Raw genomic sequence first — 56168 nt, 5'->3', positions numbered from 1 at the left:
CATATGGAAGTAACTGCGTCACGAGCTTCCCATCGTATCCGGGTTACGTGGCAGCGACCGCGAACGCAATTGGCACAGGTGCGACATACAATTTAGCCCTCACGTTAGCGCATTAATTATTGCATTATTCGCGGGTTCGGCGCCGCTGGCTTCGCCTACGCCGGCAACGCGGCCGACAGCGACGGCTGGTCCCTGTGTAATTGCGCCACTTCCTCCGCCTGGCACACGGTGCCACTCGGCCCGCGATATTTTGGGAGCCGGATACGAGATTCACGGCCGCGCGTTATATTCCGATTACCGCAGGCCACCGGGAGCGCAAATTACTCAAGTCACGGGCTATCTCAAAAATTACATTGTTTTGACCGAAAAGACCAACGATTTTCCAGCCGCTACCGCCGAATTTGTTCCAAAGGATCAATCCGCCGATGCCGGCATTTTGCTCCTGGCTTACCCCCTACTCTTGGACGGCGAGCCCTATTTTTGTCCTCGAAATCTAGCAAGCTCCTTCGAACGGCGTTTTAAGGTTTGCGACTCGCTGCCCCCTTCATTTCTCGGCCCGAGCCATCTAGTGCGCATAGACCTGTACCGGGTCGAATACGGTAAGAGCGGTTCGGCTCGCGCGAACGCAACGGACGTTATCGTAAGAATTGCATCGCCTTCCAACTAGAAACAGCATATTCCCGGACAGTGCGGGTGTGTCGCCTGGTTATGGCGGCGTCGATTGACGCGCAAAGGTCATGGACACGCGGCTTCACGCCCGGCAACATCGGTGATGGCAACCAAACGGCGCGGGGGGGGGTAAGCGTGGTAATGAGCCCCGGTCCAGTTTCGTGGACCAACTTGCTACCTGATTTCCTAGCATAGTTCTGGGCGCGAAATTTAGCCGTTCCGTGATTACTATGGCGACGCACATACATTGCGGATTGCATCAATCGTCTACGCCGCGCGGCCATCGAGACGTTCGAGGCTGCGGTATTGGATCGCTTCGGCGACGTGTTCGGTACGAATTGCGTCGCTGGCGGCGAGGTCGGCGATCGTTCGGGCGGCTCGTGCGATGCGGTCGAGTGCCCGCGCGGAGAACTGCCGCTTCGCGCTTGCGTGTGCGAGCAGCCGCATCGCTTCGTCATCGAGTTGGCAGAGCCGACGCACAGCGTTGGCCGGGATCTCCGCGTTGCACGAGATCGCGGTCGAACCGAAGCGGTGGGTTTGGCGGGCGCGGGCGGCGATAACTCGTTCGCGAATCGTTCGGGAGCGCTCTGCATGCTCGTTGCGCACCATGTCGTCGAACGCAACGCGCGCGACATCCACCTGCAGATCGATGCGATCGAGCAGCGGGCCGGAAAGCTTTGCCACGTACTTTGCAACCGCGGCATCGTCGCAGCGGCAGTTGCCGGTACGCGTGCCCCGATAACCGCACGGGCATGGATTCATCGACGCCACTAGCATGAAGCTTGACGGGTACGTGAACGTGCCGGCGGCACGCGCAATCGTCACCGAGCCCTCTTCGAGCGGCTGTCGCAACACTTCAATCGCGGTACGCGAGAACTCCGGAAGCTCGTCGAGAAAAAGCACGCCATGATGCGCGAGGCTGATCTCGCCGGGTTTCGCGAGACTGCCGCCGCCGACCAGAGCGGTCTGGCTAATGGTGTGGTGCGGCGATCGGAACGGCCGCGCGCGTGCGATGCCGAGTTCGCTGCCGAGCAAACCCGCCACGGAGTAAATCTTCGTAACGTCGAGCGCTTCGCCGGCCGACATCGGTGGCAGAATCGACGGCAGACGCCTTGCGAGCATCGTCTTTCCGCAGCCGGGCGGTCCTACGAAAAGCACGTTGTGTCCGCCGGCGGCCGCGATCTCGAGGGCGCGCTTTGCGCCGTGCTGCCCGCGCACGTCGGCAAAATCGCCGTGGACTAGCTCGTCGGTTGGCGAGAGATCGGGCGTAGTGGTCCGAGTTCGCCATTTCGTTCCGTTGCCGAGAACGACGGCTACGGCCGCCTGCAGCGAATCGATCGCGTAAAGTTCGATGCCGTCGATCAAGGCGGCCTCCGCGGCGTTATCCTCCGGCACGATGAGCTTGGTGAACCCGGCGTTGCGCGCCCCCAACACCATCGGCAGGATGCCGGTGATGCTGCGTAACGTGCCGTCGAGAGCGAGTTCGCCAAGTGCGGCAAAGCTCTGCAGCGCGAGTCGATCGATCTGCTCGTCGATCGCGAGCAGCGCTAACGCGATCGGCAGATCGAACGACGGCCCTTCCTTACGCACGTCGGCCGGCGAAAGATTGACGAGCAGCCGTCCCGCGGGGTAGCTGAAGCCGGAATTGAAGATCGCCGCGCGAACGCGTTCGCGCGCTTCGACGAGCGCGCGATCGGGTAATCCGATGATCGTGAGAGCCGGGGAACCGGGCGCACTGTCCGCTTCGACGCGAACGACGTAGCCTTCGATTCCGAGCATCGCGGCCGAGAATGCAAGTGAGAGCAACGCTGACCTCCCTGGCATGCTACTGCGTCCGGAACGCCCGGCGGCTAGGGGCGCTCGACAAGTTCGCGGCCATGCGGGGCGCGTGCGTGCCGGAGACCGCCTGCCGTGGGTCGCGACGGCCGGCGACCCGAACGGCGCTGCGGATAACTTCGCCCCTTCTCGGAGATGAAGTGGCAAGCGCACGTTTACGGTAAGGCATCTGCCGCGCTCGTCGAAGTTTGCGAAGCGCACCGGCTACCGCTACATGTATTTTCGAGGCGTACTTGCGCGGGTCGCCGGCGTTGTCGCTTAAGCAAATGCGGAACTGACGACGCGGCCAACCTCGGCTAGTATATCGGCGCGCGCGCCCTCCGATGCCGACGACGCCGTGTAATATGCGGTCACGAAAATCGGCGAGCGGCCGGGCGGGTAGAGAACGGCGATATCGTTGCGCGTCGCGTGCGCTCCCGAACCCGTTTTGTCGCCAACCCGCCAGTGGGCTGGAACGCCGGCGCGGATGCAATCGGTACCCGTCTTGCAGCCGATCATCCACGACTCCAATTCTCGACGCGACGACGGCGAGAGAACGCTTCCCGTCAACAGCTTCCGCAGGTTCGCGAGCATCGCGGCGGGGGTCGTCGTATCGCGTTGGTCGCCGGGGATGGCCGTGTTCAGGCCCGGTTCGTTTCGATCCAATCGCGTCAGCGAATCGCCGAGCGTTCGCGCGTACGCCGTAACGCGGTCGGGACCGCCGAGCGCACGCAGCAGCAAATTCGCAGCGGTGTTATCGCTGTACTCGACGGCCGCTCTGCAAAGAGCTTGCACGGTCATGGAACCGAGACGAACGTGGGCCCTGGTTACCGGAGCATACGCCAGCAGATCCGCATTGCCGTAGCCGACATGCCGTTCCAAGTGCTCGCCACCCGAATCGACACGCGATAACACCGCGCCAACCAGGAGCACCTTGAACGTGCTGCACATCGGAAAGCGTTCGCCCGAGCGATGCTCCACACGCGCGCCGTTCGCAGAATTCACAGCGAAAACCCCAAGCCGCCCGCCGTACCGCGCCTCCAGCTTAGTCAGCGGAGTCTTCAGAGAAATCGGCGCCACGGCAAGCGAAGCCGCACCGGAAAGAAATGCCACACGATTCATGGCGCGGATGTTCTAGAACGAGCCTTAAAAACTTGCCATAAAAACAAGCTCCACGCTTCGACAAACTCATCCTTCGACAAGCTCAGGATGACAAAGTCGCATGGCCGCATCGACAGGAACCGTGCTTCGACAAGCTCAGCATGACAAAGGCGCGTGACGCATCGACGAGCAGCGTGCTTCGACAAGCTCAGCATGACAAAGTCGTGTGCCGCATCGACGAGCTGCGTGCTTCGACAAGCTCAGCACGACAAAGTCGCGTGACGCATTAACGAGCTCCGTGCTTCGACAAGCTCAGCATGACAAAGTTGCGTGACGCATCGACGAGGTGCGTGCTTCGACAAGCTCAGCATGACAAAGTCGCGTGACGCATCGACGAGCAGCGTGCTTCGACAAGCTCAGCATGACAAAAGTCGCGTGACGCATTGACGAGCTCCGTGCTTCGACAAGCTCAGCATGACAAAGTTGCGTGACGCATCGACGCGATCTGCTCGACAAGCTCATCCTTCGACAGGCTCAGGATGACAAAGCTGCTTGGGTGGGGGGACGGGGTCGTTGTGTCGGGCCTCTGAGGGAGGAGCGGAGCCAGGATGGCGGGAGCGACGACGAAGGGAGCAGCTTTTTCGCAGGATGCGAAAAAGCGGGCGTCCCGCCGCAACGACCCCGTCCTCCCACCCAAGCCCGCGGGCTCAGCCCTTCGACAGGCTCAGGATGACAGGGGGGGAAAACTCTTCGCGGTCTTCATCTGTAGGAGCGCACGCTGCATGCATCTGACTGCTCTCGACTGGATTATCATCGTCGTCTCCGTCGGCATTATGTTCGTGCCGGCTATTCTTCTGGCGCGGCGAGCCGGGAAAAATACGACCGAGTTCTTCGCGGCCGGGCGGCAGGCGCCGTGGTGGCTGATCGGCATCTCGCTCGTCGCGACGACGTTCTCTACCGACACGCCGAATCTCGTGACGAACTTCGTGCGAACCGGCGGCGTCGCGTCGAACTGGCAGTGGTGGGCGTTTTTGCTCACCGGCATGGCGACGGTCTTTTTTTATGCGCGGCTGTGGCGGCGAAGCGGCGTGCTCACCGATCTCGAATTTTACGAACAACGCTACTCGGGAAAGACGGCCACGCTCGTGCGCGGATTTCGCGCCGTCTACCTCGGCTTGTTCTTTAACTGCGTGATCATCGCGAGCGTCAGCCTCGCTGCGGTGAAGATTTCCAACGTGCTCTTTGGCGTCAACGAAGTGACGACGTTGCTCGTGGCCGCGCTCTTTCCGGTAATCTTCGCCTCAATGTCGGGCCTATGGGGCGTCATGGTAACCGACACGATCCAGTTCTTCATCACGATCTTCAGCGCGTTCGCGGCGGCGTTCTTCGCCGTGCGCGCGCCGGGCGTCGGCGGCCTGCACGGGCTCTTCGCGAAAATGATGCACACCAACGTTCCGCACACGCACACCAACGTGCTCGGCGTGCTGCCGAACTTCAACGATTGGCCGACGGCCGTCGCGGTCTTCATCATTCCGCTCACGGTGCAGTGGTGGTCGGTCTGGTATCCCGGCTCCGAGCCGGGCGGCGGCAGTTACGTCGCGCAGCGCATGCTCTCGGCGAAGACGGAGCGCGATTCGGTCTTCGGAACGCTCTTCTTTTCGGCCATGCATTACGCGTTGCGGCCGTGGCCGTGGGTCGTGGTGGCGCTCGCGTCGATGATCGTGTTTCCCACGCTCGGCGACATTCAAGCGCGTTTTCCGTACGTGCAGCACAACCTCATCGGCGACGACATCGCGTATCCGGCGATGCTCACTTTTATGCCGGCCGGTTTCGCGGGCTTGATGGTCGCCGGGCTCTTTGCGGCCTATCGTTCTACGCTCGAAACGCATCTCAACTGGGGCACGTCGTATCTCGTGCACGACTTTTACCGCCGTTTCGTTAGTCCGGAGCGCAGCGAGAAACACTACGTGCTGATGGGACGCATCGTCACGGTGATCATCATGATCTGCGCGTTCGGGCTAACGTTTCTGCTCAACACCGCGAAGGACGCGTTCGCCCTGATGCTCTCGGTCGGTGCGGGATCGGGGCTGGTCTATCTGCTGCGCTGGTTTTGGTGGCGCATCAACGCGTGGACCGAGATCACCGCGATGGTCGTGCCGTTTATCGTTTCGTTGTTCTTCCTGATCCTCGCAAAGACGGGCCATCCGGTCGATACCTCGATCTCGCTGATCTGGACGGTCGCAATCACCACCGTCGCCTGGCTCGTCGTGACCTACGCCACGCCGCCGGTCGACCGCGCGACGCTCGTGGCCTTCTACGCCAAAGTGCGGCCGAGCGGGCCCGGCTGGCGCGCCGTTCGCGAGGAGTCGGGGCTCGCGGCATCGCCCGACAGCCTACCGAACGCGTTCCTCGCCTGGATCCTCGGTCTGGTTGCCGTCTACAGCGCGCTCTTCGGCGCCGGCGCATACGTCTACGGCCACGTCGTCCAAGGCCTGGTCTTTACGGTCGCCTTCGTCATCGCGGTCGCGTGGCTCGTTCCGCTTACGGCGCGGATGTTCGGGGCCTCGGAGGAGCCGGCCGCCTAAACGTAGTCGAAAGTTCTCCACAGGTTGCACAGCTGGGACGCTTGCTCTTGTGGAGAACGAAGGCGCGGGCGAGCGCCATAGGTAACCTGGAGCCCATGCTTTTTGGAGGAGATGCACTCTTGAAGACCCCCCGTCCGCTCATCGCGGCCGCCGCCCTGGCGGCGTTGCTGGCCGCGTGTTCCAACTCAGGATCGTCGAGTTCGTCGACCACCAGCACCACGACGACCGCGGGCTCCGGCCACGCGTCGAAGACGATCGGCGTTTCGATTCAAAACCTCGAGGCGCAGTTCTACCAGGATATGGAAGCCGGCATGAAATCCGAGGCGGCCAAATACGGTTATGCCATCACCTTCGTGGACGCCAATCGCGATAGCGCAAAACAGCAGGCGCAAGTCGAGGACTTCATCTCCAAAAAGGTCGACGCGATCGTGTTGACGCCGTACGATTCAAAAGCTATCGGCAGCGCCATCGTCGAGGCGAACAATGCGAAGATTCCGGTCTTTACGGCCGATATCGCGAATACGAGCAATCAAGGCAAAGTCATCGCGCACGTCGCCTCCGACAACGTGCAGGGCGGCGCGCAGGCCGGCAAGCTGATCTGCCAGGCCGTCAAATCGGGCAACGTGGCGATCTTGGACGAGCCCGAGGTCACGAGCGTTCAGGATCGCGTTAAAGGCTTCAAGGCTGCGCTCGCGCAGAATTGTCCGAGCGTGAAGATCGTGGCCGACGTCGATGCCGGCGGAACGCGATCGAAAGCCAATAGCGACATGGGCGACATTCTGCAGGCGCATAAGAATCTCAAAGGCGTCTTCGGCGTGAACGACGATTCGGCGCTCGGTGCCGTAACCGCCATTAAAGCCGCCGGCGCAACGGGAATCGCCGTGGTTGGATTCGATGCATCGCCCGAGGCGCGGGCGGCGATCAAGAGCGGCGACATGTACGGCGATGCGATCCAGCATCCCGATCAAATCGGCGCCAAGACGATCGACGCGATTCACGCCTACTTTACGGGTGCGAAAGTGCCGGTGACGACCGGTATTCCGGTCGGGACCTACACCAAAGCCAACGCTCAGTAGACGACCCTGAGCACCCCGCTACTCGAGATGCGCGACATCGGGAAATCGTTTCCCGGTGTGCGCGCATTGGACGGCGTCACGCTCGATCTCTACGCCGGCGAGGTGCTCGCGCTCGTCGGTGAAAACGGCGCCGGCAAATCGACGCTGATGAAGATTCTCGCCGGCGCGCAGCCCGCCGACCGCGGGCAGATTCTCATCGACGGCGCCGAGGTGACCATCGACTCGCCGCGTACGGCCGAGCGGCTCGGCGTTGGGATGATCTATCAGGAATTCAATCTCGTGCCGGCGCTCGATGCGATCGATAACATCGTCCTCGGCGACGAACCGCTGCGCGGCATTCTGCTCGACGAACGCGCCGCGCGCGAGCGTGCGGCTGCGGTGTTCGCCGAACTCGGCATCACGCTGCCGCTCAACGTGGAAACGGCGCGGCTTGCCGTCGCGCAGCAGCAGATGATCGAGATCGCAAAAGTTCTGGCGAAAAAAGCCCGCATCATCGTGATGGACGAGCCGAGCGCCGCGCTGACCGATCGCGAGATCGACGCGCTCTTCGCCGTGATCGCCAAGCTCAAAGCGCGCGGTGCCGGCATCATCTACATCTCGCATCGTATGGAAGAGCTGCCCAAAATCTCCGATCGGGTGACGGTTTTGCGCGACGGTAAGGCGATCGAGACGCGCGCGACCAAGGATTTTCCGCCCGACGAGATCGTGCGCGCGATGGTCGGGCGTTCGGTGGAGAATCACTTTCCCGACCTGCCGGCGGTCGCGCCCGACGCGCCGGTCGCGCTCTCGGTCAAACATCTCACGCGCGACCCGGCGATCCACGACATCTCCTTCGACGTGCGGCGCGGCGAGATCGTGGGACTTGCGGGGTTGGTGGGCGCCGGCCGAACGGAGATCTGCCGGGCGATTGCGGGCGCCGATATGCCGCAGAGCGGCGAGATCGACGTGCGCGGTTCGCGCGTGAAGATTCTCGCACCGAGCGATTCGATTCGCGCGGGCATCGCGTTCATTACCGAAGATCGAAAAGGTCAGGGGCTGGTACTCGGGATGAGCGTGGGCGAGAACATCACGCTCGCCCATCTCGCGCAGTTCGTCAATCGCGAGCATCTGCTCGATGCCAAGAAAGAAGAAGATGCCGCCGCCCAGTACATCGCCGAACTGCGGATTCGCACGCCGAACTCGCGGCAGATCGCGCGCAATCTTTCGGGCGGCAATCAACAGAAGGTCGTGCTCGCGAAGTGGCTGATCGGCGGCGCTAACGTCTTTCTCTTCGACGAGCCGACGCGCGGAATCGACATCGGCGCGAAGGCCGAGATCTATACCCTCATGGTCAAATTGGCGGAGAACGGAGCCGCGATCGTTATGGTGAGCAGCGAATTGCCCGAGGTCCTGGGCATGTCCCATCGCATCCTGGTCGTGCGCGGCGGCCGAATCGTTACGGAGTTTGCGCGCGCGGATGCGACGCCGGATCGCGTCATCGCGGCCGCCACGGGGGCTGCCGCCTGATGGCCGACGCCGAGATTAAAGCACAGCTCACCCAGAGCGCGAAAGACGCAGCCGCAAAGAAGGCGCGCGCGTATTGGATGCGCGTCGCGATCGCCATCGTCGGCGTCGCAATCGTCGCGGTCATCATCAATATGGGCGCGCACGGGTCGTTTCTCGAACCGTCGAACATCGTTCGCGTCCTACGGCAGATCACGTACAACTGCATCTTGGGCGTCGGGCAGACGTTCGTCATCATCACGGCCGGGATCGACCTCTCGGTCGGATCGCTCGTTTCGCTCACCGGCGTTACGATGGCGCTCTTTGCCAACACGCTGCACATCGGCGGATTCCCGCTCATCGCGCTCACGCTACTCGTCGGTTGTATCGTGGGCGGCCTGGCCGGCTTCGTGAACGCCGTGCCGGTCGTCAAACTGAACCTTCCGCCGTTCATCACGACGCTTGCGATGATGCTGATGGCGCGCGGCCTGGCGTTTAAGATCTCGCACGGCCGGCCGATTCCGCTAAACTCGCCGGATTTCACCAATACCGGTATCGGCTATTTTCTGCACCTGCACAGCATCCTCGGCCTGCCGGGGATTCCGATTCCGATCGTCTGGATGATCGTCATCGTGATCGCGTGCTCGATCCTGTTGATGCGCACGCGCTTCGGGCGCTACGTCTTCGCCATCGGCGGCAACGAGGAAGCCGCGCGTTTGGCCGGCGTCAACGTCGCGCGCACGAAAACGCTCGTCTACGTGATCAGCGGCGTCGCCGCGGCGATCGTCGGGTTCTTATACATGGCGCTCTTTTCGTCGGGCTCGCCGCAGACCGGAAACGGTTTCGAACTGCAAGCGATCGCCGCCGTCGTCGTGGGAGGAAGCAGTCTCATGGGCGGCCGCGGCAGCATCGTCGGCACGTTTTTCGGTGCGTTCTTGATCGGCATTCTCTACAACGTCATGAACCTGCTCAACATCGAATCCTACACGCAGGACGTCGTGCTCGGCGCGGTCATCGTGCTCGCGGTCGTTCTCGACGAACTGCGCAAGCGCTACCTCACTCGCTAGGAGTTGCGAATGGGAATCGTCTACCGGTATACCGTCCGCGCCATGCGCGGGGCGACGCAGATCGAAAGCGAACTCGGCAAGCTGAGCGAAGAGGGCTGGGAGCCGATCAACTTCGCGCGCGACGCATCGGGTCGCTACGAAGTGATTCTGCGCCGTCTGGGCGACGACGGGCGGCACGAAGACGCCGTGCTCGAGCAACTCGAGGCGTCATCGGAGATGATCGCACCCGAGTTGCCCGACGCCGCGCCCGTTAGAACGGAAAGTCGCGCTCGCTAAGCCCGACGTTGGTTTTCAGTTCGCTCCAAATCTCGTCGGCAACGATTTGGTCGCCTTGATAGCGGATCTGCCGCACGGGCATGTGCGTGGCCTTCGAAAGATCGAGCACCATGCGCGTGACGCCGCCGACGGCAGCCGGGTCCGCGACGTTGAGCGTAACGGCGTCGGTCGCTTGACCGTCGACCGTTGGCCCGGCGCCCTCGCTGAGCTGACCTTTGATCGTGCGATACTTCTCAACTTCGTTCGGAAAAAGGCCATCGGGAATCGTATAGCCGCGCAATGAAACGGCGCGGCCGTCGTGCAGGCCGACTTTGAGGTGGAACTTGCTGATCAGAAAGCCGCCTTGATGGCCGCTCACCTGGTCGCCGCCGGTCCAAACGCCGCCGCCGCCGGCGCCCTCGCCCGATGCGATCTCGATTTTGGCATCGTTGGGTTTGCGATACCAGTAGTGATAGACGCGGTCTTGCGTGCGCGAACCGCTCACTTCGTGCGCCCGCAGAGTGACCGTGTAATCGTGAACTTTCGCGAAGGCATCGTCGAACGCCGCGAGGGCCGGCACCGGTGCCGCTCGCAGGGCGCCGTGTGCGAGTATGAGAGCGAGCGCTGCGAATCCGAGGGTGAGCGAAAAAAAGCGCGTGCGTTGAGCGTTCATGCTGCCTCCGGTGCGAGTAGTTGGCGCTACACGTTCTCGCGGCGGCTGGGAGTTCCGCTCGGACGATTGAGTTCGTCGACCAAGAGCGTTCCGTGCTTGCCTTCGACGCCGATGATGACGTCGCACTTTGCGTCGGCGGCGATGGTTTCGATCGAACGTCCCAGCGGCGCGCCGGTGTAGCGGCCTTCGCGATAGGAGCCCATGATGATGAGATCGGCCTTCTCGCGTTTCGCCAGGTCGAGTACGGCCTGCGGGGTTTGGCGGCCGCGGACGATCTCGGTCCGCACGTCGACGCCCGCTTTCTTCCCGATCGCGCGAGCGCTTGCGAGAATCGCACTTCCGATTCGGTCCTGGTCTTCCATCGTCGCGTCGCTCGGCAGCGCGAACGGAACTTCGACGACGTAGGCCACCAGCAGTTCGGAGTTCTGCCCGCGAGCCACGCGGGCCGCGAGTACCATCATGTGCTCGGAGCGGATCTCGCTGGAAAAAACGACGATGACCGTGCCGAGCCGTTCCTTGAAGGTTTGCTCCGCTTCGCGCGCGGCGATGTCGGCCAGCGTACGCGGCCGCCGTCCCCGCGACCACGCGAGTGCGGCGATCGCGACGAGCCCAAGAACGGCCAGAACCGCAACCGGGATGGCGAGCTGATGCACGATGGGGCTAATAGCCGACTGCGGTACGTTCGAGCGCGTGGATCAGGTACTCGGTCTCGCCCATCTGCTCGGCTAGTTCGTGGTGGCGAAAGACTTCGAGCGCTTCGTTGAGTTTGTGCACGCCGTCACGCAGCTCTTCGCGTTCGCGCATCCCATCCGACGCTTTTTGCAAAATCATCGTCCCGTACTTGAGCGCGGTCTTGGCGTATTCGAGCTGATTGTCGATGGCGTGCAACTCGTGTAGCGCCGAGAGAAAACTCGTTTTGGCTTCGTCGTACCGGCGCCGTCGCGTGGCGAGCATGCCCTTGAGTACGGCTTCGTAAGCGTCGTTGCGATTGCGCGAACTCGCGAGCGCGCGATCGAGCGCGCTGCGCAGTCCGGGATCCGACGACGGATCGACCGCCGCGTTCGCCCGCGGTTTGACGCCGGTTTGCGCCGGCGCGGGAGCCATCAGCGACTGCAGGTCGCGGATGAAATCGCGGGCGGTTTGGTGGCGCTTTCCGGGATCTTTGTCGATCGAACGAAGGATGACGCGTTCGAGATGCTCGGGAATGTTGCGGTTGATTTCGTGGGGCGGCGTCGGCGAGTCGTGCACGTGCGAGAAAATCGTGGCCACCAGATCGTCGCGATCGTTACGGAACGGCACGATCCCGGTGAAGATTTCGTACATGACGATGCCGACGGAGTAGAGATCGCTGCGAATATCCGCCGGTTTGCTCAAGAAGCGCTCGGGTGCGAGGTAGGCGATCGTGCCCACAATCTGTCCGGTGCGGGTCGTTTGCGTCATGTCGCTCGTGCGCCGGGCCAGGCCGAAATCCATCAGCTTGACGTACGCGCCGTCTTCAACGGTCATGATGTTCGAAGGCTTGATATCGCGATGAATCGTCGACTGCGTGTGCGCGTAATCGAGCGCCTCGAGCACGTCGGTAAGGTACGAGAGCGCGGTCTTGTAGGAGAGCGAGCCGCCTTCGAGCTCGCGCAGCGTTTTGCCGCGAACCAGCTCCATGACGATAAACGCAATGCCGCCGTCTTCGCCAACGTCGTAGACCGAAACGATCTTGGGATGATTGAGTGCGGCCATCGACTGCGCTTCGTGCAGGAAGCGCGAGTTTACGTCGTCGGAGCGATCGATCAGCACCTTGACCGCGACTTCGCGGCCCAGCGTTTTATCGAGACCCCGGTACGTGTCGGCCGTGCCGCCGCGACCGATGAGCTCCTGCACCTCGTAGCGGCCGCCCAGGACGCGGCCGATAAAACTATCCACTAAAAAGCGTTCCGATGTAGCGTCATGCGGTCCCCATCTTCGGCCACGACGTCGAAGCGGACGCGGGCGTTCGGAGCGACGATTTGCACGTAATCGGCCGCGAGCCTGCGCAGCTTCGAGCGTTTTCGGGCGTCGACCGCGGAAAAGGCCGAGCCGAAGCGGCTCGTGGTCCGCGACTTGACCTCGACGAAGACGAGGATCTCACCATCTTGGCAGATCAAATCGATCTCGCCGCCGGGCAGGCGAACGTTTCGCTGCATCACGCGATAGCCCGATCGCTCGAGAAAGCTCGCCGCGCGCGCCTCGCAATCGCGCCCCTTGGCACCATTATCGCGGGCCATCGGCTGCCAGGTCCAATTCGAGCTGGGCCTCGCGGACGCGCCAAAACCCCGAGCGATGAGCCGGCGAGGGTCCGTGCAGTTTGAGGGCGGCGATGTGCGCGGGAGTGGCATATCCTTTATGTTCGGCAAATCCGTAGCGCGGGTCGATTGCGCCGAGTTCCACGAGCAGACGGTCCCGATGGACCTTCGCGACGATCGAGGCCGCCGCGACGATCGCGCTGCGGGCGTCGCCCCTGATGAGCGGCTCCTGGGGGCGCTCGAACGACTTGATGCGCACCGCGTCGGTGATCAGATACTCCGGCGCCACGCTCAATTGTGCGATCGCGCGCTCCATCGCCAGCACGCTCGCCCAATAGATGTTCAGCCGGTCGATCTCCTCGACGGTGGCCAAGCCAATCGCCCAGGCGGTCGCGCGGGCACGAATCTGCTCCGAGAGCTCCTCGCGAAGTTCCGGCCGAACTTGCTTCGAGTCGTTGAGGCCGCGCAGCATGAGCGGCTCGCACGCGACCACGCAGGCCGCGACCACCGGGCCCGCGAGCGGACCGCGGCCGACTTCGTCGACGCCGCCGATCTGCACGAAGCCGCGCGAGCGGGCCGCGTTCTCGAACGCGTGGATGCGGTGCAGGCGTCGGCGTTCCCGCTCGTAGGCGTTGCGCGATTTGCGCTCTTTGGGCGTCACTGCGGTTGCTCGAGGCTCACGCGGCCGAATTTGCCGTCGTTGAAGTCTTTGATGTACGACTGCGCGGCGTTGTGCAGATCCGCGTGGCCGCCGCGGCGCATGAACCCGCGCGCCTTGGCGAACGTTTCGAGGTCCGGAGTCGTCGTGCGGCCGTCGCTCTGATCGCGTAACCAGGCGTAAAACCGTCCCACGATATCCTCGGGATCGTAACGCTCGCGCGGCACCGCCCCGACGAGCGCGAGCTTCCACTGCGCTTCGTGCGTGGGAATCTTCGGCACGAGAATTCCCGGCGTATCCATCAGCTCGAGCAGCGGCGCAACGCGAAACCATTGAAGCTGGCGGGTGACGCCCGCGCGATCTTCCGTTTTGGCGGCGGCGCGGCGCAACAGCCCGTTGATGACCGAAGATTTTCCGGAGTTGGGAAGGCCGACGACCATCGCGCGCTGCGTGCCGAGCCCCGAAGGCGATAGTGCGGCGAGTTGAACCATGGCCTTGGCGACGCTTTGCTGATCGCGGCCGTTCACGGCGATCACGCGGCGGCGCGCGCCGAGCGTCTCGAGCCAGCGGGCCGTGATCTGCGGGTCCGCCAGATCCTCGCGATTGAGAACGAGCAGGCGCGCTCGCTGGCCGGCGATGGTATCGAGCATCGGGTTGCCGCCGCTAAAGGGCACGCGCGCATCGACGACTTCGATAACGATGTCGATCAATTTCATGTAGTCGTCGATCCGGCGCATCGCCGCGACCATGTGGCCTGGATACCACTGGACGACCTGCTCGAACTCCGTACCGTTCACAGGGCTCCGATGTTTGCGAGCGGCCAGATACCCGCGACCGCTTCGCCGATAACTTGGTTTTCGGCAACGAAGCCCCAAAATCGCGAGTCGTCGCTGTCGGCTCGGTTGTCGCCGAGCACGTAGAGAGAGCCCGCGGGGACGGTGACGGCCGGAAAGCTCCGGTCGTCGGGATAGCGGACGTACGGCTCGGAAAGCGGGCGGCCGTCGACGAGCACCGCGCCGCGATCCACGCTCACGGTATCGCCGGGCAAGCCGATGATTCGTTTGATGAAGATCTCGGGCGTCGGCCCGTCATGGTGAAAGGCGATGATCTCGCCGCGCTTGGGTGCGTGCATGCGATACGCCACCGTGTTGATCAAAACGAACTCGCCCGAGGCAATGTGGGGTGACATCGATAGCCCCGAGACTTGCGGGGTTCGCATGAAGAATGCAAGCACGAGCAAGCCGAGGACGGCGATTTGCAGCGTTACGCTTGCGGCCGAGCGCCAGTGCATTTGCCGGGGCACGGCGTTAGTGCTTCGTCGCTACCGCCACAGAATCTTCGCGTCGCGCAGCGGCCAGAAGATTACGAACGCCCGTCCGGTGAATCCGGCGGCTTGGCCCGCTCGCGGACCGGTTGCAAACGACCCCGTGTCCTGGGCGAATCCCCAGATATGCGAGTCTTCCGAATCGTTGCGATTGTCGCCCATCATGAAGAAGCAATTCTTCGGCAAACGATCGGGCGCGCTCCAGGCGGACTTTGGCGGAATGTTTGCCTGCGTCGGGTCGAGCGGCTGGAATCCCGCGCCGTTGTCGACGTAGACCTCATAATTCTTCACCACGAGATTGTAATCGGGCGGCTCCTTGATGTACGGCTCTTTGAGCGCTTTGCCGTTCACGTAAACGATGCCGCCCGCAATATGCAGCGAGTCTCCCGGGCTTGCGATGACGCGCTTGATGAAGTCGTCCGGCGAAGGAATCGGGGGCGGAAAAACGACCACGTCGCCGTCGTGCGGTTTATGAAAGCGATATTCGAACTTGTTGACCAGGAGCACGTCGCCGATCTGCAAGGTCGGGATCATCGAGCCCGACGGAATATAGTACGTTCGAGCGACGAACGTGATCAGCAAGAACGCCGCGAGCCCGGCCAGGATGAACGGATCGAGATACTCCCGCGCGAACGCCGTCGATTTGCCGTTTGAATTCGCTTTGACCGGCTGGATACTCAACACGATTCGGGCGACGATGAAAATCGCGACGAGCACGAGCAGTTCGACTGGAGTGACGGCGATCGATCCTAACAACGGTGGCTCGCTTACTGTAGAATGCGCAGGCGGGCGAGGGGCCAAAACAGGAGAAACGCGCGTCCGCTAAATTCGGCCGTTGCGGTGTGGGCGAGTTGCCCGGCCACAAACGTGCCTTTGAGCTGCGCGAAGCCCCAGATGTGGGAGTCGTCCGACTGATTGCGGTTGTCGCCCATGACGAAGTAGAAGCCGTTCGGGATGCGGTCGGGCGCTTGCCACATCGAACGGGGGGGCACGTCGGCTTGCGCGGGGTCGAGCGGTTCGAGATCGCCGTTCCCGCCGTCGTCGACGTAGATGCCGTAATTCTTCACGACGAGATCGTACGCCGGGCGCTGGGCGACGTACGGCTCGCGCGTCGCCTGGCCGTTGACATACACGGTGCCGCCTTGCACGCGCAAGGTGTCGCCCGGGGCGGCCACCACACGTTTGATGAAATCGTCGGGCGACGGAACCGGCGGTTTAAAAACGACGATATCTCCGTCACGCGGTCCGTGAAAGCGATAGCCGAATTCGTTGACGAGTAGTACGTCGTGGATCTGCAGCGTGGGCAACATCGATCCCGAGGGGATGAAGTACGCGCGCAGTACGAACGTGATAAGGAAGAGTGCGACGAGGCCGGCGAGGATGAAGGCGTCGAGGTACTCGCGTACCGCCATGACGGCCGTCGCTTTCGTTGCCCCGGCCGCAAGGGGCCTCAGGCTCAGAGCGATCCGCGCGATCGCGAAGACGCCGATGAGCCCCAGAAGTTGTAGAGGCGTCAGAGTGCTAGCGGACAGCTTTCTTCTCTTTGATGCGCGCCGCTTTACCGATCTTGGTGCTCAAGTAGTACAGGCGGCTGCGGCGGACGATGCCGCGCTTGCTCACTTCGACGCGCTCGACGCGCGGGCTGTGAAGCAGGAACGTCTTCTCGACGCCGACGCCGTGCGCGACCCGCCGGACCGTAATGGCCTCTTGCGCGCCGCCGCCCTTGCGAACCGTCACGACGCCTTCGAACATCTGCGTACGCTCTTTGCCGCCCTCGACGACCTTCGAGTAGACTTTAACGGAGTCGCCGGAACGAAAATCCGGGACGCTCTCTTTTTTCTGCTCTTGGTTCAGGACATCGATGACGTTCATGACAGCTCTCTTTTATGAATGCGATATTGAACACGCCAGTGGGCAGGGCCCAAGGCAACCCTCGGATTCTAGCACGGCCGGTACGTGCACGCAACCGCGGAGGTGTTACTGGCCGTTCTTCAGATCCGGCCGCCGCGCCCGGGTTCGAGCGCGCGAGGCCTCGCGCCGCCAGGCCGCGATTGCCGCGTGATTTCCCGAGAGCAGGACCTCGGGGACGGCGACCCCGCGAAAGACCGCCGGTCGCGTGTAGCTGGGGTAGTCGAGCCGGCCGTCCATGAACGATTCCTCCGAGGCCGAGTCGGGGTGAAGCGTCCCCTCGAGCAGGCGGACGGTTGCGTCCATCATGGCGAGTGCCGGAATCTCGCCGCCGGTGAGCACGAAATCGCCCAGCGAGTACTCCTCGATCGGATAGAGCTCGCCCAAGCGATCGTCGATGCCCTCGTAGTGGCCGCAGATCAGAACGAGACGGTCCAGCTCCCCCGCGAAGCGTCGCGCGGTCTCTTGGCGGAACGGGCTGCCGCTCGGCGTAGTGACCGCGATGACCCGGCGCTCCCCCGGGGTCGCCTGGGCCAAGATCCGATCCAGACTTACGGCGATCGGCTCGATTCTCATGACCAGCCCGGCTCCGCCGCCAAACGGCAGGTCGTCGGCCCGCGCGAGGCCGTCGACCGCGTCGAGGACGTGGTGGTAGCGCACGTCCACAATGCCGGCCTCGACGGCGCGACCCACGATCGAGAGTCCGACAAAAGGCGCAAACATCTCCGGGAAGAGCGTGAGGACGTCGATCGTGAACATACCGCTGCAGTGTTCAACTTATCGAAGTTCAAAGCTCTTTTTCGTCCGGACTCGCTGCCGCCGTACGAGCGCGCGATCGTCGCGCTCGAAGGCGGCGCGTACGACGATGCCCTCGCACGTTTCGATGCCATTCTGGCCGGCCCCGCGCTACCGCCGGCCGAACGCGCGAAGGTGCACAACAAGCGCGGCATCGCGCTCGTCAACCTGCGTCGCCGCGACGATGCCCTCGCCGCGTTTCAAGCCGCGCTCGATCTGCAGCCGCGATACGCGCCCGCACTCGTGAACGTCGGCAATCTGTGTTTGGAAGATGGCGATCTCGACGACGCGGTGTCGCACTACCAATCCGCCATCCTTGCCGACGAGCAGTACCCGGTCGCGCATTTGAACCTCGGCATTGCTTTTAAGCGCCTGGGACGAACGAGCGAATCGGTGCGCGAGCTGAAACTGGCGAGCCGCTTGGAGGGACGCGTCTTTCCGAGGCGTAGCAAATGACGGTGTACGAACAAGGTCAGATTCCGCTTGCCGAAGAGCTGCTTGCCGTCATGCGAGTTGCGGCCCGCAACACGCTCGCCGCGCGCGAACGTTTCATCACGCCGCGCGCGCTCTTGCTCGCGCTCTTGGACGATCCGAGCGTGGGACCCGTGCTCGCACCGGTCGTCGATCGCGATCGTTTGGAAGCGATCGAGCCGTCGGAGATCGACTTGAGCGGCGTTTCGCGAATGCCCGACGAGCGCATCGGCAACGAGGAGCAGGCCGCGCTCGTTCGCTACGACACGATCGCGTTCAAAACGCCTGACGGCCGCGATACGGTCTGGCTCAATCGCGATTCGTTGAGCATCTTTCTGGAAGGGTCGCGCCGCGTCGAAGATCGCTACAACCCCAAACAACTGGCGCTGGGTCTCGCCGCCGAAGCCGTCCGTCAGCCCGGCGTGCTCTCGACGATTCGCGTCGAGCCCGGCGCCCTCATCGACGCCATCTACAAACTCTAGGAGCCTTGCAGGGCGGCGCGGATGAGGTCGTGCGACGGTGTGCCTTCGATCCCGCCGGGCGAAGCGTACGTTCTGCACGCGAGCCCGTACTCCAGACGCGCGTCGGCCCCGGGTTCGATATCGCGTCCGTTTACGCGCACCGAGGGCGATCCGAGGAATCCGTGCCGAACCGCCTCTTCGGGAGAATCGACTTCGACGCGCTCGATCGTTGCGTGCACGCCTTCGGCCCTCAGCGCCGCGCGTATTCGCGTCAGCGTCGATTCAACGTGCGGGCAACCGTCGAACGATAACAACGTAATCGTCATACGCTCCACCCGTTCGTCAAACAACACCACCAACGAAGGCTCGCCATGACAACGAAGGCTCGCCATGATAACGAAGGCTCACAAGGGGTGGCGGCGATTTAGATGGCGTTACCGGGAAGGCCTCCGTGCTTGGTCAGGAAGCAGACTTCGAGCCGATTGCCATCGGGGTCTTCGAAAAACGAGGCGTAGTAGCCGCCGTAATCTTCCGGTCCGTCGATGTCGCGCGCGTTTGCTTTTCGCGCGGCGTCCGTAACGCGATCGACCTGGTCGCGTGACGAGGCGTGAAAGGCGATGCGGTTCTGGTTCGGCACGAACTCGGGGTCGACGATGAATCCGAAGAACTCGTCGTTGGCTTCCCAGCGCTCGCGCCGCCAGGTTGGCTCTACGGCGGTGAACGGGGGCTCGGTCACGCGGAGAAATCCGAACTCGGCGAGCAACGTGTCGTAGAATGCCAGCGCGCGGGCCCCGTCTCGAACGCGGAGATCGATGTGACTAAGAAGGCGCACGGCTACGGCTTCGAGCAGCTCGTTTCGACGGACGTAATTTCTTCAAGGTACTCGAAGAGCTGCGGAAGCGTGATTTTTTCGAGCGCGGTCTTTTGCAGCGCGCCGTCGCCGTCCTCGCCTTCATCCCGTATGTAGCAACGCGATTCAACGCCGCCCTCGCTCTCGCTGATAAACGAAACGGCGAAACCCTTACCGGGCATCTCATCGTAGATACGCATCATCGCCGGATTGAGGATCTCGATTGAGTGCGTGGGATTGTGCGCGTCGAAAACGGTGATCGTGAGATAGTCGCGGTTGACGACTTCGATCGATCCGACCACGAAAATGTTTTTAGCAGAATAGAACTCGTGCCCGCGCTTGTTGCGGCTCGAGACCTCATAGAAGACGCGATGCGAAACGAACCGGTTGAGAATCTTGCGCAACGTTGCAAGCGAAGCGAGCGTTTCCGTCCGGTTGCCCCGCGTGTAGATAATCTTCACGGGCGGACCCCAAGCTTGCACGGGGCCGGAGGAGAGCCCTGCCGAATGGAGGGCACCGCATGTTCTCAGTACCGGAAATGGGGATCCTCGGGGTCCTCGCGTTATTGCTCTTCGGGCCCGAAAAACTGCCCGGCATCATGAAGACCGTCGGCCGGGTGACGCGCGAGGTGCAGGCGACCTCGCAAACGTTCATCCGAGAGATGGAACGTGCCGCCGACGTCAACGAGCCGACGCCGGCGCAGCACTACGAACCGCCGGAGGACCGCGACGACGAACCGCCGATGCCCTCGGAGGCGTCATCCGAGAACGTGCCGGCCGCTCCGGTCGCGACCGAGGCGCCTACGGCGCCCCCGCCAAACGCCGCCACAACCGAATGACGCGTCCGACGTAAGCGCGAGTTTCGGGATATGGCGGAACGCCGCCGTATCGTTCGACCGCTCCGGCGCCCGCGTTATACGCGGCGATCGCGAGCACGTAGCGCGATTGGCTGCCGGTGCGTGCGTACCGGTCGAGCAGCCCGCGCAGGTGGGCGGCAACGCCGTGAATGTTCGCAAGCGGGTCCTGGGGATCGACCCCGAGGCCGGCCGCGGTTGCGGGCATCAATTGCCCGAGACCGATCGCCCCGGCCGGGGAACGCGCGTGTGGATGCCACGCGGACTCGACCGCGATAACGGCCACTAGCAGCCGGGCGTCCAAACCTTGGGTATCGGCTTCGGCGATCACGCGTTCGGCCAGAGCCGACGACTCGCGCGAGTCGAGCTGCGGGTTGAACGCGCACAAGGCGCGCGCGTAGCGCACCGAGATAGAACTCGCGCGAGCGGGTAACGCCGGCACGTACAGCACGACTACGAACAACGCGAGCGTGCGAAGAAGCGAAAGCGGCACGCATCGGCAAGTGCCCCGCCGCCGCGCCTGCGCGCCAGGTCGTTACGAGACGCGCAGCGTCGCCCGCTTCATATACTGGTCGCTGATCGAATAGTAGAGCCAAACGGTTCCGGCGTTCATTTCGAGCGCCGAGGCAGCGAATGCGATATCGGTGTCGTTGATATCCGGCGGCGGGGGCACGATCACGGGATCGACGCACCGGTCGACGACGCGGGTGTAGTCGTCGTCGAATGTGATCCAGCCGATACGCCACTTCGCGTCGTGGGTGGCGCCGTTATAGAACATCGTCGGAACCCCGTTGACTTGTTCGATCGGCCCGGTGCTCAAATGCCACCGATCCCACAGGTCCGGGCGGGCGGAGAAGAGGTCCGGCTGAATCTCCCACGGTCCGTCGACGCGCTTCGAGCGGGCGATGCCGATCTTCGATGCCTCGCCTGCCGCATATTCAAAAAAGAGTCTCCACGTGCCGTCGCCGGCGCGCACGAGCGTTGCCTCTTTGGGGTTCTTGCGCTCTTGCGTCCACGGAATCGAAACGCCGCGCTTTTGCAAATGGCGGCCGTCGGGGCCGACGGCGAGCATCAGTTGCCCCGCGAGCAATGCTTGATTCCAACCCGTGTAGTATACGTAGAGCGTTCCGGCGTCGTAGTCGGCAGTTGGATCTTCGCATCCGTCGCGGTCTTCGGGCTGCGGACCCGGCGCGAGCGCCGGCGCCTCGTCCATCGTAAAGACGATACCGTCTTGCGAGTGGCCGTAGTAGATGCGCGCCACTTTTTGAGTTGCGATCTCCGAGCGGTTGACGGCGCGAACGAGCAGATCGTATCCGCGTTCGCGTTTCCAAACGAACGGGCTCAAGGTGAACATCGAGGCGAGAGGCTCGTCGCGGATTAACGCCATGTCGGCGATTTGCTCGACCGTTACGCGCATTCATAGCTCCCTAGTAAGAAAACGCCCGGACGGGCGTTTTCTCTATGGTTTTATCGGAGACGATTTTTAAATATTGAAATTCTGTCGAAGTTCGTTGATACGCTGCTGGAGCACGCCTTTGACTTGTCCGTGCAAACGTTCTTTCTGCTCGTCGGGCAGGCGCTGGTAGACCAGATAACCGGCCGCCGAGAGGATGCCTCCCAGCACGCCCACCAACAGCGTCTTGCCGACCTCGGTATTCGCACCGTTCTCAGTATTTTCGTAGCTCACGCTTGAATTCTCCGCATTTGCGCCCTTGTAGCCGTTACTACCGGACCATTGTTTCTCCGGCGTCGACCGGAATGAGTCTGACATGCTGCCTCCTTCGTGCTACTCCGATCTTACCCGCTTTCGGGCGAGGTTGTTACGACTCGAGCCGGGATTGGGCGCGAACGTGATCGGGGTATTGGGTCGCTATCTGACGGATCGAGAGTTCTGCCGTCGCCACGATCGCCTGAAGGGCGAGGTCGTCGCGGGCCGCCTCCGGCCATGCTAGCGACATCCGCCCGGAACTCATGGTTGCATCGACCGGCACCTTCGCATGCGCTTCGAGGCCCAGCCGGGCCGCCTGCAGGATCGCGGAAACGGCGGCACAGACGACGTCCTCGCCGTGTTCGGCCGCTTCGGCATGGCCGCTTGCAAAAACAGAAGACAGCCGATCCCGGCTGTCTCTGCAAAACGTGACCTCGAGCACGACGTCCCCTACGGGAGGTCGATCTTCGTGATCTTGACCTGGGCGAAGCGCTGGCGGTGGCCGATGAGCTTGCGGACGCGCTTCTTCGGCTTATACTTGAAAACCAGGATTTTCTTGGCCTTGCCCTGATGCAGAACGGTGCCGGTCACGACGGCGCCATTAACCGTCGGCGCGCCGACCGTCACGGCATCGTCGTCGCTGCGGCCGTTGCTCGCCAGGACGATGCGTTCGAACTTTACGTCCGATCCGACTTCACTCTCCAACAGGTCGCACGTAATAACGTCGCCTTCGGAGACCTTATACTGCTTACCGCCGGTCTCGATGATCGCGTACATAACTTGAGAACATTAGCACCCCGCCACCCGCGCTGTCAACGCGATTCTCCGGTTCCCCCAGGACTTGACGACTTGCGCTCGCAAGCATATAATGCAGATGAGTCTGAAATATAGACTAATCTAAGTCATGTGAGGACGCAATGGAGCCTACCGAAGTACGCGACCACTTGGAGATGGTGGATCGCATTCTCGCTCAAGCCAACCGGGCGATCCAGACTCGCGGCACGCTCTTTATCCTGTGGGGCGTCGTGGCGGCCATTCTCAATCTCACGGCCCAGATGGCGGTTAATGCCGGGGCGTGGCAGCTCTGGCAGACGGTCCTGGACGGCGGTCTCTACCTGGCCGCCATCGTTATAAGCATCGCCTACGTGCGGCGCTATCAGAAGAGCGGCCGCCTCAACGTCACGGAGCTGCAGTTCATTCGGATCCTTTGGATTAGCCTCGCCGCCGCCTTCGTCGCCGAGGTCGGAGCGCCCAACATCTTTACGCACTGGGCGATGTCCGCGATCTGGTCGATCTGTATCGCCATTCCCTTGCTCTTCATCGGCGCACAGGGCCAGCGTTACGCTCTGGCCGGCGGCGTGGTTTTACTGGCCTCCGTCATCGTGGCCAACTATACGCCGCATACGACCGGCATCGTCCTCGCAATCGGCGACATCGTCGGTTACGCCGGCGCCGGGGTCGCTTTCGAACTCCAACGGCGCGATGGATGAACTGCTGCTTTCCAAGATCCGCCTAGGCGTGATCGCGGAGTTGCTCGCGGCGGAGTGGATTGCGTTTAGCGAACTGCAGCGCGCGACGCAAACGACCAACGGCAATCTCGGCGCGCATCTCGGAAAGCTGGTCGACGCCGGGTACGTCGCCGAGGAGAAAAGCTTCGTGGATCGCCGCCCACAGACGCGTTATCGCCTGACGCCGGCCGGGCGCGCGGCGTTCGTCAAGCACGTCGAAGAGATGCAATTCCTTTTGAAAGGTGCCTCGTCATGATCGTGCGCGCGCAACGACTCTGTAAACGCTATAGGGCGAACAAAGCCGTGGACGACGTGTCGTTTGACATCGGCCGCGGCGAGGTCGTCGCCGTGCTCGGGCCCAACGGTGCGGGCAAGACGACCACGCTTGAAATGCTGCTCGGATTACGGTCGCCCACGAGCGGGACGGCGCGATTGTTCGACGCCGACCCGCGCGATCTCGCCGTGCGCCGGCGACTTGGAGCGACGCCGCAGCAGAGCAGCTTTCCCGAAACGCTGCGCGTCGTCGAAATTGCCGAATTCGTCGCCGCGCAATTTCCTAATCCCGCCGGGGTACTTTCGACCCTCGGCGCCTTCGATCTGGAATCGCTCGCGCGCCGTCAGGCCGGCGGCCTCTCCGGGGGAGAATCGCGGCGGCTCGCGTTGGCACTTGCGTTTATCGGAAACCCCGAGCTGATCGTCCTCGACGAGCCCACGACCGGTCTCGATGTCGAATCGAGGCATCGCATTTGGTCGTTCGTACGCGAGTATGCCGCCGGCGGCGGGACCGTGCTTCTAAGCACGCACTACATAGAAGAGGCCGAACTGCTGGCCTCGCGCGTGCTCGTGTTCAATCGCGGACAAATCGCCTTCGACGCCTCGCCCGCGGAACTGCGCGCCCGGCTCGGAACGCGTCGCGTCGCCTACGATCTCGACGGTCGGCGCGTGGAGGTCCCCGGATCGGACACCGATCGCGTCGTGCGCGCGCTGGTGCGCGACGGCGTCGAGTTTCGTAATTTACGCATCGAAGAGTCCTCGCTCGAGGATGCGTTCCTGCAAGTTACCGGAGGTGCGGCGTGAGATTCTTGGATATGTTCGGCGCGCACGTGCGCGCGCGACTGCTTGAGTTGCTGCGAATTCCGGCGTTTATCGTTCCGACGCTGACCTTTCCGGCGCTCTTCTTTCTACTCTTCGCAATGCCGTGGGCGCATACGCGCGAGATCGCGACCGGAGAGATGCTTTCATTCGTCGCCTTCGCGGTAATAGGAGTAACGCTCTTTCAATTCGGAGTCGGCGTCTCGGCCGAGCGCGCGCAGCCGTGGGAGCGATATCTGCGAACGCTCCCCGCTCCGCTCGCGGCGCGTTTTGGAGCACGGCTCGTCTGCGCGCTGGTCTTTGGCGCGATCTCCGCGGCGCTCGTCGTCCTGCTCGCGGTTTCGCGAACGCCCGCCGCGCTCTCGACCGCCGGTTGGTTCGAACTAGCCGCCTTCGCGCTGGCCGGCGGCGTTCCGTTCGTACTCTTCGGATTGACGATCGGCTATTGGACGAACGGTCGAGCGGCCGTGCCGATCGCCAACGTCCTCTATCTGCTGCTTTCGTTTGCCGGCGGGTTGTGGATGCCACCCGCCTTCTTGCCGCACTTCGCGCAGATCGTCTCGCCGTATTTGCCGACGCGCCAATTCGGCGAATTGCTCTGGAGCATAACCGGCTCGCGTCATCCGAATCACGCTCTGACGGTTTTGGGGATCTACGCCGTACTATTTGGAGCGATGGCGGCAGCGGGATATCGTCGCGACGAGCGCGCGAGGTACGCGTAACGCGCGGGACTTTTCCGAAGAATCCCTAAACTCGAACGAGCTATGCGCACGGTTTGGCTGTGGGGCGTCGTCGTCGCGGTGACGCTCTTGCGAGCGATTGCCGCCGCGCGCATTCCGCTTACCGGTGACGAAGCCTACTATTGGGAGTGGAGCCGTCACCTCGCGCTCGGCTACATCGATCATCCGCCGGGCGTTGCTTACGCGATCGCGCTTTTCGCCTGGCTCGGCCAGACGCCGTTTGCCGTACGCATTCCATTCGTGCTGTGCGGCCTCGTAACGGCGGTGTTTGCAGGCGCAGCCGCAACGCGTCTATGCGGCGATCGTCTCGCGGGAGCGATTGCGGCGGCGGCCGTGGCGCTCACGCCCATGCTGTTCATCGCGTTCGGCATCGCTACGCCCGACGGTCCGTACTTAGCCTTCTGGGCGCTCGCGATCTATCTCGCGGTACGCGCGTTTGAAAACCGCGGGTCGCGCTGGTTCGTGTTGCTGGGTATCGCGCTTGGCTGCACGCTGCTCGCGCGAATCTTCGGCCTCGCCTTGCTCGCCGGGGTGATTGCGTTCGCGCTCGCACCCAAGCGCCGCTGGGCGTGGCGCGGGGGAATGTGGTGGACGCTCGGCGCCTTCGCGATCTGCGTCGCTCCGTTTCTCGCGTGGAATGCGGCTAACGGGTGGAGTACGTTCGTCTTCGCGCTGATCGGGCGCCACGCACCGCACGTGCAGCTCACACGTCCGCTGCTCTTGCACGTCATCAACGCCTTCGCGTACTCGCCGGGGCTCTATGTGGCGGCCATACTTCTCGCGGTTCGCCGCAGACAAGTGCTGATCGCGTGGACGGCGCTGCCGCTTTCGATCGTGTTGACGCTGCTCGCGGTTCGCGAGCCGATCGAGGTCTATTGGTTCTTCGGCCCGTTCGTCTCGCTCTGCGTTGCGATGGGCGTTGCGTACGTCGAACTCGCGCCGGCCGCGCGGCGCCGTTGGGCGATTTCCGCGTCCGTACCGGCGATCGTGCTCTCGACGATCCTCTTCGCCGCGGTACTCGCGCCCGGCGGCGTCTATGCCGGCGCCCGCCACTTCGGACTTCGCCTGCACGACGACGGACCGTTCGAAGTCTTCACGTATCCGGCGCTGTCTCGCGATGTCGCGCGAATCGCGGCGCGCGAGGGTGCGATCGTGATGACCGACGGTTATGGGTTTTCATCGGAGTTGGATTTTTACGGAGGCATCGCGCCGGTCGTCATCGGTTACGATCCGCAAGGTGAAGAAGCGCGCCGCTGGTACGATGCGAACGCGCGCCCCGGCCGCGCGCTTTTCGTGGATAAAACGCCGCTCTTTCCGATTCCGAGCCATCCCGAGGCCGGCGCCGGGCGCCCCGATTTTGCGCGCCAGCTCGAGCTTGCGTGCGCGCGCGTCGAGCCGGGGCCAACGCTATCGTACACGTATGCGGGCGCCTCCGACGTGACGATCCCCGCGCGGCAGTATTTTACAACGTGGTGTGACGGCATGCGCCCGGACGGCCTGTCGATCTTGCAGTGGCGTCAGGGGACGAGCGTCAGCCGTTCGCGCGCGGCCGCGTCGACCGCGCGGCGCGAATACGGCAGCGGTTCCAAGCGCCCCGCGACCCACGCCGCGCTCAGATCGGTGTAGTGCCCGGAGCCGGGTTCGCCCGACTCGCCGCTCGGAATCACGATCCCGCCCGCGTCCCAGTTGCCGACATCCCAGACCGCGCGAAAACTTTGCGAGAATCCGGGCGTTTGCACGTGAATCGTATAGTTGTCGCCGTCGCCGGGCAGCGTTACGCCGTCGAGCAGCGTCAAGCCGAGGCCCGAGAGCTGGTGTTCGATCGTCATGGCGGCGAGCGAGCCCCACGTGCCGCGCGCAAACGGCGGATCGGCGAAATGCGTTACCGTTCCATGACGCAACGCGTCTAACTCGGCGGTAAAGGTCGGAACCGACGCGAGCGACGCGGTACGCAGTGCGTGCACGACGGGCGCCGCGCGCGATCCGGGATCGTACCGCCCGTCCCAGTGCGCGAGCAGATCGCGTTCCCGCGCCCCGAGTGCGGGCAGCGCTCCGGTTTGCCGAAGGAGATCTCGCGCGAACTCGAGCTCCGCCGGCGAATACGTATCGAGCTGCATCCGGGTAAAGTATGCAACGTCGTAACGTTTCTTGGCGGTCAACAGCTGATGAATGCGATAGGCGCGGTACGGCGCGCTGAACGTCGCACTCAAACGATACGGATAGCCGGCGCCGTACATCTTGTTGTTCGCCGTGAAGACGACGGCGTCGCGCGATGCTCGTACCGAGGGGAGCCGATCGAACGGAATCGTCGCGTACGAATGCTGCAGATCGCGCGCCGGATGCTCGTAACGGGCCCATGCGGGATCGTTCGGGATGGCGCCGGCGAGGTGATAGGCGGCCGTGCCGTCGGTGCCGGCGAGCACGAAGTTTTGCGTCGGACCGGGGTAGTGCGCTAACGCGCGCAGCGCGCTGCGGATCGAGGTTGCGCCGTCGAGCGACAGAAATGCGGCTACCGGCGACTGCGGTTTATCGTACGCATCCCAACGAACGAGCGCGATCGTGCCCGGTCTCGTTGAGTCCGCTACGCCGAATACGTGGGGCGCTCGATAGTACCGGTGCGTGACGTCGCCGCCGAACCGCACGTGAAAACGTTCGGTCACCCAATAGCGCGCGGGCAGCGAAGCGGGGGCCGCAAAAACGCTGAGCGCCGCAACGGTGCCGTTAGTTGCGCCCCAGGCGATGCGATCGTTGTGGCCGAGAATAATGCCCGGCGTTCCGGCGATCGACGCGCCGGCTGCGTGAAAGCCGGGCGCCTGCAAATCGACGAGATACCAAATGCCGGGAATCGAGAGACTCAAATGCGGGTCGTTCGCCAGCAACGCGCGTCCCGTGCGGGTGTGCGCGCCGCCCGCGGCCCATTCGTTGCTGCCGATCGGAGGACGCTCCGGTATTCGCATCGCCGCGCTTGCAGAATCGAGACGCGTCGCATTCGGCGGAGGTTGGGCGGCGTCGCGTCCGGCTATTGGGACGTCGTACTTCCAGTCGGTGAGCGGATATGCCGCGTTGTAAACGGCGTGGGGCGGCTTCGCGCTAGCGTTCCAGGCGCGGCTGCGCGCCAGCACGTCGTTCCAGGTGTCGGTGAGATCGAGTACGGTGGCGAATCCGACCGCAAGCGAGTCCTGCGGCGTCCACGCGTCGGGCGAGTAAAGCAGGATGCGAAACTCCGGCGGCCTGGGTTGCGTGCGCATCGCGGCGTTTACGCCGTCGCTAAACGCCTGCAGCATCGCGCGCCGATCGGGAGCGACGTGCTGCCATTCGCGCGCTACGATTCCGCGCACGTCGACGACGCGCGAGCGCTCGTCGGCCTTCAAAAGCGGTTTACCCAGAACTTCGGCCAGCCGCCCGTAAACGAATCGCCGCACGAGATCCATTTGAAAGAGCCGGTCCGAGCCCTCGGCATAGCCTTGAGCGAAGAAGAGATCGTGCACGTTTTGGGCTCGAACGTGCGGCACGTAACGCGCGTCGCGCACGATTTCGACCGGCGCCCGAACGCCGAGTCCGGCACGTTCGCCCGCGGTCGTCGAGGCAGCGCGCAGGCCGGCGAAGACGTTGCCGATATAGAACGCGGCGGCGAGAACGACGATTACAACGACGGCGGCCAGAACGCGCAGAACGCGTTTGATCACGCGCTAGCGCTCGATAAAAACGTCGTCGCCGACCACGCGGACGGTGTAGGATTCAACCGGCAGTACGGCCGGGAGCGTTAGCGCCGCGCCGGTCCGCACGTCGAATCGCGCTCCGTGCCGCGGACATTCGATGCACGCGCCTTCGAGAATGCCCTGATCGAGCGATCCCCCGTCGTGCGTGCAAACGTCTTCGATGGCATACATCTCGCCATCGACGTTGCACAGCATCACTTCTGCCCCATCGACGACGACGCGCTTGGTCGTCCCCGGCGCGATCTCGGACTTCTTCGCCACCGCATCACTCATGCGACGCGCATTAGCCAGCCCGCCATCCCGAGCCTCTCACCAACTCTTTTGCCGCGCCTTTCGACGAGCGGTTTAAGCAAGGGGTATGCCTTGTCATGCTGAGCTTGTCGAAGCACGAGCGGGCTACGAAGCAATGAGGTCGCGCTTCGAGAGGCTCGCGTCCTGCGATGGGCTCGGTCCTTCGACAGGCTCCGTCCTTCGACAGGCACCGTCCTTCGACAGGCTCAGGATGACAAGCGTGCTTTGTCATGTTGAGCTTGTCGAAGCACGAGCGGGTTTAAGCAAGGGGATAAGCCTTGTCATGCTGAGCTTGTCGAAGCACGAGCGGGTTACGAGTTGGCTCTAGCCGACGGAGCCTTCCATTTCCATTTTTACTAGGCGGTTGAGTTCGACGGCGTATTCCATTGGGAGTTCCTTGACGAAGAAGTCGAAGAATCCGTTGACGATCATGGCGGTGGCGTCGGCTTCGCTTAGGCCGCGGCTCATCGCGTAGAACAGCTGTTCCTCGCCGATCTTGCTGACGCTGGCTTCGTGCTCGACGGTCGAGCGCTGCTCGTGGATCTTCATGGTCGGCTTCGTGTCGCTCGCCGACTGCTCGTCCATAATCAGCGCGTCGCATTTCACGCGCGTCTTCGCCCCAACCGCGCCGGGGAATATTTCTACCAGGCCGCGGTACGTCGTCTTGCCGCCGTGCGCGCTGACGGACTTATTCGTGACGACCGACGTCGTGTTCGGCGCCGCGTGGATGACCTTGGCGCCGGCGTCTTGATGCTGGCCTTCGCCGGCGAACGCCATCGAGAGGACTTCGCCGCGCGCGCCTTCGCCCATCAGATAGATCGAGGGATATTTCATCGTGAGCTTCGAGCCGATGTTTCCGTCGACCCATTCGACCGTGGCGTTCTTGTGTGCGATCGCGCGTTTGGTTACGAGGTTGTAGATGTTGCGATACCAATTTTGAATCGTCGAGTAGCGGATCGACGCGCCTTCCATGGCGACGAGTTCGACGACGGCGCTGTGCAGCGAGCTAGTCGAAAACTTCGGTGCCGTGCAGCCCTCGATGTAATGAACCTTCGAACCCTTGTCGGCGATGATCAAGGTGCGTTCGAACTGGCCCATGTTCTCCGCGTTAATGCGGAAGTATGCCTGAAGCGGCATCTTCACTTCGACGCCCTCGGGCACGTAGATGAACGATCCGCCCGACCAGACGGCCGAGTTGAGCGCCGAAAACTTGTTGTCGCCGATCGGAATGATGGTTGCGAAATACTTCTGGACGATATCCGGATAGGTCTTAACGGCCGTATCCATATCGCAGAAGAGCACGCCGCTCTCCTCGAGCTCCTTGCTCACGCTATGATAGACGACTTCCGATTCGTACTGAGCGGAGACGCCGGAAAGAAACTTGCGCTCGGCTTCCGGAATGCCGAGACGATCGAACGTTTTTTTGATGTCGTCGGGCACGTCGTCCCACGAGCGTTCGGTCTGATCGGTGGATTTGACGAAATAGTGAATATCCGCGAAGTCGATTTCGGAAAGGAGCTTGGTGTCGCCCCACGTCGGCATCGGCTTGCTTTGGAAAATATCGAAGGCCTTGAGTCGGAACGCGCGCATCCACTCGGGCTCGTCCTTCATCGCGCTGATGCGCTCGACGATCTCCCGCGTCAGACCCTTGCCCGACTTGAAGACGTAATTCTCTTCAGTGTCGTGGAAGCCGTGACGATAATCGTCAACTAGCGCCTCAGGGGTCGTTTTTAGCTCAGTGGCCATACGGATGCGATACTTCCTCTTACTAGCAGCGGGCGAAGCCCAACCTTTAGGTTACGTCCCACCCCCACCATAGTCAAGATAGTTAAGTCAGATCTTCATTATCCATAAACCCCCGGAAACCCCAATCGTTTCGTTCCGTACCAGCGGGTCACCAAGCTAACCGCGGGCGCCGAAGGCGGGGCCCCCGGCGGCTCCGCCGCCGGGGGGCGCGGAGCGCGCAGCGCGGAGGCGCCTGTTAAACCACCCCGTGAGGGAGACGGTGTAAAGCACGAAGAGTGCTTTACACCGTCCCCCTCACGGGGTATCATGGTCGCCGGACCCCAAACGGGGTCCACGGTTCATGGGTGGGCGCGCCCTTACGCGCCATCGCGACGAATCGCACGCGCACCGAACAAGCGCCGGTAAGAGTTCGTCGATAGGTCGGGGACGTGAAACTGCACTGCAGGCGCCAGCCGACGAGGTCCGGAGGTGGGATTTCCCCCGAAGTCCAGGAGAAAATACAAAAATTGAAGGCACTCGGAACGCACATCGTGTGTGAACTCTCGGGGTGTAACTCGGACACCCTAACCGACGTTGACGGCGTTCGCGCCACGCTGATGCAGGCGGCCCGCGAGTCCAGAGCGACCATTATGGAAGTCGCTTTCCATCGCTTCCAGCCCCAGGGCGTCTCGGGCGTAGTTGTCCTGGCCGAATCGCACATTTCGATCCACACGTGGCCGGAGACCGGCTACGCGGCCATGGATTTCTACACGTGCGGCGACCATACCGACCCGTGGCTTGCTTGCGACTACGCCGCCAAAGCTTTTGGCGCGAAGAGTCTGCAAACGACCGAAATCAAGCGCGGTGTAGCCGCGACCAACGATCACTTCACGCACGTCGTGACGGTAGAGAACGAGGACCGCGCGCTAACCGCCTAACTCTCCTCGACTTTTAAGACCTCAAGGGCGCATCCGAAAGGAAGCGTCCTTTTCCTAGCACTAGATTGGGGCGTATGCCGAAAACCGAACACTGGCAGTGGTACGTCGAGGAGTTTTCCGCGACCGAGCAGCATCACCACGCGATCGAAGAAGTCTACTATGCCGGGCGCTCGCCGTATCAGAGTATCGGCGTTATCAAGACGCCCGTGCTTGGGAAGATGCTGATCCTCGACGGCGACACGCAGAGTTCGCAAAACGACGAAAAGATCTATCACGAATCGCTCGTTCACCCGGCGCTCGCGGCTGCGGCCGACCGCTCCGAAGTCCTTATACTCGGCGGCGGCGAGGGTGCGACGCTGCGCGAGGCGCTGCGCCATCCCGATGTCGGACGCGTCACGATGGTCGATATCGACGGTCAAGTCGTCGAACTCTCCAAAAAGTATCTGCCGGAATGGTCCGCCGGTGCGTTCGAGAATCCGCGCGCGCGCGTGATCGTCGGCGACGCGCTAAAGTTTCTCGCCGAAGACCGCGACCGCTACGGCGCGATCGTCTCCGATCTCACCGAGCCGCTCGAGGATTCGCCGAGCAACCCGCTCTTTTGCGACGAAGTATTCCGCAACATCAAGGCGCGCCTGACCGATGGCGGCATCTACGTGCTGCAAGCGAGTACCGCGGGCTTCCACAACATGTCGCTGCACGCCAAAATGGCGCGCACGCTGCGGACGTACTACAAGCACGTCGCGTCCTTTTACGCACACGTGCCGGCGTTCGATAACGATTGGGCGTTCCTAGCCTGCAGCGATCGCGTCGATGTCGCAACGCTCGATGAGGCGGCGGTGGACGCATACTGCGCGCAATTGCACGGCGAGAACTTCTTTTACGACGGTCAGACGCACCGGCGCATTTTTGCCTTGCCGCTCTACCTCCGGCGCGAACTCGCAAAGCACGGAGATACGTTCTGACGCAGCGCTATGCCGGCAAGACCGTGCTGGTAACCGGCGGCGGATCGGGCCTCGGCCGCTCGATGGCTCGCGGTTTCGCGCGCGAGGGCGCGACCGTCTGCACGATCGGGCGACGTCAAGAAGCCGTCGACGAGACCTCGCGCCTGATCGAAAGCGAGGGCGGTACGGCCTTCGGACTGAGTTGTGACGTGCGCGACGCCGCGCGAGTCGGCGACACGATCGCCGAAATCGTACGGCGTACCGGCAGTCTCGACGTCCTGGTCAACAATGCGGCCGGCAATTTCGTTAAGGAGTCCGAGCAGCTTTCACCCAACGGCTTCAAGTCGGTCGTCGATATCGTGCTGCTCGGAACGTTCAATTGTACGCGTGCGGCTTTCGACGCGCTGCGAGCCGGTAAAGGCAGCATTCTCAACATCATCGCTACCTACGCGTGGACCGGCGAGCCGGGAGCCGTGCACTCGGCTGCGGCGAAGGCGGGCGTGCTCAACATGACGCAGACGCTCGCCGGCGAGTGGGGCCGTTACGGCATCCGCGCCAACGCGCTCGCGCCTGGACCGATCCACACCGAAGGAACGGACAAAAACCTGTGGAGCGTCGGCGACGTGGAGAAGCAGCTCGTGAAAATGATTCCGCTCGGTCGCCTCGGCGAACCTGAGGACGTAACGCGCGCCGCGCTCTGGCTTTGCTCCGATGAAGCGCGCTGGATCAGCGGCAGTACCTTGACCGTGGACGGCGGGATGGCGGTGCACGGCGGAAGCTTGAACTTCCGCCGCGCCCTCGACGCCCTTACTGCGAAGAGCCCGCCTGCGCCGTAACCGGCTGCTTGAATCGTACTTCGATGACCGTTCCCGTCGGAACGGCGATATCGGTCTTGAGCGTCTGCGAGACGGCGTAGCCGCCGACGGCACCCATCAGGCCGCCGTGCGATTTGCCGGTGTGTTTGGCAATTTCGTGACCGGCGATCGCGCCCCCGACCATCATGCCGAGCGTTCGCAGATGATGGCTCTTGGGTTCGAAGTTTTTGAACGAGACGAGTTGCACGTTAACCAGCGCTTTCGTGCCGTCGGGCATCCGGATGTCGTCGAAAACGATGGTCATCGCCGGATTGTGCAGCGGTCCGGCCGCGTGCACGTTTTCCAGATGTCCGTCGATCGTCGCGCCGTGCAGCGCGGGGTTCTTATGAAGAAGCGTGTCGGTCTGAGCGAGCGCAAAGGCGTCGCCGTCCTTACTCGTCTTGGTGCCGATCGGCTGCTGAAGTTTACCGTAAAAATCGGTCCCGGCGGCGACGAGGACGGGGCCGCCGGAGGTGCCGGGTGCGGCGTTCGAACCGGCGCTTTGGGTCGTGACGTCGGAGTGGCGGCCGCAGCCTGCGAGGCCGGACGCGAGCGCGGCAACCGCTGCGAGCGTTAGGACGGTACGTTGCGTGCGTGAAGTAAACATCGAGCCCTTTTCGCGAGGGACCGCTCGACCTCTTTCGCCGTTCGGGGGGCCTCACAAAAGCACTAGACGAAGGCGAGGCCATCACCTAGGATTGTGAGGCCCATGACGATCGATCAAGAGTCGGCGCGCCGGCAGTGGGATAAGGAGAAGTCGCACTTCGTCGAGCTTCTCGATTTGCATTTGGTCAGCGTCGAGGGCGGCCGCGCCGTCATGCGCATGCCCTATCGCCCGCAGATCTCCAACGGCACCGGCGCCGTCCATGGCGGCGCCATCGTCAGCCTGTGCGACACCGTCTTCTATCTCGCGCTTGCCTCGCTCTACGGCCGCGAACAGGACACGACCACCGTCTCGCTCCAATGCAACTTTCTGGCCCCGGCGGTGCCTCCGCACGACCTCATCGCCGAGGCGAAGGTCCTCAAGTCCGGCCGGCGCATCGTTTACGGCGAGGTCTACGTTCGCAGCGGCGATATAATCGTGGCGCACGCAACGTTGAACTTTCTCAACTCCTATCCGCAAGAAAAGCCAAAGCAGTCATGACGACGACCTCTAACGATGTAAAGCGCACCGCGCTCTACGACGAGCACGTGCGCCTGGGCGCGCGGATGATTCCGTTCGGCGGATTCGAGATGCCGGTGCAGTACACGAGCATCCTGCGCGAACACGACGCCGTCCGGCACCGGGCCGGGCTCTTCGATCTCTCGCACATGGGGCAGTTTATTCTGCAGGGCGAGAACGTCGGCGCTTGGGCGGATAAGCTCACCGTCAATAACGTCGCGACGATCAAACCGCTGCAGGCCCGCTACAATATTTTCACCAACGCCGAGGGCGGCGCGCACGACGACGTGATCTTCTACCGCCTCGAAGGCCGCTGGCTGCTGGTCGTCAATGCCAGCAACGCGCCGAAAATGTGGGAACACATCAACGCGCACCTCGGCGACTCGGGCGTCAAACTGACCAACCTTCACGGCAGCAACGCGCTCATCGCGCTGCAAGGTCCCAAGTCGCTCGAAATGCTCGCGCCCCATACCGACGTCGACATCGCGAGCTTGAAGTATTATTTCTGCGCGGAAGGCTCCGTTTACGGCAAGCACGCGGTGATCGCGCGGACCGGTTACACGGGAGAAGACGGCTTCGAACTTTTTGTGGACGGTACCGATGCGGCGGAAATCTGGTCGAAGCTGCTCGCGGACAATCGCGCCGCCGGTCTCGAACCGGTTGGTTTGGGCGCGCGCGACGTGCTGCGCCTCGAAGCCGGCATGCCGCTCTACGGCCACGAGATGACCGAGACGATCACGCCGATTCAAGCTGGGATGAATTGGGCCGTCAAATTGACCAAGCCCGAGTTCCTCGGCAAGCGAGCCTTGCAGGCGCAGAGCGAGGGCGATACGTTCGCTCGCATCGCCGGGATCGTAATGGCGGGGCGCACCCCGGCGCGCGCCGGCTACAAGGTCTTTCTCGGCGACCGGGAGGTCGGCGAAGTTCGCAGCGGTTCTACGGCACCCTCGCTCCAGAATCAGAACGTCGCGACGGTGCTCGTGGAAAAAGAAGCCGCAACCCCCGGCACGCTGCTGGCGGTCGAGATTCGCGGGACTCGCCACGACGCGACCGTCGTCTCGTTACCGTTTTACAAGCGTTCCTCTTAAGTACGCACCGCAGCAAAGGAGACTAAAACCGCAGTGGCGCAGCCGCAAGACCTCTTATACAGCAAAGAACACGAGTGGGTAAAACTCAATGGCGACGTTGCGACGGTCGGAATTACCGATTACGCGCAGAACTCGCTGGGCGACATCGTTTACGTGGAACTCCCGCGCGTCGGCGCGACGATCGCGCAATTCGGCAACGTCGGCGTCGTGGAATCGGTTAAGGCCGTCTCCGATCTCTTCACGCCCATCGGCGGTGAAGTGACCGAGATCAACGGCGGACTCGAGAACGATCCGGCGCTCGTCAATCGCGAACCGTACGCCGGCGGTTGGCTCTTCAAAGTGAAGCTCTCCGATACCGCGCAGCGTAACAACCTGCTCGCACCCGCCGACTACGAGAAAGAGATCGCAGAGTAGCCAACCATGCCCTATTATCCGCACACCAAAGCCGATATCGCGCACATGCTTGCGGCCATCGGCGTCGGCTCGCTCGAAGAACTCGTGAAGGTCCCCGACAACGTGACGCTGCGGGAGCCGCTCGATATCGTTCCGGCCCTCGCCGAAGTGGACATCACGCGCCGCTTCGAGCATTTCGCGAAGAAGAACGCCGGCGTCGACTACGTGTCGTTTCTCGGTGGCGGAAGTTATCGTCACTACGCACCGCCGGCGATCATGTCGCTCGCGATGCGCGGCGAGTTTCTCACGTCGTATACGCCGTACCAAGCCGAGGTGTCGCAGGGATACCTGCAAGCCATCTACGAGTGGCAAACCTACATTTGCCTGCTCACCGGTTTGGATATCGCCAACGCGTCGGTATACGACGGGGCGACCGCGCTTGCCGAGGCGGCGATCATGGCGATCAATGCCAACGGTCGCAAGAGAGTTCTCGTCTCGCGTGCGATCAACCCGAACTACCTTCAGGTGCTCAAGACGTATTGCGACGGCCTGGACTTGCAATTGGACGAGCTGCCGATCGCACCCGACGGCACGACCGACCTGAGCGATCTGCACGCGCGGCTCGCGACCAAAGAGTACGCGTGCGTGGCCATCCAATCACCGAATTTCTTCGGGAACGTCGACGTGCCCGCACCCGAAATCGCGGCATCGATCGGAGCGAGCGGCACGGTCCTCATCGGCGTCGTCGCCGAAGCGCTGGCCCTCGCCGCCCTGCAAACGCCCGCGTCGTGGGGCGCGCAGATCGTCGCGGGCGAGGCGCAGAGCTTCGGCGTCGCGGTCGCGTACGGCGGCCCGTACGTGGGTTTCATCGCCGCGAGTAAAGAGCACATGCGCCGCATTCCGGGGCGACTCGTCGGCAAGACGCTCGATAATGCCGGCAACGACGCATTCGTGCTGACGCTTCAAGCCCGCGAGCAGCACATTCGGCGCGAACGGGCAACCAGCAATATTTGCACCAATCAAGCGCACTGCGCGCTAATCGCGACGATGTATCTCGCGTTCTTGGGCAAGACCGGGTTGCGCGACGTCGCGTCCGCCAATCTCAAGCGCTCGCGCGAACTCGCCACCCGGGTCAGTTCGATCGAGGGCTGCACGCTCGCGTTCCAGGCGCCGTTTTTTAACGAAGTCGCCGTCGACGTGCACCAGCCGGCAAAGGAGGTTCTCGCGAAACTGCAAGCGCGCGGCATTCTCGGCGGCATCGATCTCGGCCGGTTCTATCCGGAATTCTCGAACCACATTTTGATGACGGCGACCGAACTCACGACGTCGGCCGATATCGAAGCGCTCTGCACCGCACTTAAAGAGGTCGTCAATGTCCCGGCTCGCGTCTGATCACACCGCCACTCCGGTCATTTTCGAACTCGGCCAGGAAGGGCGCGCGAATGCCTACGTCGATCCCGGCGATCCGCTGAGCGATTTTCTGCCGGCGAATCTGCTGCGCGACGAGTTGCCGCTTCCCGATAATAGCGAGTTGGACGTCGTGCGGCATTTTACGCGACTCTCGCAGCGCACGTTCGGCATCGATCTAGGCTTCTATCCGCTCGGGTCGTGCACGATGAAGTACAATCCGCGCGTCAACGACGCGATGGCGAACCTGCCGGGGCTGCGCGACCTGCACCCGTGGACGCCCGACGAACTGGCGCAGGGTGCGCTGCAGATCATGTGGGAGCTCGAACACAGTCTGTGCTCGCTCTTCGGCATGGCGGCGTTTTCGCTCAATCCCGCAGCCGGCGCGCACGCGGAGCTCGCGGCGCTGCTCATCGCGAAGAAGTACTTTAGAGAGCGCGGCGAGATCGCGCGCGATAAGGTGATCGTCCCCGACACCGCGCACGGTACCAACCCGGCCTCGGCGGCGATGTGCGGATTCAAAGTGATCTCGCTAAAGAGCGACGAGCGCGGGCGCGTGAGCGTCGACGAGTTGAAGAAGGCCATCGGTCCGGACACCGCGGTCTGCATGATGACTAATCCGAACACGCTCGGACTTTTTGAAGACCACATTCGCGAGATCGCGCAGGCGGTTCACGCGGTCGGCGGCTTGATGTACTACGACGGAGCGAATGCCAACGCGCTCATGGGTAACGCGCGCCCCGGCGACATGGGCTTCGACCTCATGCATCTCAATCTGCACAAAACGTTTACCATCCCGCACGGCGGCGGTGGGGCCGGGCACGGTCCGGTCGGCGTCGCCAAGCATCTCGTCGAGTATCTGCCGACGCCCTACGTGGTAGCCGCCAAGCGATCCAACGGCGACCCCAAGACGGCGCCGAGCGACCAACTCGCCTTCCGGCTCGACTTCGATCGGCCTAAGTCGATCGGTCCGATGCGTTCTTTTTGGTCGAACTTCGCCCACGCGGTTCGCGCGCTCGCCTACATTTACGCAAACGGCGCCGAAGGCCTCACCAAAGTCTCGCAGCTCGCAGTGCTCAACGCGAACTACATCCGCGTGAACGTCCGCGACTTCTTGGAGACCCCTTACGACGAGATTTGCCGGCACGAGTTCGTCGCCTCGGCGCAAGAACTCAAGAAGGCGACCGGCGTCAAGGCACTCGACATCGCTAAGGCGCTGCTCGACCGGGGCTTCATGGCACCGACGATGTACTTCCCCCTCATCGTGCCCGAATGTCTGATGATCGAGCCGACCGAGACCGAGTCCAAGGAGACGCTCGACCAGTTCATTAGCGCCTTGCGGGAGATCGTTGAAGAGGCCAAGACCAACCCGCAGTCGATCCTCGACGCCCCGATCAATACGGTCGTCGGCCGCCTCGACGAGACCCGGGCAGCCCGCCAGCCGGACCTCCGCTGGGAAGCCTCGTCCTAGGAAGAAGGATACTCCTCCCAGCAGGCTCTTCTTGGTGGGGTCCGCTATAATTACAGTAATCAGAAGGCGACCCAAACGGGGCGCCTTTCCAGTCCTTCAGGGGCAAAACGATGCGGATCAAATACGAGGTTTCGGCCGGAGGACTCGTCCTTCGCCGACGCGAGTCGTCCTACGACGCGCTGCTTATCGGGCGGGGTTCGCCGCGTATTTGGACGTTGCCGAAGGGGCATCTCGAGGCGCGCGAATCGCACGAACAGGCGGCACTGCGCGAGGTCCGCGAGGAGACCGGTTGCTGGGCCGAGCTCATCACCAAGCTCAACGACATCTCGTACTGGTTTTACATCGGTCGCGCGAAGCATAAGAAATCGGTCACCTTCTACTTGATGCGCTATCTCTCGGGCGACACCGCTAACCACGACCACGAAGTCGACGAGGCACGCTGGTTCGACATCGCAGCTGCGAAGCGAGCGCTGAAATACGTCAACGAGAAACGCCTGATCGACATGGCGCTCGACGCGCTGGTCGCGAATCCCGCGGCCTTCGGCGACGTGCCGCTCGTCGCGAGAACGGCGGACCAGAGAAGCTCTTGAGCACCACCGGGGTAATCGCGCAGACGCAGCCGGCTTTGCCGGATGCGGACGCGGGCAAGCTGCGCATTTCGTTTGAGATCTTCGACGGCCCGCTCGATCTGCTGCTGCATTTGGTCAAGGAGCGCGAGCTCGACATCGCGACCGTGCCGCTCGCGACCGTTGCGGCGCAATATCTCTCGTACATCTCGATGATGGAAGAGCTCGACGTCGAGGTTGCTGCCGAGTATCTAGTCATTGCCGCGACGCTGCTCTTTCTCAAGTCGAAGGCGCTGCTGCCGCCGATACCGAGCGAATTCCAAGAGGACGATGACGAATCGCCCGAACAGGTCGAAGAGCGCCTGCGCCAGCGGCTCATCGCCTATTCGAAGTATCGCGAAGTCGGTCAGGAACTGCGCAACCGGCAGTTGGAAGCCGCATCGTTCTACTATCGCGACGCGGGCGATCCGATCGGCGAGATGCATCAACGCTATCGCATCGAACCGGATAAGCTGACGAAAGCCTTTCTGGCGATGTTGCGCGCCGCGCGCCCGGAGAAACGTACGATCGCGCGCGAGCGGGTTTCGCTAATGGCTTCCATGGACTACATCATGCGCCACGTTCGCGAACACGGCGAGGCGCTCTTCAGCGAGATCTGCAAAGAGCTTGGGATGTCGCGCGAATCGATCATCGTGACGTTTCTAGCGATTCTCGAACTGATTCGGCGGCATCGCGTCGGTTACGAGCAGCCCGACCTGTTCGACGACATCCGCCTTTTCCCGATCACCGCCGCCGCCGCCGCTGGGACGTAACACGTGCAGATAACCGAAACGCAAGAGCAGCATGAGACCGAAGAGACCGTGCTGCGGCTGCAGCGCCCCATCGAGGCTCTGCTCTTCGTCGCGAGCGAGTCGCTCACGATCAAACAACTCGCCAAACTGACGCACGCGACCGAAGTCGAGATCGCGACGACCCTGCAGCGCATCGAATTGGAGTACGCGGATCGCGGCATCGTGCTGCGCGAGATCGCGGGCGGCTACCGTTTCGCTAGCGCTCCGCTCGCGCGCGAGGCGGTCGAGGCGTACTTGCTGCCCCCGAAAAGCAATCTCTCGACGCCCGCGCTCGAAACGCTCGCGATCGTCGCGTACATGCAGCCCGTTACCAAGAGCGAGATCGAAGCGATTCGCGGAGTGGCCTCCGATAGCGTGGTCTCGACGCTGCTCGATCGGGTCTTGCTTGCCGAAGCCGGCCGCAAAGACGTGGTCGGCCGCCCGATGCTCTACAAGACGACGCCGGAGTTTCTCGAGTCCTTCGGACTGCGCTCGCTCGACGATCTCCCCGAAATGGAACTCGAACAAGGGCAGCCCCTCGAACTCGACCTGCTGACGGCGAACATTACGGCGAACGTTCCGGCCGATTCCGACGCCCCCCCTACCGAGACGGCGGAAGAACCAACGAGCCAGCAATGACGCCGGACTTTTCTCCGCTGGCCGACGCATACGCGGCTAATCGTACTGGCGGCGCGATACCGCTAGCTTACATGCAGTACCTCTATCTCGGAAAGAAGTTTTAAGATGCGGCTCGGCGTGCACGTGCGCGTTTCCGGCGGCTATGCTGCCGCAATCGACTACGCCAAACGCGTTGGCTGTACGGCGCTGCAGATTTTCTCGAGCAACCCGCGCAGTTACCGCACCTCGGCGCCGGATCGCCCGTCGCTCGAAGCGTTCAAAACGCTGCGAATCGCCGCGGGCATCGATCCGTGCGTCATCCACACGCCCTATCTGATCAACCTCGCGAGCGAAGATCCAAAAATCTGCGAGGGGTCGCTGCGATTGCTCAAACACGATATCGAAGTTGCCGGGATCGCCGGCATTCGCTACGTCAACACCCATCTCGGATCGTACGGCAAGCGCGATCGCAGCGAGGGATTCGCCGCCGCTTGCCGGCTGCTCGAAGCCGCGCTCGAGGGCATTCCTCCGAACGTCTATCTCGTGATGGAAAACTCCGCCGGTGCGGGCACGCTCTGCGGCGGCACGCTCGAAGAGTTGGGCCGATTCGTTAAAACGCTCGATCACCCGCAACTCGGCGTATGTCTCGACACGGCCCACGCGTGGGCGGCGGGATACGAAATTAACTCGCAGCGCGGCGTCGACGCCTTCATCGACGAAGCCGCCGAAGCGATCGGGCTCGACCGGCTCCACATGTTTCACTTTAACGACACGGAGATTCCGCTCGGCGGAAATCGCGACCGCCATCACCACATCGGCGAAGGCCTCATCGGTTTCGAGGGATTTCGCGCGCTCGCAACCCGCACCGAACTGCGCGAAAAAACCGCGATTCTCGAAACCCCAGGCGAAGAAGCCGACGACCTGCGCAACATGGAAACCATCAAAGCCATCTTCACCGGAGCCGGCGCCCCCGTGTAAAAAAATGCACCCACGCACGGCTTCGACAAAGCTCATGCTTCGACAAGCTCATGCTTCGACAAGCTCATGCTTCGACAGGCTCAGCATGACAAAAAAAAAGAACCCCCTTGTCATCCTGAGCCTGTCGAAGGACGACAAAGCTCATGCTTCGACAGGCTCATGCTTCGACAGGCTCATGCTTCGACAGGCTCATGCTTCGACAGGCTCATGCTTCGACAGGCTCAGCATGACAAAAAAAAAGAACCCCCTTGTCATCCTGAGCTTGTCGAAGGATGCACGTCGTGATCAGAGGCGTATGTGATCGCGCATTTTGATGTCGATGCTTTTTACGCTAGCGTGGAGATTCGCGACGATCCCACGCTGCGCGGGAAACCGATGGCGGTCGCCGGGAGCAGCCGGCGGGCCGTCGTGTTGACGGCGTCCTACGAAGCGCGACCGTTTGGCGTGCGTTCGGCGCTCCCACTGTACAAGGCGCTGACAGCGTGCCCGCAACTCGTGGTCGTAGCGCCGAATATGGCGAAATATCGCGCCGCCTCCCACGACATCTTTGCGATCTTTCGGCGCCGGGGCCACGCCGTCGAGGGGCTTTCGTTCGACGAAGCCTTCATCGACTTCGGTGCGATGCCGCTAAACGAGGCCATCGAGTTAGCGCGCGTGGTTCGCGCCGAGGTGCTGAACGAAACCGGCCTTACCGTAAGCGCCGGCGTTGCCAGCGGCAAGATGGTCGCCAAGATTCTCTCGGATTCGGCAAAACCCAACGGGCTGCAAGCGCTCGCGCCCGGCGAAGAAGAGGCGTTTCTTGCCGGGCTGCCGGTCGGCCGCCTGTGGGGCGTCGGACCGAAGACGCAAGCGCGACTCGCGCGACGCGGCATCGCAACGATCGGTGACGTCGCCGCGCTCGACGAACTGCAGGCGCGCGCGATTTTCGGAAACTGGGGTGCGGAGCTGCGCCAACTCGCGCGCGGTATCGATCCGCGCCGCGTCGAGTCCGAGCGCGAGACGAAATCGATCTCGACCGAAGAGACCTTCGAATACGACGTGCGCGACGAGCGCGTGCTGCTCGATATTCTGCGCGTGCAGTCGAACGAACTCGCCGAGAAACTCGCGCGAGACGGACTCTGCGCGCGCACGATCGGCATCAAAATAAAAACGGGCGACTTCGCCATTCTCGGCCGGCAGACGAACTTAGCCGAGCCGACGATGGATGCCGAGCGCATCTTCGCGGCTGCCGCGTACTGCCTCGACCGAGCGAATTTGCGTCGCTCCCCGGTGCGGCTGATCGGTACTCGCGCCGCCTCACTCGAACTCGGAGGACCTCAACAGGCTAGCCTGTTCGAGACCTAGATGTGGTCCGTGCTCCAAACGCCGTCGCTTGCGGCCGGCACTTGGGCTAGGCGCACGAAGGTGGCACCGGGCGTTGTAAGCGGTGCCGCCATCCAAATCGCGTCGGTTCGCTTGCGGACGGATCCACGCGGGAGCAGGTCGCGCGTTATTTCGGGAGGCAGCCAGCCGGTGATGCGCCGCAAATCGCCCGCGGCGCCGCGCAGCAAGCGCGGGATCATCGCTTTTGCGTCGTCGTCGGCAAATCCGAACTCATCGACGACGTAGCAATCGCGAACCGGTTCGCGTTGCCCGAGCACGTAAGCGACGACGCGGCGGTTACGATGAACGACGAGATTGGTCGGCGCTCCGGTGGCATGCTCGGATCCGTGTCGAATACGCATTCGAACCCAATCCCACACGATCGGCGAACGTTCGAAACCCCACGCACGGCGCTGCGCTTGCTCCTCGAAACACTTGCGCACGCCCGTCCAATCCCGATCTCCGGCGGCGGTTACCTCGATCCGGCCGCCGTCGAGAGCGTCGGAACGAACGGATATCGAGCGCGATGGAAGCTCGACGAATCCGATCGCCTTATAGAATTGCGGATGAATATCGGAAAAGAGATAGGCGAAGTCTACTCCCGCCGACCGGGCCTCGTCGAGCGCGAGCGCGAGCATCGCGCTCGCGAAACCCCGGCCGCGTTCGGGCGGGGGCGTGAAGACCGCACCGATGCCGACGGCGTGTAACCGCTGATTCTCCAAGCGTACGACGCGATCGTACCGCTTGAAGGATGCCAGCAGCCGTTCGCCATCGTACAACCCAAACGTTCGGTACGAGCGCTTGCCGTATGTCGAGCCGGCAATCTCGAGCGTTTGCGCGATGTACGCGTCGTGACTGCGCCCGTTCGCCCACAACTCCGCCGTCTGCGGCAAAACGCGCTCCGCGTAGGAAGCGGCCGGGATCTCCTGTAGTTTCACTGCTTATCCAACCGAATAGACCGTGCGAGCGGGGCGCCAGCGATCCGAACGGTCGATCGCTCCGGGGATGGCCGCCTTCTGAAGTTCCGTCAAGAATTCGGGGGCCGTGATCCCGCGAGTGGATCGTTCGCTCGACGTGACGAGCGCCGTACGCCGCGCGCGCCGCAGCGCGTAGACGAACGCGCGACGCTCTTCCTTGTTGTACTGCTCGCGAGCTTTGGTGCGGAACATGTAATACGTGAACTTCGCGGTGCGCGCCGCCACCGCATCGCCGGCGTTTTCTTTCGCGATCATTCCCAGGCTCGGACTGTAGAGGAACGCATCCGGCGCGTACCAGCGTGGAAACGCGCCGGCCCGAACGTTCGGCAGGACGACGTGGTCGAATTCGTGACCGCGCGCGGCATCGATGCTCATGATTCGGACCGCGCCAGGCCCGGTTGACGACTCGCAGGCCTCTAGATCGCTCTGCGCCCGCGCGTCGGCGTACTCGAGAAACTCGCCGAGCGACGCGTCGGGATGGGATCCCGCAAATGCGTCGATCCGGTCGAGCAAACGCCGCAGAACGCGCTGCTGGCGATCCGCTCGCGCCGACCCGGCATCGCCGGCGCGTGCCAAACCTTCGTCCCAGATCGCGCGTGCGAGATCGGGCAGCGAGAGCGAGCGTGAAGCGCGAACCCACGACGTGCGCAGCGCGCGAAAGCGCAGAAGCCGTTCGCGCGCCGGCACGGTCAACTGTGCGTCCTGGTCGCCGCGCGTCACGTTCCATCCGAGCCGCAGATCGCGCTTGGCGTCCCAGCGGCCCGCGCGGGTACTTTCGGGCTGCTCGGATTCAAAGAGCATCGCCTGCGCGTCGGGCGGTTCGTTACAGAGCGTGTAGAGCGACGCATCGGAGAGAGCGAATGCCGGGCCCGAGAGCGTACGCAGCAGCAGATCGTGACGATACGGATCGTGCACGTTCCACAAGAGCGCGAGCGCGTCGAGCGCGGCCGGCTGGAGGAACAAATTGAGATCGCCGACGATCTCAACGCAGACGTTTCGATCGAGCAGCGCCTCTTCGTACGCGCGAACGTTTGCGACCGAGCGAAAGAGGATGACGATGTCGTCGTGCGCTGCGCCGGCCGCGAGTAGTTCGATCGCGTATTCGCTGATGTACTGCGTCTCGGCGCGCCGGGTCGCCGCGCGAAAGAGCGAGAGTCCCACTTCGGCCGACGCCGAAATCGGCACGCGCGCCGCGCTTCCCGCCAAATGGTTTGCCGCCAACTCGAGCGCGAAGGGGCTGCGATGCTGATCCACGAGGTCGACGCGTTCGCCCGCAACGGCAAAGACGCGATCGGGACGCGCGCCGCGAAAGCGTTCGGTTGCCGAGTTCGCATCGCCCGCGAGCGTGACGCCGTCGAGCCCGTCGCCGTAGACGGCTTTGAGCAGTTCGAGCTCACCGAGGCTCAAATCTTGTGCGTCGTCGACGAACGCGACGGGGTAACGTTCGCGAACCGCCGCGGCTTCGGCGGGCCGTTCGTGCAGCACCCGCGTCGCCTCCGCGACGGCGTCGCGGGCGGTCAAACATCCGTGTGAGACGAGCAAATCGAGATAGGAAGCATAAAGTTTGGCGAGGATCTTGGCGAGATCGATTTCGCGACGATACTGACGCTGCAGCTCCGCCGCCGATACGTCGAGCGAATCGCGATAGCTGTCCTTGGTGTAGAAGAGCAGATCGGGGTGCGCGAGATTCGGCGGTTGCGCGTAGAACGCGGCGGCACCCGTGAGGGCGCTCTGCAGAAACGCGTCGGGCGCGATCTGCGCGGAACGCAATTTGCGGATCAGGCGAAACGCCGCCTCGAGAAAACGCGACGGCGCGCGCAATCCGGGCACCTCGGGATCGACCTGAGCCTCGACGAACTCGGCCCATTCGAGCGTGAGCAGCGGAGCCGCCGCGCGTTCGAAAATCACCGCGGCCGCAACGTCGTCGATTAGCTCCAGGGGGCGCTCGAGCCCGCTCGACGGGGCGTCGCGCAAGAGACGCAGCGCGAAGCGGTCGATGGTCTCGGCGTGCGCGGCGTCGCCGTCGAGTTTTTCCCGCAGAGCCTCGAGCGAGGGTTCCGACGAGCCGAGGACGATCGGCGCCGAACCTTCCAGCCGAGCCGCCCGAATGCGTCGAGCGAGTTCCGTCGATTTGCCGCTGCCGGCGGGGCCCGCGATGATGGTACTCATCGCCCGAACTTTTCTTCGTGCGGTGCCGGACGATCGATGCAGGCGTCCTTGTAGACGCAGTACGTACACGTTTCGGGATCGGCCGTGACCGCGAAGCGCGTGATCTCCCCGGCGGTGAGTTCGCGACAGAGCTCGATCATGCGCGCGCGCGCGCGCTCTAACTCGCCGATCGAAATGAGGCCGGTCGGGCTGCTCGAGCGCGCGTTCTCGCCGAGTGCCACCGGCACGACTTCGAGCGAGATCGGGCGCACGTCCAGGAGTGCGTCTTTGAGCGGAACGAGTGCGAGGCGCGTGACGCGATCGCCCTGCGCCGTGCGGGCCCAGTAATAGAACGGCAGTTGAAAGTCTTTGAAGTGCCGCACTTTTTCGCGGTATTCGGCGGCGCTCGTCGCGATCGCGCCGGTTTTGTAGTCGATGACCGCAACGTTCCCGGTGCGATCGTCGCGGTCGAGCCGGTCGATGTACCCGATGAAATTGAAGCCCTCGAGTTCGAGCTCGGCCCCCAGCTCGTTGCCGACTACGGTAAACGGTGCGCGGCCGGCTTCGGCGACGATCCACTCGACGTAGCGCAGCGCGGTGCGTTGCGCGCGCCGGCGCTGTAGCTCGTATTCGACCGGCGTCTCGAATCGATTCTTGAATCGATCGAAAGCGGCGTTGACATACCCCTGGATCTTGCGGCGCAACTCTTCGGCACCGGTATCGCTCGGATGCGGAAATTCGAGGTGGAGCGCCTCGAGGGCGGCGTGAAAGGCGGTTCCGTAAAATGAGGCCGACGAACCCCGGTCCTCAACGGCCGCGCAGAGATACCGGTAGTACCACTTGCGCGGGCATTCGGCGAACGTATTGAGCGAGGATGCGCTAAAGTGCGAGTGACGCGTACGCATTCCGCTCTCCGGTTCCGGCGCGACCGGATCCGCCAGCGCGAAGCCTTCCGCGGCGCGCGGGCCGGCGTCGCTCTCGGTCGCAAGATCGAACTCGCGCGCGATGACGGCGGCTGCGTCGTCGCCTGCGCCCGCGACGCGATCGAGTTTCTCCCGAAACGCAAAGAGTGCTTCGCGCGCGTCGCCGCCGACGGCTAAACGCTCGCGAGCGAGCGAATCGAGCAGCGACCCGTCGCGCGCCGCAAGCGTTACGTACGCCGTTGCGATTTCGTGCGGTACGCCGGAGAAGGGCGAACGAAGTAGTCGCCGCGCGTGCCGATCGCTGCGATCGCGTTGCCACGCAAGTCCAGCCGCGACGAAGGCACGAAGTTCCGGAGAAGCCACGCTGCCTCTTTGGGAGACTTACGGAGGCGCCCCTGCTCGTCGCGTGTAACGGCGTCGCATGCGACGGATCGTTATCGGTATCAGCGGCGCCAGCGGGAGTCTTTACGGCTACGCCGCACTACGCGCGTTGCGCGAGATCGACGAGATCGAGACCCATCTCGTGCTCAGCGGGCAAGCCAAGCAAACGATAGAACTCGAAATGGACAAGACCGCGGCCGATTTCGAGGCGCTGGCCGACGTCGTGTACTCGGACGACGATCTGGCCGCATCGATTTCGAGCGGTTCCTTTCTCACCGACGGGATGCTCGTGATTCCGTGTTCGATCAAGAGCGCGGCGGCGATCGCCCACTCACTCAACTCGAACCTCTTGGTACGGGCCGCCGACGTTTGCTTAAAGGAGCGGCGTAAACTCGTGCTCGTCGTTCGCGAAACGCCGCTGCATCTCGGACACCTTCGCACGCTCACCCAACTCGCCGAGATGGGCGCCGTGCTGCTGCCGCCGATTCCGGCGATGTATGCTAAACCTCAAAGCGTCGACGACATCGTGGCGCACACCGTGGGCAAAGCGCTCGATCAATTCGGTATCGCCAACGATCTCTTCAAACGCTGGCGTTCGCCGCAATGAGCCGTTCTGCCAGCGCGATGTCGCTGAGGCGATCGACGTTTACGGCGGTCTCGGCATAGGGCGAGACCACCGCGCGGACCGGCGCGCCGACGAGCCGCGACGCGCGCCGTTCGGCGTCGGCGATCGAGAGACGGCGAACCGCAAATTTCGCCAGGACGTCCCAGCCGAAGAGCGAGGCGAGCTGCAGCGGGTTCTTTCGGGCGTGACCGAGCCGCTCGATAAACGACGCGAGTGCCGGATAGGCGCGCGGCTTGATCGTAACGAAGCCGCCGCCGCAGTACGTGCCGTCGCGCAGCCGCGCCCACGTGTGCGGCACTTCGGGAAAGCGCGCCGCATGCGTGCGCTTTTCCAGACAACCGTAGGTGATATCGGCGTTCGCCGCGCGCGCGCGCGCGATAAAGTCGGCGATCGCTTCGGGGGTGAGAACCGGCAAGTCCGAGGTGCTCACGAGCACGTCGTCGTCGGGCGGCAGGTCGCGCAAACCGCTCGCGAGGCTGTCGCGAATCTTCCGGCCGTCGGCACGGCACTCGTCGGCTAGCTCGAGCGCTCGGCTGCCGTGCGCCTGCGGCGGAGCCACCACGATGATGCGCCCGACCTGCGGCGTCGCGCGCAGGGCCTGCAGCGTGCGGGCGACCAGCGGCACGCCCGCGATATCGATAAACGCTTTGTTGGGGGCGCCGGGTGTGTGCGCGGCGAGTTCGTCCGGAGGGCCGCCGGCGAGGACGACGGTCGTGATCTTCACGCGGCGGTCCGCCACGCGGAACCGGCGGCAAATGCCGCGCGATGAACGCCGTACGTTTTCGGCAAGTCGATTCGCGCGGCCACGGCGGCGGCATCTTCGGCCGTGCGCGTCAGTGCGAACACGCAGGAACCCGAACCCGTGAGCAGCGCGCGCGAGGCGCCGGCTCGCCGCAAAGCATCGAGAGCCGACGTTATCTCCGGCGATCGCCCCGCGATTGCCGTTTCGAAATCGTTGTGCAGCAGTTCGACGGCGCGCTCGAACTGCGCGCTCTGCAGCGCGGCCAGCACCGCCAGGCTGCTCGAGGTATTGCGCGTCCGAGTCGGGCGTTCGCTCGCATCGAGCGCGGCGTACGCCGCTGCGGTTGAAACCGCGACCGGCGGCGCGACGACGACGGCATGCCACGGTGGCAGCGCGCCCGCGGCGGTTATGCGCTCCCCCGTGCCTTCAACGAGCGCGCCGGTTTGAACCAGAAAGAACGGCACGTCGGAGCCCAGCGACCGGGCGATGGAAAGGTAGTCGCGCTCGCCGACGGCGCCGAACGCGCCGTTTTGCGCGGCGAGCAAAATGGCGGCGGCGTCGCTCGATCCACCGCCCATGCCGGCACCGGTCGGGATCCGCTTGCGCAGGTGAACGCCGTAACCGCTCTGCGCAAGGTCGAGTGCGGCGAAGGCGCGTTCGACCAAATTCCCGGATGCGAGCGACGGGTCGTCGCACGAGAACGCGAACGCGGGCCGGGTGCGGTCGATCTCGATCTCATCGTAGAGATCGATCGGCACCATGACGCTGCGCAACGCATGCAAGCCGTCGCCGCGGCGGCTCAGGACTTCGAGCGTCAGATTCAGTTTCGCCGGCGCGCGCAGCAGCAAGGGAGCGGTCATGGGCGGTGACGTGCGCGGCTCGTAAGCCGTTACCCTTGTACGCCGAGCCCTCACAGGGGTTATCAACGACCAGGGGCGTAGAGAGAGAGTTCATGCGATCGAGCTACGACGCGCAGCACAACGAGTTTTGCGCTTACGTCTTACCGGAAGGCGAGACGCCTTATGGCCTGTTGCTCGGAAATTTCAAATCGTTCGCGCAATCGACCGCCAAAGGCGGCGTTCGCGGGCTCTGGGATGCCGATACCGACCAGATCATCTTCGGCACCCATCAGATCGCCTATCGCTTGCGGGACGTCAAGAAGACCTATTTTCCGCATCAAATCGAGCGCGAGTTTACGTTCCTGCCGTACGCGCAGATCTCGGAATTCACGCTCGAGGACCGCGTGCACGTCACCGAGGCGTTCTTCGTGCCCCACGGGCCCAAACACGATCGGACGGTCAGCTTCGTCGTCGACGTAACGCTGTACAATCCGGGCCGCGACGCGGTCGAAGTCGCGGTTTTTCCGTGGGCTCTGTTGGTGGGGCAGCGGTTTTACGGCGAACCCGAGCACGAAGTCAGCGCGACCGTGGAAGGCTCGTTCATCCGTTCGAAAAACCAGCAGAGCGGCGCCGAACGCTGGTGGGGCGGATCGCGCGAGCCGCATGCCGGCATCGTGGGATTGCGCGAACAAGTGATGCTTCACAGCATGCGCACCGGATCGCTTCGCCCGGAGGAACATCTCGATGAGGTAACGCCGGCGCTGGCCGAATGCGTGAGCCGGCGAATCTTCGGCGCGTTCGAATATCGCATTACGATCGCTCCGGGTTCGCGCGAATCGCTGCGCTTGGCGGTGGTCTTTCATAAAGACGGCCGCGAAGCATCGCGTCCGGCGCTCGAGCAGTTGCTGCACGATCCCAAAGCGCTTCACGAGACGCAGCGCTATTTCGCGGGAAAGCTCGCCGACGCGCGCTTTATGACGCCCTCGCCATCCGTGAGCCGCGGGGTGGTGTGGGCGAAAGCCAACATGCTGCGCGTGATCAAGGAGTACCCCAACGGCTGGGGTTCGACCAACTCGCCGCCCTCGGATATTCTGGTTTCGCGAGATACGTCGTGGTTCGTTCACGGTTACGATTACTTCTTGCCGAAATTCAGCCGCGACGCGATCGAAGTATTCAATCGCTTCGTGGAAGAGAGCGGCCAAATGATCGAGTACGTGCGGGGCGTCAACGCGTTCAAGACCTCCTACGATTTGAACATCAACGACGATACGCCGCTGCATCTCATCGCCATGCTCCATCACTATAACGCGACGATGGACGAGCAGTGGGTTCGCGACTCGTTCCCGCTGATTTGCAAGATCGCGGATTACATGCTCACGCAAAAAGACGAGAAGGGGCTGCTGTTCTGCCGCGCGGGCGGCGTCGATATGTTCGGCATCAGTTCGTGGCGCAACATCATTCCGTATTACACGCTCGACGGAGCGGTGACCGAGATCAACGCCGAAGGCGTCTTCGCGCTCGAGTCCGCGGCGATGCTCGCCGCGGTCGTGGGCGATAACGAGCGCTGGCAGCGCTACTCAAACGAAGGCCAAGCGTTGCGCGAAGCGATGATGCAATCGCTGTTTAACGAAGACACCGGCGCCTTCGTTATGAACTACGATCAGGATCAAAATTACCAAGATAACTTCACGGCCGATGAGATTTTTCCGGTGCTCTTCAACGTCGCCGACGCCGAGCAGCGGCGCGCGATCCTGCGACGGTTGAGCGAGGCGGATTTCGTAACGCCGGTCGGCTTGCGCACGGTCTCGACCGCGGACTCGTGGTATTTTCCGTCGCACGGGTTCGGGCTGCTCGGCGGGGTCTGGCCGGATCTCACGCTCTGGTTCGTCGTCGCGCTCGCGCGCAACGGGATGACGAACGAGGCCGTGCATTGGCTCGAAGCGATCTACGATACGATGGAGGGCGGGAGCGCGCGCAACACGGTTCCCGGCGAGTTCGGCGAGTGGTTCGACGGCGGCTCGCTGACCAATCGCGGCATGTACCTCTCGCCTTGGACGGGCGCGAAGTATCTCTGGGGCGTCGCGGAGACCGTCGGCGGTCTCGACGGTTATCGCACGAGCGGACGGCCGCATCTCGTGCCGCTCCATCCGCGCGGATGGAACTGGGTCGCGGCCGCACGCGTGCATTGGGGCGGCCGGCGCTGCACCTACGTGATCGATCTGCTAAAAAACGTGATCTACGGCGACATGCCCGAACTTTCGGCGGAGGAACCGTTCGTGTGCATCCACGCCGGGCGCGACGTCAGCGACGAGGTTACCACCTCGCCCGTGGAAGTCGGCGCCGTCGCGTTCGAGGACGAACGCGGCTCGGTACGCGTCTTTCTCTGCAACATGAACGATGCGATTCGCAACGTTTCGATCGAGTTTCGGGGCGTCACCGAACGGGCGCATCTCGCGGCGGGCGAACTGCGCGAACTGCCGATCGTCGGCACCCCGGCCGACCGCCAAGCACGAGCCGCTGCCCGCGACATCGCTCCCCAGCTGGCGCCGGTTTGAGGCCGGGGAAACAGGACCGGAGCGGGACGCCGCCCTACTAGACTGCGGTGTTGGATCCGTCGAAGCGTTTCGTTACCCTCGTCCTGGCCGTTGGCATCCTCGTGCTGGTCATCGCGATCGCCCTCGGCGAGCGGATGGGCAACCGCGTGATCGGCCAAGTGACCGAGAAGCGCCTTTCGAACATCGTGCCGGTTACGGTAACGCCTGCCCCGCAACAAAGCAACGCGCCGTACGGCCCGGATTGGAAGCGCTCGCAGGTGCTCACCGCCGCCGGGGATCCGGCGTTTCCCGATCCCCGCGTGCCGCCCGTCCCGCTTCCGACCGCGCCGCCGCGACCGAACCCGAAGGTGACCGAAACGCCCAAGCCGGTGCTCGCGACGCCGACTCCGACCCCCAATCCAAACCTGCCGATTTGGCGGCGCCTAGCGCCGCTGCCGACGCCCACGCCCCAGACCGCGGCCTCGGGGACCCCGCCAACGCCCGTCCCCGGCCCCAGCATCTCGCCGCAACCGTAAGCGTTCTTAATGTTCCCATTGGTTGGCCCATAACTCTCCTGGTAGAATAGGGACAAAGAGTGCAATGGATTCGACAACGCCGAGTCCTCCCTGGGAGACCATCGTGGCTGATACCGGAACGATCACCGTAAAGCGCGGGCTCGCGCAGATGCTTAAGGGCGGCGTCATCATGGACGTCGTGACCCCCGAACAAGCCGTCGTCGCGCAGGAGGCGGGTGCCGTCGCCGTGATGGCCCTCGAGCGAATCCCCGCCGATATTCGCGCCATGGGCGGCGTAGCACGCATGAGCAACCTCGAGCTGGTGCGGTCGATTATGGACGCCGTCACGATTCCGGTGATGGCGAAAGTTCGCATCGGTCACTTCGCCGAGGCGCAGGCGCTGCAGGCACTCGGCGTCGATTTCATCGACGAATCCGAAGTGCTGACGCCGGCCGACGACAAGTATCACTGCGACAAACACGATTACACCACGCCGTTCGTCTGCGGCGCGCGCGATCTCGGCGAGGCGCTGCGGCGCATCGCGGAGGGCGCGGCCATGATCCGCAGCAAAGGCGAAGCCGGAAGCGGCAACATCGTTGAAGCCGTGCGCCACATTCGCGCGATTACCGATGCGATTCGCGAACTCTCGGTCGCGCCGAAGGAAGAACTCGTCGCCCGCGCGCGTGATTTAGGCGCGCCGCTCGAACTGGTGCAGGCAATCGCGCGCGATGGGAAGCTGCCCGTCGTGCTGTTCTGCGCGGGCGGCGTCTCGACGCCGGCGGATGCGGCGCTCATGATGCAGCTCGGAGCCGAAGGCATCTTCGTCGGAAGCGGCATCTTCAAATCCAACAACCCCAAGGCGTTCGCGAAAGCGATCGTCGATGCGACCACGCACTTCGCCGATCCCGCCGTGATCGTCGCGGCGAGCCGATCGCTCGGCAAAGATTCGCAGGCCATGGAAGGCATCGACCTGCGCAAGCTGCCGGAGTCCGAACTGCTGGCGCCGCGAGGCAACTAGCGCTTGGACCGGCCGCTCCTCATCGGTGTTCTCGCGCTGCAGGGCGACGTGGTCGAACATGTCGCCGCAACGCGGCGTGCCGGCGCGGCGACCGTCGCCGTAAAAACGCTGACCGATCTGGAACGCATCGATGGTCTGATCGTTCCCGGCGGCGAGTCCACCACGGTGATGAAACTGCTCGCCCGCTTCGATCTTGGCGATCCGATCCGGCGCCGCGTGCGCGACGGAATGCCGCTTTGGGGCACGTGCATGGGGATGATCGTCGTCGCGCACGATGTCGCCGGACTCGAGCAGCCGACGCTCGACCTCATCGATATCTCGGTTCGGCGCAACGCATTCGGCCGCCAGAACGATTCGGCCGAAGTTCCGCTCGCGATTCCCGTTCTCGGCGGCGAGCCGTTTCCGGCGGTCTTCATCCGCGCGCCCTGGGTCGAGCGTCTCGGCGCGGGCGTCGAGCAACTCGCGCAACGCGACGGTCACGGCGTGATGGTGCGAGCCGGCAACGTGCTCGGCACCGCGTTCCACCCGGAATTGACCGGGGACATCCGGGTTCACGCCTACTTCCTCGAAATGGTGCGAAAAGCGACGCGGGGCGAGCCAGGGAAGGAACGCAGCGTCGCATAAGTCTTTCGCACGATGAGTTCGCAGGCCGCCCCTCATGCGAGGGCTGGGGTTCTTACGACGACCGAACCGTTGCTCACCAACGTGAACATCGCGGGGCCTTTGGGCCCCGTTTGCGTTTTTACGGCGTTCTGCGGGCGGGAACGAGCGGCGTGAGCGAAGTTCTCGTCCTGAACTTCACGTACGAGGCGCTCAACATCACGAGCTTCCAGCGCGCCGTGCGCTTGCTTTTCGCGGGCAAGGCGGAGCTGGTACACGGGCGCGACCGGATCATCTCGTCGGCGACCTTCGAGATGCGCATGCCTTCGATCATCCGCATGCTTTATTACATCAAACGGCCCATGCAGCGCGTCGCGCTCACGAAGAAGAACATCCTCATCCGCGACGATCACGTCTGTCAGTATTGCGGGCTGCACGGGGATCGCCTGATGACCGTCGATCACATCGTCCCAAAAAGTAAGGGCGGCCCGTCGACGTGGGAAAACCTCGTCTGCGCCTGCATGCGCTGCAACAATCGCAAAAACAACCGCACGCCGGACGACGCGAACATGAAACTGCGGCGCAAGCCGCGGCAGCCGAAGTACATTCCGTGGATCCAAATCAAGCGCAACACGCTGCCCGGCGAGTGGTGCAAGTTCTTGTTCCTCTACAACGTTTCGATCGAGGAACGCATAGAATAGCCTCCCTTCGAGGTCCGCGCTCCCGATTGGCCTAATCTCCGCTTACCGTGACCACCGATGCGAGCCGGCTGTGGCTGCCGTTTACTCAGATGCGAATGTTCGACCGGGCCGAGCGAACCTTCGTGCGCGGCGACGGCTGCTATCTGCACGACTCGCGGGGCCGCCGCGTATTCGACGCGGTCAGCTCGATCTGGACGACGATTCACGGTCACGGGCATCCGGCAATCGTCGGCGCGATCGCGGAGCAGGCCGCCAGGCTGGATCATGCGACGCTGCTTGGTGCTACGAACCCCGTTGCCGAGGAATTGGCGCGACGGCTGACGGCGCTTGCGCGCATGGACTACGCGTTCTTTTCCGGCGACGGCGCGAGCGCGATCGAAGTCGCTTTGAAGATGGCGTTGCAGTACTGGCAGAACGTCGGCGAGCCGCAGCGCACGCGTTTCGTGCGTTTGACC

The 56168-nt window shown here is 63.2% G+C and carries 63 protein-coding genes; 33 read left to right on the top strand and 30 right to left on the bottom strand.

The genetic code is table 11. The features are described 5' to 3' along the window. Positions 1-936: 936 nt before the first annotated feature. Together VIG32_06070 and bla are read right to left on the bottom strand one after the other, a co-directional pair. Complete coding sequence (locus VIG32_06070) at positions 937-2475, bottom strand: YifB family Mg chelatase-like AAA ATPase (protein ID HEY8297571.1); 1539 nt, start codon at positions 2473-2475, stop codon at positions 937-939. Between the two features lie 288 nt (positions 2476-2763). Continuing rightward, a complete protein-coding gene (bla, locus tag VIG32_06065; protein ID HEY8297570.1) occupies positions 2764-3606 on the bottom strand; it encodes a class A beta-lactamase in 843 nt (280 codons plus the stop codon). Between the two features lie 761 nt (positions 3607-4367). Between bla and VIG32_06060 the strand changes: the two genes are divergently transcribed. The 5 genes from VIG32_06060 to VIG32_06040 all read left to right on the top strand — a co-directional run bounded on the left by VIG32_06060 (position 4368) and on the right by VIG32_06040 (position 10071). Next, positions 4368-6170 (top strand): sodium:solute symporter family protein, encoded by a 1803-nt coding sequence (locus tag VIG32_06060; GenBank protein ID HEY8297569.1) that lies wholly within the window; start codon positions 4368-4370, stop codon positions 6168-6170. A gap of 119 nt (positions 6171-6289) precedes the next feature. After that, complete coding sequence (locus tag VIG32_06055; GenBank protein HEY8297568.1) at positions 6290-7246, top strand: substrate-binding domain-containing protein; 957 nt, start codon at positions 6290-6292, stop codon at positions 7244-7246. A gap of 57 nt (positions 7247-7303) precedes the next feature. Then, positions 7304-8752, top strand: coding sequence for a sugar ABC transporter ATP-binding protein (locus VIG32_06050; GenBank protein HEY8297567.1), 1449 nt, complete (start codon positions 7304-7306; stop codon positions 8750-8752). Then, complete coding sequence (locus VIG32_06045) at positions 8752-9795, top strand: ABC transporter permease (protein HEY8297566.1); 1044 nt, start codon at positions 8752-8754, stop codon at positions 9793-9795. Before VIG32_06050 ends, VIG32_06045 begins: the two co-directional genes overlap by 1 nt. 9 nt (positions 9796-9804) lie before the next feature. Next, positions 9805-10071: a hypothetical protein gene (locus tag VIG32_06040; GenBank protein ID HEY8297565.1), complete on the top strand. Its 267-nt coding sequence runs from the start codon at positions 9805-9807 to the stop codon at positions 10069-10071. On the opposite strand, the gene VIG32_06035 is transcribed toward VIG32_06040, so the two are convergent. From VIG32_06035 to trmD, 11 genes are all read right to left on the bottom strand, one after another. Then, a complete protein-coding gene (locus VIG32_06035) occupies positions 10046-10723 on the bottom strand; it encodes a hypothetical protein (protein ID HEY8297564.1) in 678 nt (225 codons plus the stop codon). The two genes, VIG32_06040 and VIG32_06035, sit on opposite strands and share 26 nt — an antisense overlap. A gap of 26 nt (positions 10724-10749) precedes the next feature. After that, positions 10750-11376, bottom strand: a complete 627-nt coding sequence (locus tag VIG32_06030; GenBank protein HEY8297563.1) for a universal stress protein — start codon at positions 11374-11376, stop codon at positions 10750-10752. Between the two features lie 7 nt (positions 11377-11383). Beyond that, positions 11384-12640, bottom strand: coding sequence for a protein kinase (locus tag VIG32_06025; protein ID HEY8297562.1), 1257 nt, complete (start codon positions 12638-12640; stop codon positions 11384-11386). After that, the gene (locus VIG32_06020) at positions 12640-12981 is read right to left on the bottom strand and encodes a YraN family protein (protein HEY8297561.1); all 342 of its coding nucleotides are present in this window, start codon (positions 12979-12981) and stop codon (positions 12640-12642) included. The genes VIG32_06025 and VIG32_06020 overlap by 1 nt, the downstream gene beginning before the upstream one ends. Beyond that, positions 12968-13660: a ribonuclease HII gene (locus VIG32_06015; protein ID HEY8297560.1), complete on the bottom strand. Its 693-nt coding sequence runs from the start codon at positions 13658-13660 to the stop codon at positions 12968-12970. The genes VIG32_06020 and VIG32_06015 overlap by 14 nt, the downstream gene beginning before the upstream one ends. Further along, a complete protein-coding gene (ylqF, locus tag VIG32_06010) occupies positions 13657-14454 on the bottom strand; it encodes a ribosome biogenesis GTPase YlqF (protein ID HEY8297559.1) in 798 nt (265 codons plus the stop codon). The genes VIG32_06015 and ylqF overlap by 4 nt, the downstream gene beginning before the upstream one ends. After that, positions 14451-14960 carry a signal peptidase I gene (gene lepB, locus VIG32_06005; GenBank protein HEY8297558.1) on the bottom strand — a complete coding sequence of 170 codons (510 nt, stop codon included), beginning with the start codon at positions 14958-14960 and terminating at the stop codon, positions 14451-14453. The genes ylqF and lepB (VIG32_06005) overlap by 4 nt, the downstream gene beginning before the upstream one ends. Positions 14961-14978: 18 nt before the next feature. Then, positions 14979-15737, bottom strand: coding sequence for a signal peptidase I (gene lepB, locus VIG32_06000; protein HEY8297557.1), 759 nt, complete (start codon positions 15735-15737; stop codon positions 14979-14981). Between the two features lie 11 nt (positions 15738-15748). Then, the gene (gene lepB, locus VIG32_05995; protein HEY8297556.1) at positions 15749-16393 is read right to left on the bottom strand and encodes a signal peptidase I; all 645 of its coding nucleotides are present in this window, start codon (positions 16391-16393) and stop codon (positions 15749-15751) included. Positions 16394-16502: 109 nt separating this feature from the next. Then, complete coding sequence (gene rplS / locus VIG32_05990) at positions 16503-16853, bottom strand: 50S ribosomal protein L19 (protein HEY8297555.1); 351 nt, start codon at positions 16851-16853, stop codon at positions 16503-16505. Positions 16854-16958: 105 nt separating this feature from the next. Beyond that, a complete protein-coding gene (trmD, locus tag VIG32_05985; protein ID HEY8297554.1) occupies positions 16959-17648 on the bottom strand; it encodes a tRNA (guanosine(37)-N1)-methyltransferase TrmD in 690 nt (229 codons plus the stop codon). A 9-nt stretch (positions 17649-17657) separates the two neighbouring features. On the opposite strand from trmD, the gene VIG32_05980 reads away from it, so the two are divergent. Continuing rightward, positions 17658-18140 (top strand): tetratricopeptide repeat protein, encoded by a 483-nt coding sequence (locus tag VIG32_05980; GenBank protein ID HEY8297553.1) that lies wholly within the window; start codon positions 17658-17660, stop codon positions 18138-18140. 2 nt (positions 18141-18142) lie between these two features. Further along, a complete protein-coding gene (locus VIG32_05975; protein ID HEY8297552.1) occupies positions 18143-18637 on the top strand; it encodes a hypothetical protein in 495 nt (164 codons plus the stop codon). Here the strand turns inward: VIG32_05975 and VIG32_05970 are convergent. The 3 genes from VIG32_05970 to VIG32_05960 form a co-directional block, all read right to left on the bottom strand. Further along, a complete protein-coding gene (locus VIG32_05970; GenBank protein HEY8297551.1) occupies positions 18634-18942 on the bottom strand; it encodes a hypothetical protein in 309 nt (102 codons plus the stop codon). The genes VIG32_05975 and VIG32_05970 overlap by 4 nt on opposite strands. A gap of 98 nt (positions 18943-19040) precedes the next feature. Continuing rightward, positions 19041-19448 carry a VOC family protein gene (locus VIG32_05965; protein HEY8297550.1) on the bottom strand — a complete coding sequence of 136 codons (408 nt, stop codon included), beginning with the start codon at positions 19446-19448 and terminating at the stop codon, positions 19041-19043. A 2-nt stretch (positions 19449-19450) separates the two neighbouring features. Further along, positions 19451-19927 carry a hypothetical protein gene (locus VIG32_05960; GenBank protein ID HEY8297549.1) on the bottom strand — a complete coding sequence of 159 codons (477 nt, stop codon included), beginning with the start codon at positions 19925-19927 and terminating at the stop codon, positions 19451-19453. 59 nt (positions 19928-19986) lie between these two features. Between VIG32_05960 and VIG32_05955 the strand changes: the two genes are divergently transcribed. Further along, positions 19987-20304 carry a twin-arginine translocase TatA/TatE family subunit gene (locus VIG32_05955; GenBank protein HEY8297548.1) on the top strand — a complete coding sequence of 106 codons (318 nt, stop codon included), beginning with the start codon at positions 19987-19989 and terminating at the stop codon, positions 20302-20304. On the opposite strand, the gene VIG32_05950 is transcribed toward VIG32_05955, so the two are convergent. The 5 genes from VIG32_05950 to rplU form a co-directional block, all read right to left on the bottom strand. After that, entirely contained in the window at positions 20267-20812 is a 546-nt protein-coding gene (locus VIG32_05950) for a lytic transglycosylase domain-containing protein (protein ID HEY8297547.1), read from the bottom strand. The two genes, VIG32_05955 and VIG32_05950, sit on opposite strands and share 38 nt — an antisense overlap. A gap of 42 nt (positions 20813-20854) precedes the next feature. Continuing rightward, positions 20855-21736, bottom strand: a complete 882-nt coding sequence (locus VIG32_05945; GenBank protein ID HEY8297546.1) for a hypothetical protein — start codon at positions 21734-21736, stop codon at positions 20855-20857. Positions 21737-21802: 66 nt separating this feature from the next. After that, the gene (locus tag VIG32_05940; protein HEY8297545.1) at positions 21803-22090 is read right to left on the bottom strand and encodes a hypothetical protein; all 288 of its coding nucleotides are present in this window, start codon (positions 22088-22090) and stop codon (positions 21803-21805) included. A gap of 49 nt (positions 22091-22139) precedes the next feature. Next, positions 22140-22469 carry a ribosomal-processing cysteine protease Prp gene (locus VIG32_05935; GenBank protein ID HEY8297544.1) on the bottom strand — a complete coding sequence of 110 codons (330 nt, stop codon included), beginning with the start codon at positions 22467-22469 and terminating at the stop codon, positions 22140-22142. 8 nt (positions 22470-22477) lie between these two features. Further along, positions 22478-22804, bottom strand: a complete 327-nt coding sequence (rplU, locus tag VIG32_05930) for a 50S ribosomal protein L21 (GenBank protein HEY8297543.1) — start codon at positions 22802-22804, stop codon at positions 22478-22480. A 140-nt stretch (positions 22805-22944) separates the two neighbouring features. Between rplU and VIG32_05925 the strand changes: the two genes are divergently transcribed. Genes VIG32_05925 through VIG32_05905 form a run of 5 tightly spaced genes read left to right on the top strand, consistent with a single transcriptional unit; the run spans position 22945 to position 26993 of the window. Next, entirely contained in the window at positions 22945-23517 is a 573-nt protein-coding gene (locus tag VIG32_05925) for a hypothetical protein (GenBank protein ID HEY8297542.1), read from the top strand. Then, on the top strand, positions 23510-23791 hold the full coding sequence (locus VIG32_05920) for a transcriptional regulator (GenBank protein ID HEY8297541.1): 282 nt from the start codon (positions 23510-23512) through the stop codon (positions 23789-23791). Before VIG32_05925 ends, VIG32_05920 begins: the two co-directional genes overlap by 8 nt. Then, complete coding sequence (locus VIG32_05915) at positions 23788-24612, top strand: ABC transporter ATP-binding protein (protein HEY8297540.1); 825 nt, start codon at positions 23788-23790, stop codon at positions 24610-24612. Before VIG32_05920 ends, VIG32_05915 begins: the two co-directional genes overlap by 4 nt. Then, positions 24609-25349, top strand: a complete 741-nt coding sequence (locus tag VIG32_05910) for an ABC transporter permease (GenBank protein HEY8297539.1) — start codon at positions 24609-24611, stop codon at positions 25347-25349. Before VIG32_05915 ends, VIG32_05910 begins: the two co-directional genes overlap by 4 nt. A 42-nt stretch (positions 25350-25391) precedes the next feature. Beyond that, on the top strand, positions 25392-26993 hold the full coding sequence (locus tag VIG32_05905; GenBank protein HEY8297538.1) for a glycosyltransferase family 39 protein: 1602 nt from the start codon (positions 25392-25394) through the stop codon (positions 26991-26993). Here VIG32_05905 and VIG32_05900 read toward each other — a convergent pair. The 3 genes from VIG32_05900 to sufB all read right to left on the bottom strand — a co-directional run bounded on the left by VIG32_05900 (position 26885) and on the right by sufB (position 31123). Continuing rightward, positions 26885-29053, bottom strand: coding sequence for a penicillin acylase family protein (locus VIG32_05900; GenBank protein ID HEY8297537.1), 2169 nt, complete (start codon positions 29051-29053; stop codon positions 26885-26887). The genes VIG32_05905 and VIG32_05900 overlap by 109 nt on opposite strands. 3 nt (positions 29054-29056) lie before the next feature. Next, positions 29057-29359: a non-heme iron oxygenase ferredoxin subunit gene (locus tag VIG32_05895; GenBank protein ID HEY8297536.1), complete on the bottom strand. Its 303-nt coding sequence runs from the start codon at positions 29357-29359 to the stop codon at positions 29057-29059. Between the two features lie 342 nt (positions 29360-29701). Beyond that, positions 29702-31123, bottom strand: a complete 1422-nt coding sequence (sufB, locus tag VIG32_05890) for a Fe-S cluster assembly protein SufB (GenBank protein HEY8297535.1) — start codon at positions 31121-31123, stop codon at positions 29702-29704. Positions 31124-31551: 428 nt separating this feature from the next. On the opposite strand from sufB, the gene speD reads away from it, so the two are divergent. The 3 genes from speD (at position 31552) to VIG32_05875 (ending at position 33817) form a co-directional block, all read left to right on the top strand. Then, positions 31552-32040 (top strand): adenosylmethionine decarboxylase, encoded by a 489-nt coding sequence (gene speD, locus VIG32_05885; GenBank protein HEY8297534.1) that lies wholly within the window; start codon positions 31552-31554, stop codon positions 32038-32040. A 74-nt stretch (positions 32041-32114) separates the two neighbouring features. Further along, entirely contained in the window at positions 32115-33002 is an 888-nt protein-coding gene (locus VIG32_05880) for a hypothetical protein (protein HEY8297533.1), read from the top strand. A gap of 23 nt (positions 33003-33025) precedes the next feature. After that, the gene (locus tag VIG32_05875) at positions 33026-33817 is read left to right on the top strand and encodes an SDR family oxidoreductase (protein ID HEY8297532.1); all 792 of its coding nucleotides are present in this window, start codon (positions 33026-33028) and stop codon (positions 33815-33817) included. On the opposite strand, the gene VIG32_05870 is transcribed toward VIG32_05875, so the two are convergent. Further along, a complete protein-coding gene (locus VIG32_05870) occupies positions 33789-34442 on the bottom strand; it encodes a hypothetical protein (GenBank protein HEY8297531.1) in 654 nt (217 codons plus the stop codon). The two genes, VIG32_05875 and VIG32_05870, sit on opposite strands and share 29 nt — an antisense overlap. Before the next feature lie 102 nt (positions 34443-34544). On the opposite strand from VIG32_05870, the gene VIG32_05865 reads away from it, so the two are divergent. The 10 genes from VIG32_05865 (at position 34545) to dinB (ending at position 43692) form a co-directional block, all read left to right on the top strand. Further along, positions 34545-34979, top strand: coding sequence for a PaaI family thioesterase (locus tag VIG32_05865; protein HEY8297530.1), 435 nt, complete (start codon positions 34545-34547; stop codon positions 34977-34979). After that, positions 34976-36085: a glycine cleavage system aminomethyltransferase GcvT gene (gene gcvT, locus VIG32_05860; protein ID HEY8297529.1), complete on the top strand. Its 1110-nt coding sequence runs from the start codon at positions 34976-34978 to the stop codon at positions 36083-36085. Before VIG32_05865 ends, gcvT begins: the two co-directional genes overlap by 4 nt. 33 nt (positions 36086-36118) lie before the next feature. Continuing rightward, positions 36119-36499, top strand: coding sequence for a glycine cleavage system protein GcvH (gene gcvH / locus VIG32_05855; GenBank protein ID HEY8297528.1), 381 nt, complete (start codon positions 36119-36121; stop codon positions 36497-36499). Positions 36500-36505: 6 nt separating this feature from the next. Continuing rightward, complete coding sequence (gcvPA, locus tag VIG32_05850; protein ID HEY8297527.1) at positions 36506-37870, top strand: aminomethyl-transferring glycine dehydrogenase subunit GcvPA; 1365 nt, start codon at positions 36506-36508, stop codon at positions 37868-37870. After that, complete coding sequence (gene gcvPB, locus VIG32_05845) at positions 37851-39356, top strand: aminomethyl-transferring glycine dehydrogenase subunit GcvPB (protein ID HEY8297526.1); 1506 nt, start codon at positions 37851-37853, stop codon at positions 39354-39356. Before gcvPA ends, gcvPB begins: the two co-directional genes overlap by 20 nt. A gap of 110 nt (positions 39357-39466) precedes the next feature. Then, positions 39467-39946 carry an NUDIX hydrolase gene (locus VIG32_05840; protein HEY8297525.1) on the top strand — a complete coding sequence of 160 codons (480 nt, stop codon included), beginning with the start codon at positions 39467-39469 and terminating at the stop codon, positions 39944-39946. Next, positions 39943-40734: a segregation/condensation protein A gene (locus VIG32_05835; GenBank protein ID HEY8297524.1), complete on the top strand. Its 792-nt coding sequence runs from the start codon at positions 39943-39945 to the stop codon at positions 40732-40734. Before VIG32_05840 ends, VIG32_05835 begins: the two co-directional genes overlap by 4 nt. 3 nt (positions 40735-40737) lie before the next feature. Then, positions 40738-41391, top strand: coding sequence for an SMC-Scp complex subunit ScpB (gene scpB / locus VIG32_05830; GenBank protein HEY8297523.1), 654 nt, complete (start codon positions 40738-40740; stop codon positions 41389-41391). A 105-nt stretch (positions 41392-41496) separates the two neighbouring features. Continuing rightward, on the top strand, positions 41497-42348 hold the full coding sequence (locus tag VIG32_05825; GenBank protein HEY8297522.1) for a deoxyribonuclease IV: 852 nt from the start codon (positions 41497-41499) through the stop codon (positions 42346-42348). 297 nt (positions 42349-42645) lie between these two features. Continuing rightward, positions 42646-43692: a DNA polymerase IV gene (dinB, locus tag VIG32_05820; GenBank protein HEY8297521.1), complete on the top strand. Its 1047-nt coding sequence runs from the start codon at positions 42646-42648 to the stop codon at positions 43690-43692. Here the strand turns inward: dinB and VIG32_05815 are convergent. From VIG32_05815 to VIG32_05805, 3 genes are read right to left on the bottom strand one after another with little or no spacing between them, the layout of a single operon-like run. Further along, on the bottom strand, positions 43689-44648 hold the full coding sequence (locus VIG32_05815; protein ID HEY8297520.1) for a GNAT family N-acetyltransferase: 960 nt from the start codon (positions 44646-44648) through the stop codon (positions 43689-43691). The two genes, dinB and VIG32_05815, sit on opposite strands and share 4 nt — an antisense overlap. Positions 44649-44651: 3 nt before the next feature. Beyond that, positions 44652-46856 (bottom strand): 3'-5' exonuclease, encoded by a 2205-nt coding sequence (locus VIG32_05810; protein ID HEY8297519.1) that lies wholly within the window; start codon positions 46854-46856, stop codon positions 44652-44654. Then, a complete protein-coding gene (locus tag VIG32_05805) occupies positions 46853-48121 on the bottom strand; it encodes a PD-(D/E)XK nuclease family protein (GenBank protein ID HEY8297518.1) in 1269 nt (422 codons plus the stop codon). The genes VIG32_05810 and VIG32_05805 overlap by 4 nt, the downstream gene beginning before the upstream one ends. Before the next feature lie 58 nt (positions 48122-48179). Between VIG32_05805 and VIG32_05800 the strand changes: the two genes are divergently transcribed. Further along, positions 48180-48746, top strand: coding sequence for a UbiX family flavin prenyltransferase (locus VIG32_05800; GenBank protein ID HEY8297517.1), 567 nt, complete (start codon positions 48180-48182; stop codon positions 48744-48746). Here the strand turns inward: VIG32_05800 and VIG32_05795 are convergent. Continuing rightward, positions 48721-49488 carry a nucleotidyltransferase family protein gene (locus VIG32_05795; GenBank protein ID HEY8297516.1) on the bottom strand — a complete coding sequence of 256 codons (768 nt, stop codon included), beginning with the start codon at positions 49486-49488 and terminating at the stop codon, positions 48721-48723. The genes VIG32_05800 and VIG32_05795 overlap by 26 nt on opposite strands. Next, a complete protein-coding gene (gene ispE / locus VIG32_05790) occupies positions 49485-50366 on the bottom strand; it encodes a 4-(cytidine 5'-diphospho)-2-C-methyl-D-erythritol kinase (protein ID HEY8297515.1) in 882 nt (293 codons plus the stop codon). The genes VIG32_05795 and ispE overlap by 4 nt, the downstream gene beginning before the upstream one ends. Before the next feature lie 92 nt (positions 50367-50458). On the opposite strand from ispE, the gene VIG32_05785 reads away from it, so the two are divergent. The 6 genes from VIG32_05785 to VIG32_05760 all read left to right on the top strand — a co-directional run. Then, positions 50459-52900 carry an amylo-alpha-1,6-glucosidase gene (locus VIG32_05785; GenBank protein ID HEY8297514.1) on the top strand — a complete coding sequence of 814 codons (2442 nt, stop codon included), beginning with the start codon at positions 50459-50461 and terminating at the stop codon, positions 52898-52900. A gap of 47 nt (positions 52901-52947) precedes the next feature. Continuing rightward, complete coding sequence (locus VIG32_05780) at positions 52948-53415, top strand: hypothetical protein (GenBank protein ID HEY8297513.1); 468 nt, start codon at positions 52948-52950, stop codon at positions 53413-53415. A 103-nt stretch (positions 53416-53518) separates the two neighbouring features. After that, positions 53519-54412 (top strand): pyridoxal 5'-phosphate synthase lyase subunit PdxS, encoded by an 894-nt coding sequence (pdxS, locus tag VIG32_05775; protein HEY8297512.1) that lies wholly within the window; start codon positions 53519-53521, stop codon positions 54410-54412. A 3-nt stretch (positions 54413-54415) separates the two neighbouring features. Continuing rightward, positions 54416-55036: a pyridoxal 5'-phosphate synthase glutaminase subunit PdxT gene (gene pdxT, locus VIG32_05770; protein ID HEY8297511.1), complete on the top strand. Its 621-nt coding sequence runs from the start codon at positions 54416-54418 to the stop codon at positions 55034-55036. 149 nt (positions 55037-55185) lie between these two features. Beyond that, the gene (locus tag VIG32_05765; GenBank protein HEY8297510.1) at positions 55186-55713 is read left to right on the top strand and encodes an HNH endonuclease; all 528 of its coding nucleotides are present in this window, start codon (positions 55186-55188) and stop codon (positions 55711-55713) included. Between the two features lie 47 nt (positions 55714-55760). Continuing rightward, positions 55761-56168, top strand: a 408-nt coding sequence (locus tag VIG32_05760) for an aminotransferase class III-fold pyridoxal phosphate-dependent enzyme (protein ID HEY8297509.1), incomplete at its 3' end; no start/stop codon positions are given.

The organism is Candidatus Baltobacteraceae bacterium, from assembly GCA_036559195.1.
Taxonomy (GTDB): domain Bacteria; phylum Vulcanimicrobiota; class Vulcanimicrobiia; order Vulcanimicrobiales; family Vulcanimicrobiaceae; genus JALYTZ01.
The sequence above is the reverse complement of the archived record's forward strand: the minus strand, read 5'-3'. Positions and strand labels throughout refer to the sequence as shown.

What these genes read in the sequence shown, in the direction of transcription:
- VIG32_06020 (HEY8297561.1), bottom strand. Translation starts at nt 12,981, where the DNA reads ATGGCCCGCGATAATGGTGCCAAGGGGCGCGATTGCGAGGCGCGCGCG.
- VIG32_06060 (HEY8297569.1), top strand. Translation starts at nt 4,368, where the DNA reads ATGCATCTGACTGCTCTCGACTGGATTATCATCGTCGTCTCCGTCGGC.
- VIG32_06035 (HEY8297564.1), bottom strand. Translation starts at nt 10,723, where the DNA reads ATGAACGCTCAACGCACGCGCTTTTTTTCGCTCACCCTCGGATTCGCA.
- bla (HEY8297570.1), bottom strand. Translation starts at nt 3,606, where the DNA reads ATGAATCGTGTGGCATTTCTTTCCGGTGCGGCTTCGCTTGCCGTGGCG.
- VIG32_05880 (HEY8297533.1), top strand. Translation starts at nt 32,115, where the DNA reads ATGCCGAAAACCGAACACTGGCAGTGGTACGTCGAGGAGTTTTCCGCG.
- lepB (HEY8297556.1), bottom strand. Translation starts at nt 16,393, where the DNA reads ATGGCGGTACGCGAGTACCTCGACGCCTTCATCCTCGCCGGCCTCGTC.
- rplS (HEY8297555.1), bottom strand. Translation starts at nt 16,853, where the DNA reads ATGAACGTCATCGATGTCCTGAACCAAGAGCAGAAAAAAGAGAGCGTC.
- gcvPA (HEY8297527.1), top strand. Translation starts at nt 36,506, where the DNA reads ATGCCCTATTATCCGCACACCAAAGCCGATATCGCGCACATGCTTGCG.
- VIG32_05925 (HEY8297542.1), top strand. Translation starts at nt 22,945, where the DNA reads ATGGAGCCTACCGAAGTACGCGACCACTTGGAGATGGTGGATCGCATT.
- VIG32_05825 (HEY8297522.1), top strand. Translation starts at nt 41,497, where the DNA reads ATGCGGCTCGGCGTGCACGTGCGCGTTTCCGGCGGCTATGCTGCCGCA.
- VIG32_05865 (HEY8297530.1), top strand. Translation starts at nt 34,545, where the DNA reads ATGACGATCGATCAAGAGTCGGCGCGCCGGCAGTGGGATAAGGAGAAG.
- VIG32_05785 (HEY8297514.1), top strand. Translation starts at nt 50,459, where the DNA reads ATGCGATCGAGCTACGACGCGCAGCACAACGAGTTTTGCGCTTACGTC.
- VIG32_05905 (HEY8297538.1), top strand. Translation starts at nt 25,392, where the DNA reads ATGCGCACGGTTTGGCTGTGGGGCGTCGTCGTCGCGGTGACGCTCTTG.
- VIG32_05915 (HEY8297540.1), top strand. Translation starts at nt 23,788, where the DNA reads ATGATCGTGCGCGCGCAACGACTCTGTAAACGCTATAGGGCGAACAAA.
- gcvT (HEY8297529.1), top strand. Translation starts at nt 34,976, where the DNA reads ATGACGACGACCTCTAACGATGTAAAGCGCACCGCGCTCTACGACGAG.
- VIG32_05810 (HEY8297519.1), bottom strand. Translation starts at nt 46,856, where the DNA reads ATGAGTACCATCATCGCGGGCCCCGCCGGCAGCGGCAAATCGACGGAA.
- VIG32_05940 (HEY8297545.1), bottom strand. Translation starts at nt 22,090, where the DNA reads ATGTCAGACTCATTCCGGTCGACGCCGGAGAAACAATGGTCCGGTAGT.
- VIG32_05945 (HEY8297546.1), bottom strand. Translation starts at nt 21,736, where the DNA reads ATGCGCGTAACGGTCGAGCAAATCGCCGACATGGCGTTAATCCGCGAC.
- VIG32_05840 (HEY8297525.1), top strand. Translation starts at nt 39,467, where the DNA reads ATGCGGATCAAATACGAGGTTTCGGCCGGAGGACTCGTCCTTCGCCGA.
- VIG32_05970 (HEY8297551.1), bottom strand. Translation starts at nt 18,942, where the DNA reads ATGACGATTACGTTGTTATCGTTCGACGGTTGCCCGCACGTTGAATCG.
- VIG32_06040 (HEY8297565.1), top strand. Translation starts at nt 9,805, where the DNA reads ATGGGAATCGTCTACCGGTATACCGTCCGCGCCATGCGCGGGGCGACG.
- gcvPB (HEY8297526.1), top strand. Translation starts at nt 37,851, where the DNA reads ATGTCCCGGCTCGCGTCTGATCACACCGCCACTCCGGTCATTTTCGAA.
- rplU (HEY8297543.1), bottom strand. Translation starts at nt 22,804, where the DNA reads ATGTACGCGATCATCGAGACCGGCGGTAAGCAGTATAAGGTCTCCGAA.
- ispE (HEY8297515.1), bottom strand. Translation starts at nt 50,366, where the DNA reads ATGACCGCTCCCTTGCTGCTGCGCGCGCCGGCGAAACTGAATCTGACG.
- VIG32_05895 (HEY8297536.1), bottom strand. Translation starts at nt 29,359, where the DNA reads ATGAGTGATGCGGTGGCGAAGAAGTCCGAGATCGCGCCGGGGACGACC.
- VIG32_05870 (HEY8297531.1), bottom strand. Translation starts at nt 34,442, where the DNA reads ATGTTTACTTCACGCACGCAACGTACCGTCCTAACGCTCGCAGCGGTT.
- sufB (HEY8297535.1), bottom strand. Translation starts at nt 31,123, where the DNA reads ATGGCCACTGAGCTAAAAACGACCCCTGAGGCGCTAGTTGACGATTAT.
- VIG32_05800 (HEY8297517.1), top strand. Translation starts at nt 48,180, where the DNA reads ATGCGACGGATCGTTATCGGTATCAGCGGCGCCAGCGGGAGTCTTTAC.
- trmD (HEY8297554.1), bottom strand. Translation starts at nt 17,648, where the DNA reads ATGTTCACGATCGACGTCCTCACGCTCTTCCCGGAGATGTTTGCGCCT.
- VIG32_05955 (HEY8297548.1), top strand. Translation starts at nt 19,987, where the DNA reads ATGTTCTCAGTACCGGAAATGGGGATCCTCGGGGTCCTCGCGTTATTG.
- VIG32_06045 (HEY8297566.1), top strand. Translation starts at nt 8,752, where the DNA reads ATGGCCGACGCCGAGATTAAAGCACAGCTCACCCAGAGCGCGAAAGAC.
- VIG32_05920 (HEY8297541.1), top strand. Translation starts at nt 23,510, where the DNA reads ATGGATGAACTGCTGCTTTCCAAGATCCGCCTAGGCGTGATCGCGGAG.